The sequence below is a fragment of the Cryobacterium sp. TMT4-10 genome (genome assembly GCF_004403275.1).
GTDB lineage: Bacteria > Actinomycetota > Actinomycetes > Actinomycetales > Microbacteriaceae > Cryobacterium > Cryobacterium shii.
On the sequence record NZ_SOGU01000103.1, the window covers coordinates 1 to 56,676 of the forward strand.

A 56,676-nucleotide genomic window follows, 5' to 3' on the forward strand; every position below is an offset into this window, starting at 1 on the left:
CCCCGCCGACGTCGCCCGCACCCGCGTCGCCCGGCCCCCGCCCCGCGTGCTGCGCCCCGCGTGCTGCGCCGTTACGCGGGTGGCACGCCACGCGCGGAGCGGCGCACAACCCGCGCTCGCCCACCCGGGCCAGTGAGAGTGCCCGTTCCGGTCGAGAGTGACCGCAGTACCGGGCACTCTCGACCGGAACGGGCACTCTTGGGAAGCGGGAGGCGCGGCGGCGCAAGCGCGGCGGCGCGAGCGCGAAGGGGGTAAGCGGGAAGGGGCGGGACGAGGGGACGGGACGGCCGGGCTCTACACTGGCGGGATGGAAACCGAGACTTCGCACGCGGACGCATCCGTCGGGGCGCCGGCCAGGCGGCGCGCGCTGGTGCGCCGGCCCGCACTCAACCTGGCCGAGGGGCAGCTGACGCACATCGAGCGCAGCCCGATCGACCTGGCCCTGGCGGTCGAGCAGTGGCGCGGCTACCTGGCGGCGCTGGCCGACGAGGGCTGGGACACAATCGAGGTCGAGCCGGCCCTGCACCTGCCGGACTCCGTCTTCATCGAGGACGCGGTCATCCTCTTCGGCAATCTCGCCGTCGTGGCCAGCCCGGGCGCTCCGAGCCGCCGCGGCGAGACCGTGGCCGCGGAGACGGCCGTGCGCGCCCTCGGCCTGCCGGTGCACCGCCTCGAGCTGCCCGGAACCCTCGACGGCGGCGACGTGCTCAAGGTCGGCCGCACCGTCTACGTGGGGCGCAGCCTGCGCACCAACGACGCGGGGATCGCGCAGCTGCGCGAGATCCTGGCTCCGGCCGGCTACACGGTGCTCGCCGTGCCGGTCACGAAGGTGCTGCACCTGAAGACCGCGGTCACCGCGCTGCCGGACGGCACCGTGATCGGCTACCCGCCGCTCGTCGACGACCCGAGCGTGTTCCCGAGCTTCCTGCCCGTTCCCGAGCCCGAGGGCACCGCCGTGGTCGTGCTCGACGACCACACCGTGCTCATGTCGAGCGCAGCGCCGCGCTCGGCCCAGCTGTTCGCCGCCCACGGCTACCGGGTGGTCACGGTCGACATCTCCGAGTTCGAGAAGCTCGAAGGCTGCGTCACCTGCCTGAGCGTGCGGGTGCGCTGAGCCTGCGGGGTGCCCTGAGCCTGCTGGGTTCGCTGAGCCTGCGGGTGCCCCGAGCGGGCGGCACGGTGTCCCGCCCCGTCGAATCCCGAATTAGGTCTTGCGCGGGGCGACCAGGGAACATATCCTGAAAGGCTGCCTGATCAGGGGGGCACAGTTCAGACACGACGCGCTCAGGAGGCCGACATGACCAAGACAGCACCGTTCACGCTCGCAACGTTTGCGAACGACGGCGCCCGCATTGGCGCATCCGCCCCGTTCCGTCGCACCGCCTAGCGCGCACCAGAACGCCGAGCACCGCCAACACCGGCCAACACCGGCCGACACCGAACACCGCCAGCCGCCCCACGGGCCGCAGGCCGGCAGTAACGCTGCCGCACCGGGAGGCTCCGGCCTCCCCCTCGCCGACTCGATCCCGTCTCGTCGGCATTCTGCGACGCCCCCCCGGCGCCGTTCAGTTCTCCACGTACCGTTCAGGACTCTTTCGTGACCACGCTCACAGACCACACCCATCCGCCCGATCCCGCGGCTGGCCCCGGCCCCGCGCGCCAGAACACTCTCCAGGTGATGCTGCGCCTGTACCCGTTCGCCCGTCCGGCGGTGCCGCGGCTCGCCCTCGGCATGCTCGCCGCCCTGCTCGCAGCCCTCGTCGCCCTCGCCATACCGCAGGTGCTGCAGCGCCTCGTCGACGGCACACTGTCCCGGCAGGAAGCCGGCCAGATCTGGCCGGCCGTGCTCCTCATCCTCGGCCTCGGCGTGATCGAGGCGGTGCTGATCGCGCTACGGCGCTGGTTCGTGCTCGGCCCCGGAACTCACATTGAGGCGAGAATGCGGAACGCGCTCTACGCGCGGCTGCAGGACCTGCCGGTCTCCTTCCACGACAAGTGGCCGAGCGGGCAGCTGCTGTCCCGCATGGTCAGCGACCTGAACCTGATCCGCCGGTGGATCTCGTTCGGCCTTGTTCTCCTCGTGGTCAACGTGGTGACGATCCTGATCGGCGCCGTCATCCTGGTCTCGATGAACTGGGTCCTCGGGGTCATCTTCCTCGTCTGCTCCGTGCCGCTCTGGGTGGTCGGCTACCTGTTCGAGGGCAAGTATTCCGCCGTCGCCCGCCGAAGCCAGGACCAGGCCGGCGACCTCGCGACGGCCGTCGAGGAGTCGGTGCACGGCATCCGTGTGCTCAAGGCGTTCGGGCGCGGGAAATTCGCGCTGAAGAACTTCTCCGTGCAGGCCGAGAGCCTGCGTGGCACCGAAATCGAGAAGGCCCGCGCGATCGCCGGCATCTGGCTCTGGCTGCTGATGGCGCCCGACGTCGCCTTCGCCCTCTGCCTGGTGGCCGGCGTCTGGCTGGCGAGCCAGAATGAGCTGAGCGTGGGGTCACTGGTGGCCTTCTTCGCCACTGCGACGGTGCTGCGCTGGCCGGTCGAATCGATCGGCTTCCTACTGTCGATGACCTTCGACACCCGCACCGCGACCGACCGGTTCTTCGACGTGCTCGACGCGCCGAACTCGATCACCGACCCGGAGCATCCGGTCACGATCGACCGGCCCCGCGGACGCCTCGCGTTCACGAACGTGCACTTCCGCTACCCGGATTCGCCCGCCCGCTTCCTCGACCTGCTCGACGGCGTCGACCTGGTGCTGGAACCGGGGGAGACCATGGCCCTGGTGGGTCTGACCGGCTGCGGCAAGTCCACCCTGACGGCGCTCACCACCCGCCTCTACGACGTGACCGAGGGCGCGGTGACCCTCGACGGCGTCGACGTGCGCGACCTCGGCCGCGAGGAACTGCGGCGCCACCTGTCGATGGCGTTCGAGGATGCGACGCTGTTCTCGGCATCCGTGCGCGATAACGTGCTGCTCGGCCGGCCCGAGTGGTCCGAACGCTCGATTGAAGCGGATGCCGCGCTCGAGCAGGCCCTGCAGGTCGCCCAGGCGGGTTTCGCCCACGACCTCCCGCAGGGCGTCGATACGCTCGTCGGCGAGGAGGGGATGAGCCTCTCCGGCGGCCAGCGGCAGCGGATCGCGCTCGCCCGGGCCGTGGCGGCACGGCCCGCAGTGCTCGTGCTCGACGACCCCCTGTCTGCGCTGGACGTGGACACGGAGGCCCTCGTCGAAGCCGCCCTGCGCGAGGTGCTGTCCTCCACCACGGCGCTGATCGTGGCGCACCGGCCGTCGACGGTGATGCTGGCCGACCGGGTGGCCCTGCTCGAGAACGGGCGCATCACGGCGGTGGGCCGGCACTCCGACCTGCTCCGCGAGAGCGAACACTACAAGTTCGTGATCTCGAGCCTGGAAGACGAAGAGCGACGAGAGTCACTGCGAGAGGAGGTGGCACGATGAGTGTCACCGGAGTCGAAGGAGAAGACCGCAGCACCTTCACCGCCGCGGAGAGCAAGCAGATCCGGACCCGGTCGCTGCGGCTGCTCGGGTCGCTGCTGAGCCCCGTGCGCTGGCCGGTGATCGCGGCGATGCTGATCGTGGTCGCCTCCACGGCCGCGCAGGTGGCCGGGCCGGCCCTGATCGCGTACGGGATCGACCTGGGTCTGCCCGCGCTGATGGAACAGGACTGGGTGCCGCTCGCCGCGACCGGGGTGCTCTACCTCGGCACGGGCGTCCTCGGTGCCCTGCTGATCGCCTGGTACACGATCATGTCGGCGCGGATCAGCCAGGCCGTGCTGATCGACCTGCGCAAACGGGTGTTCCTGCACACGCAGCGGCTGAGCCTCGAATTCCACGAGTCCTACACCTCGGGCCGCATCATCTCCCGCCAGACCAGCGACCTCGACGCGATCCGCGAGCTGCTGGACTCGGGCATCAACCAGCTCGTGCAGGGCCTGCTCTACATGGTGTTCACCGGGATCGCCCTGTTCGCGCTCGACGGCACCAGCGGCCTCGTACTGCTCGGCGCGCTGGTGCCCCTGCTGGCGCTCACGCGCTGGTTCCAGCTGCGCTCGCAGACGCTGTTCCGGCAGTCCCGGGTGGCCTCGGCGAGCCTGATCGTGCGGTTCGTGGAGACCATGACCGGCATCCGTGCGGTCAAGGCCTTCCGGGCGGAGAAGCGCAACGAGGCCGTGTTCGGCGAACTCGTCGAGGACTACCGCAAGGTCAACGGGCGGGTGATCCAGCTGTTCGGCATCTTCGACCCCGGCCTGGTCCTGATCGGCAACGTGGCCGTCGCGGTCGTGCTCCTGGTCGGCGGGTTCCGCGTCGTCGACGGGCAGCTCGCCATCGGCGCGCTCCTCGCGGCGCTGCTGTACACCCGGCGATTCTTCGACCCGATGGAGGAGATGGCGATGTTCTACAACTCCTACCAGGCGGCCCAGGCCGCGCTCGAAAAGATCTCCGGGGTGCTCGAGGAACACCCCGGTGTGCCCGACCCGGCCACGCCGGTCGACCTCTGGGCGGCGAAGGGCGCGGTCTCGTTCGAGGGTGTGCAGTTCGAGTACCAGAGCGACCGCGTCATCCTGCCCCGCTTCGACCTGGCCATCCCGGCGGGGGAGACCATCGCCCTGGTGGGCTCGACCGGGGCCGGCAAGTCGACCCTGGCCAAGCTGATGGCCCGCTTCTACGACCCGACCGAGGGCCGGGTCGCCCTCGACAGCGTCGACCTGCGCGACCTGCACCCCAAGGACCTTCGCCGGGCGATCGTCATGGTCACCCAGGAGGCCTACCTGTTCAGCGGGTCGGTCGCCGACAACATCTCGATCGGCAAGCCGGATGCCACGCCGGCCGAGATCGTGGCGGCAGCTCGGGCGGTCGGGGCGCACGAGTTCATCGAGGGACTGCCCAACGGGTACGACACCGACGTGAACAAGCGCGGCGGGCGTGTGTCCGCCGGGCAGCGTCAGCTGATCTCGTTCGCGCGGGCGTTCCTGGCCGACCCGGCCGTGCTCATCCTCGACGAGGCCACCTCGAGCCTGGACATCCCGAGCGAGCGACTGGTGCAGCAGGCGCTGCAGACGCTCCTGTCAGACCGCACGGCCGTGATCATCGCCCACCGCCTGTCGACGGTGGCGATCGCGGACCGGGTGCTCGTGATGGAGCACGGGCGCATCGTGGAGGACGGCACCCCCGCCGACCTGATCTCCGGCACCGGGCGGTTCGCGCAACTGCACGCCGCGTGGCGGGAGTCGCTGGTCTAGAGACGGGCTGCGGCGCCCGCCCGCGGCGCCCGCCCGCCAAGCCCGCTCGCCGAGCCCGCTCGCGGCGCAGGTTCGAGTCGCGGGCGCAGGGTAGAACCTGCGCCCGCGCGCACAGGGTGCGCCACGACGGATGCGCGGTGCGGGTCGCCGGGACGGGCTAGCCCGGCCGCGGGCCCAGCGGCTCGCGGGGTGAAGGAGCCGTCGGCGCGGCCGGCGGCTCCTTCAGATCGACGAAGATCGTGTGCGTCGGCGTGGGGCGGGTGTTCCGCCCGGAATGGTGCTGCCCGGGCAGCCACCGCGCGACCCCGGCGGGAATGTCGACGTCGACCTCCCGGCCGTCCGACTCCAGGTGCCGGGAGAACGCGCTCAGCGTGATCATCACTGAGTCCGGGTGCGCGTGCGGAGTCGTCTGGTCTCCGGGGGCGTCGAGGTACTCGAGCACGCGCACGCGCTCGTTCTCCAGGATCACCCGGTAGAGACCGGGATTGGTGGCCGCCGGGTCGTTCGTCATAGCCGCAGGTTAGTCCCGCGCGACGGGAAGGGAACCCGCAGGAGGAGCGGCGCTAGGCGAATCCCCACGCCTTCTCTTCGTCGCTCGAGGCGTCGGAGAGCGGTGTGCCGGTCAGGGGACGGGGGGCCAGCGGGCGGGCGGCCGGGCCGAGCGGTTGGTGGCCGGGCTCCGGCGGCGTGACGGGGGCCTGTTTGAGCTCCACGAAGATCGCGTGCGTGGGCGTGGAACCGATGTTCAGGCCGGTGTGTTCCTGGGCCGGGAGCCACCGTGTCTCGCCGGCGGGCAGCTCGACGTCGATCTCGCGGCCCTCCGACGACAGCCGCCGGGAATAGGAGCTGAGGGTGATCATCACGCTGTCGGGATGCACGTGAGGATGGGTCTGGTCGCCGGGGGCGTCCAGGAACTCGAGCACGCGCACGCGGTCGTTTTCGAGCAGAACCCGGTAGAGGCCCGGGTCGGAGGCAAGGGGGTCAGTGGAGGTCGATTCGCTGGGCATGAGGAACGGTAACATCCCTGACCCAGCCCGAACAAGGGGTTGCGGGTGACCGGAATCCAACCTTCAGCCGTGGCTCCACCGCGCCGCCGGGTAGTCGATCCGGTAGCTCTCCGGCAGGTCGCGAAGTGGTGTGCCCTCGTCCCGGTAATGCGGGAGCGCGCGGTCCTCGTGCCCGGCCGGCGGGTGGCCGCCGGAGCGGATCACCCGCCACCAGGGCAGGTCTGTGCCGTACCGCGCCATGATCTGGCCGACGGCGCGGGCGCCGCGGGAGCCGAGCACGGCGGCGACGTCGCCGTACGTCATCACCCGCCCGGGCGGAATCGAAGCGACGATGGAGCACACATGCTCGACGAACTCGCCACCCGATGGTGCAGCCACGTCGGCCCTGGACTACAGCTGCATCGCGCCGATGACCTCGCCGTAGACCGTCTCACCGACATCCGTGAACCCGATCCGGTGGAAGAACGTCTCCGGGCCGCCCTCGCCCGGCTCCCAGATCACCGTGATGCGCTTGAAGCCCCGCTTGCGGGCCTCCTCGGCCAGCGCGTCGGCGGCGAACTTGCCCACCCCGCGGCCCTGCGCATTCGCGTCGACGTTGATGCGCCAGAGGCAGGCCCGGAACTCCTCGTGCTCGGAATCGGGGTCGAAGTTGCCGTGGATGAACCCGGCGACCTCACCGTCCAGGAGCACGACCCGCTGCCAGGCGGTGGCCGGATTGATAACGGATGCCGCGACCGCGTAGGAGACCGGAGCGATGAATTGTTCCTGGCCCGGCTTCAGGCTCAGGTTGTTGGCCGCAACGATGTTGCGTGCGGACAGTTCTTCCAGTCGTAGTTCACCCATGTGAACAGGCTAACCTGCGGCAGACGAGGTGAGGTAGTCGGGTTTTCGGCCGAGCATCGGCGGCCGCTGCCGGGCAGGGCCGGACCGAAAACTATCTCGATGTCAAGATAATTGAACCCCTCGACTAGGATTGACGTGGCCATTAGGCCCCCGCAAAAGTCTGAGGAGATTTCATTGGCGAAGATCAAGGTTGAAGGCACTGTCGTCGAGCTCGACGGAGATGAGATGACCCGCATCATCTGGCATGCGATCAAGGAAACCTTGATCCACCCGTACCTCGATATCGACCTCGAATATTACGACCTGTCGATCCAGAAGCGCGACGAGACCGACGACCAGATCACGATCGACTCGGCCCACGCCATCCAGAAGCACGGCGTCGGCGTCAAATGCGCGACCATCACCCCCGATGAGGCCCGGGTCGAGGAATTCGGCCTCAAGAAGATGTGGGCGTCGCCCAACGGCACCATCCGCAACATTCTCGGCGGCACGATCTTCCGTGAGCCGATCATCATCTCGAACATCCCGCGTCTCGTGCCGGGCTGGAACAAGCCCATCATCATCGGCCGCCACGCGTTCGGCGACCAGTACAAGGCGACGAACTTCCGGTTCGAGGGCGAAGGCACGCTCAGCATGACCTTCACCCCGAAGGATGGCGGCGAGCCCCAGTCATTCGAGGTCTTCCAGGCGCCCGGCAGCGGCGTCGCGATGGGAATGTACAACCTCGACAACTCCATCCGCGACTTCGCCCGTGCCTCGCTCAACTACGGCCTCGAGCGCAAGTACCCGGTCTACCTGTCGACCAAGAACACGATTCTCAAGGCGTACGACGGCCGTTTCAAGGACATCTTCCAGGAGATCTTCGACGCCGACTTCAAGGCCCGCTACGACGCGGCCGGCCTGACCTACGAGCACCGCCTGATCGACGACATGGTCGCCTCGGCCATGAAGTGGGAGGGCGGCTACGTCTGGGCCTGCAAGAACTACGACGGCGACGTGCAGTCCGACACCGTTGCCCAGGGCTTCGGCTCGCTGGGCCTGATGACCAGCGTGCTCTCCACCCCCGACGGCAAGGTCGTCGAGGCCGAGGCCGCGCACGGCACCGTGACGCGCCACTACCGTCAGCACCAGCAGGGCAAGCCCACCTCGACCAACCCGATCGCGTCGATCTACGCCTGGACCCGGGGCCTCTCGCACCGCGCCAAGCTGGACGGCAACCCGGCGCTTGCCGAATTCGCGAACACGCTCGAAGACGTGGTGATCAAGACCGTCGAGAGCGGCAAGATGACCAAGGACCTCGCCCTGCTCGTGGGCCCGGAACAGGGTTTCCAGACGACCGAGGAATTCCTCGCGGCCATCGCCGAGAACCTGCAGACGCGCCTGGCGTAATTCGCCCGCGGCTTCGACGGCGACAGCCCCTCCCTTTCGGGTGGGGCTGTCGCCGTCTTGCATGCTCCGCCGGGTGTCAGGGGAGCCTTTCCTTGCTGGCGAAGCCCGCCGACCGAGACCATAATATGACCATGGTGTCTGCGTCCTCTGCTGTCCGTCGGTATCCTCTCGTTGCGGCGACCCTCGCCCTGGGCCTGATCGGCGCGGTGCTGGCGCTGCTCGGCCAGGCCGACGCGGTGCGCTGGCTGTTCAGCGGGTACGGCCTGCTGATCGCCGGGATCGAAGCGGTCGGCATGGTCAGGAGACTGCGCCAGGGCACCTTCGGCGTCGACCTGCTCGCGATCATGGCCATCATCGCCACGGTGCTGGTCGGCGAATATGTCGCGACGATGATCATCGTGCTGATGCTGACCGGTGGAGCTGCGTTGGAGGATTTCGCGGTCAACCGGGCCAAACGCGAACTCGACGCCCTGCTGAAGCGTGCCCCGCAGATCGCCCACCGGATCGTGGCAGCCGCCAACGGATCCGGCGCAGCAGGGGCGGGCCCCGGAGTCACCGACGTCGAGGACGTGGCGGCCACCGACGTGCGGCCGGGTGACCTCCTGCTGGTGCGGCCGGCCGAGATCGTTCCCGTCGACGGCGAGCTGGTCTCCGACAGCGCGGCCTTCGACGAATCCTCGCTCACCGGGGAGAGCCTCCCGGTCGAGCGCCGGACCGGTGACGCGATCCTCAGCGGGTCGATCAACGGCCAGGCCGCCGCCACCATCCGGGCCACCGCGACAGCGGCCGACAGCCAGTACCAGCAGATCATCCTCCTCGTCGAGGAGGCCGCCGCGAGCAAGGCGCCCGTGGTGCGCCTCGCCGACCGGTACGCCGTGCCGTTCACCGCCGTGTCGCTCACCATCGCCGCGATCGCCTGGATCGTCAGCGGCGACCCGGCCCGGTTCGCCGAGGTGCTCGTCGTGGCTACGCCCTGCCCGCTGCTGATCTCCGCTCCGGTGGCGTTCATGGGCGGCATGAGCCGCGCCGCCCGCAACGGCATCATCGTCAAGGGCGGTGGCGTGCTGGAGATGCTGTCCCGCGCGAAGACCGTCGTGTTCGACAAGACCGGCACCCTCACGCACGGTACGCCGGCCATCGCGAGGGTGCTGCCGGAGCTCGGCTTCGACCAGGACGAGTTGCTGGCCCTCGCCGCGTCGGCCGAGCAATACTCGTCGCACGTGCTCGCGGCATCCGTCATCGCGGCCGCCCGTACCCGCGGACTCGAACTCACCGCGACGGAGGATGCGAACGAGGTGCCCGCCCACGGCGTGGTCGCGCGGCTCGGCGACCGCGAGGTCGTCGTCGGCAAGCTCTCCTACGTTCGGGATCACGCACCGGAAGCCGTGGCCACCCCCCTCGACGGCGGCGAACTCGCCATCTACCTCGCCGTCGACGGCCGCTTCGCCGGCAGCATCGTCGCCAGCGATAAGACGCGCGGCAACGCGCGGCAGACCATGGCCGATTTCCGCGCCCTAGGCCTGCACGAGACCGTCATGCTCACCGGCGACGCCCGGCCCACGGCCGAGCACATCGCCGAACTCGTCGGCATCGAGAGCGTGCAGGCCGACTGCCTGCCGGTCGACAAGGTCGACGCCGTGCGCTCGCTCCCCAACCGCCCGGTGATCATGGTCGGCGACGGCGTGAACGACGCACCCGTGCTGGCCGTCGCCGACGTGGGGATCGCGATGGGCGCGCGGGGGGCCACGGCCGCCAGCGAGTCGGCCGACGTCGTCATCCTGATCGACGACCTGTCCCGCACCGCCCGCGCGGTCGCCATCGGGCAGGACACCATCCGGATCGCCCTGCAGAGCATTTGGCTGGGGATTGCGATGAGTGTCGTGCTGATGGTCCTGGCCGCCTTCGGCTTCATCCCGGCCACAGTGGGTGCGCTGCTGCAGGAATTCGTCGACCTCGCGACGATCCTCAACGCGTTGCGTGCGATCGGCGGCCGCCGGGATGCCGCGGTTCAGGCCCAGGTCGCCGCGCGGGAGCCGGCCACGGTCGGATCCCGCGCGCGCTGAGCCCGTGTGAACCAATTCGACGGAGATTTTGATCTCAGCGCGCGATTCCAGCCTGTTTCGGACCGTATTCGGCAGAATCTCCGTCGAATTGGTTGGGGGCGGGGGGCCGGGGCCGGATCGAGGGGGCGGGGCTCGGGTGAGGAGTTGAGGCTCGGGCGCCGCGCGGCGACTCGGGACCGGCCGAAGGCTTAACCTGAGGTAATGCGTGCACGATTCCGCCGCGGCGGCCCGACCCCCGACGGTGTGACCCCCGGAGGGAGCCCGCGGCTGTCCCGCGAGGTGTACGTGCTCGGCGTGATCGCCTTCTTCGTGATGGTGGGCTTCGGTGTCGTCGTTCCGGTGCTGCCCGTGTACGTGCGCAGCTTCGGGGTCGGCAACCTGGAAATCGGGGCCGTCGTCTCCGCCTTCGCCCTGATGCGTTTCGTGTCCAGTCCCTTCACCGGGCGCATGATCGACTGGGCCGGCGAACGAGCCGTCCTGGCCACCGGGATCGGAATCGTCGCCGTCTCCAGCGGCCTGGTCGGCGTGGCTCAGAACTATCCCCAGCTCCTCCTGCTGCGCGGCGCCGGCGGCATCGGTTCGGCCATGTTCACCGTGGCGGCGATGACCCTGCTGCTCGGCTCCACCGCGCCCGGGATCCGGGCCCGCGCCATCGGATTCTACCAGGGCGGTTTCCTGCTCGGCGGGATGGCCGGCCCGGCCCTCGGCGGGCTGCTCGCCACGATCTCCCTCACCGCACCGTTCTTCTTCTATGCGGGCACCCTCTCCGTCGCCGGGTTCCTGGGCCTGGTCCTGCTGCGACCGGTGCGGGGCACGGGGCCGAAAACGGATGCCGCACCGGCCCCGCGAGTCCCGTTCCGCACCGTACTGAAGGACGAGCGTTTCCGAGCGGCGTGCCTGGCCAGCTTCTCCACCGGCTGGACCTCGTTCGGTGTGCGCAACGCGCTGATCCCCGTGCTGGTGGTCGAGGTGCTCCGCGGGCCGACCGCTTGGACCGGCATCGCGTTCGCCTTCGCGGCCGTCGCGCAGACCATCGCGCTCGCCCCGGCGTCGCGCTTCGTCGACCGGGTGGGCCGCCGGCCCGCCATCATCGGGGCGTTCCTGGTGGCCGGGCTGACCATCTTCGCCGTCCCGTTTGCGCCTGACATCGTGGTTCTCACCGGGCTGCTCTGCGTCTACGGGGTGGCCTCGGCGTTCATGGGCACCGCCCCGGCGGCCGCCGTCGGGGATGCGGCCGGGGCCGGCGGCGGGAGACCGGTGGCGGTGTTCTCGATGTTCTCCGACTTCGGCGCGATCATCGGCCCGCTCGTCGCCGGCTTCCTCGCCGACCAGGTCTCCTATCCGGTGGCCTTCGGCGTGGGCGCCCTGTTCTTCCTCGCGACCTCCGGCTACGCCGCCCTGCGGATGCCGCGAGGCACCCGCCTCCCTGACGTCCCCTGACACCCGCTGACGCCCCGCGCGAGACCCGCCGAACCGTGAGTTCCGCCCCGTTTTTTTGAATTTTGAGGAGCTTTAATCACGGCTCGGCGGGGCTCGGCGGGGCAAGACGGCGCAGGGCTGGGTGCGGTGGGGCAGCGCTGGGTAAGGCTCGGGGCGGGCGGGCGGGCGGGCGGGGCGGGCCGGTCAGGCCGCGATGTCCCGCCGACGGAACCCGAGCACGGCGAGCCCGAGGAGCACGGCGACGGTGGCCACGGCCACGAGCACGCTGGGGCCGTCCACGCCCTCCCGGAGCGGGTCGTGGCCAATGTACTGGTAGTACGGCGAGAGCTTCTGGAACGGATCGAGCCAGTCGACCAGGGGCGCCAGCGCGTTCACCACATAGGCCACCACCGCGACGACGGCCGGGATGCCGCGGCTCAGCCCGGTCCTGCCGGTCGAGGCCGACAGCGTCAGGGCCAGGGCGCCGAAGACCACGCCGAGCAGCGCCAGGTGCAGCATGGCGGCGGCCACGTCACCGGCCGGGAGGTTCATGTCCGCGAACGACCCCAGGCCCACGAGGGAAACCCCGGTCACCGCCGCGAGCAGGAACGTGCCCAACGCCAGCGCGGTGAACTTCTCCAGGACGACCCGGGTGCGGCCGACCGGGTTGGCCAGCAGGAGGTCCATGGTGTGGTGGTCCTCCTCGCCGCCGATCACGGCCACACCCACGCCGATCGCGTAGACGAGCACGGCGATCGGGCCCATGAACGACAGGAGTTCGACCTGCACGTAGCCGACCGGGGTCGACATGTCCGCGCCGGTCGCGGCGAACAGGTAGCGGAAGGCCTCGGGCATCTGCTTCAGGAAATCGCTCATCGACGGCTGGTCGCGCAGGCTCGGCCACAGGGCCACATACATGCCGACCAGGAGCACCAGAGAGACCGACCAGCCGAGCAGACCTCGGCGCTGGTCGTACAGGGTCTTCGTGAACAGGCTAGCCAGCATCGGTCTCACCGCCGTGTGTTTCGGTGACGGTGTCGGAGCCGGTGTCGCCCGGCCCGTAATAGCCGAGGAACGTCTCCTCGAGGTCGGTTTCGGCGCATTCAAAATCGATCACCGACCGGCGGGCACCTGTTTCAGCAGCGCATCGAGGGCGTACTGCGGCGCGCTGCAGCGAAGGCTCCGGTCGCCGATCGAGAGGTCCTGCACGCCCCGGATCCCGGCGAAATCCTCGGCCGACACCTCCGCCAGGAAACTCGCCCGAATCCGGTGCAGCGACCGGGCGCGGAGCTCCTGGAGCCGCTCGACGGCGATCAGCCGGCCGCGACGGATGACGCCGATCCGGTCGGCGACCCGCTGCACCTCCCCGAGCACGTGAGACGAGAACAGCACGGTGCCGCCGTCCCCGGTGCACTCGCCGAGCAGGGCGTGGAACTCCTGCTGCACGAGCGGGTCGAGACCGCTGGTGGGTTCGTCGAGGATCAGCAGCCGGGGCGCGGACATGACCGCCAGCACGATCGCGAGTTTCTGCCGGTTACCGCGGGACAGCGTCCGCGCCGGGCGGCCGAGGTCGACGTCGAAGCGGGCGGCCAGAGCGGTGGCCTCGGCCCGGTCATCGCGGCCGCGCAGGTGATCGAAGAAGGCGATGCTCTGCCGGCCGGTGAGCCGGCCGTAGAGCGCCGATTCACCGGGAACGTACCCGACCAGGCGGTGCACCTCGACCGGTTGCCGCCACGAGTCCAGGCCGAAGACCTGCGCCTGGCCGGAGGTCGGACGGAGCACCCCCAGCAGCAGGCGGATCGTGGTCGTCTTGCCCGCGCCGTTGGGTCCGAGGTAGCCGAAGACCTCACCGAGCTCGAGGGTGAGGCTGATGCCGTCGAGAGCGACGCCCTCGCCGAACTGCTTCCTGAGCAGGGCCAGGCGAACCGGGGCGAGCTCGTTCATGCGCCGAGCTTGCTCCGAACGGCCAGTCGCCGGAAGGGCCAATGGTCCCGGGCCGTGCGGAGGCGGTTAGCGCAGTTCCGCGCGGCCGGAGAGAACGCCGCTGACCGTGGCGACGACGGCGAAGATCACACCGACCAGCGGGAGGCCGAGGTCCCACCAGGCCAGAGCTGCTGCTCCGAAGACGCAGATCTCGACCACGGCCTTGCCGAACGGGTCGAGCTTGAACACGGCCTTGGGGGAGCGGAACAGAGCCCAGAGCAGGATCGCGAAGGCCGGGGCGACGATGCCGACCACGACGCCGGGCCACGGCAGCGGCCACGCCGCGAAACCCCAGATGCCGAGGCTGATGAACGCGAACAGTTCGAGCAGGAATCGCAGGATGTCGTTGGGGCTGGTCTTCACGCTCGTATCGGTCACTTGCCCCATCTTACCGAGCAGGCGGGCGGCTACTTGAAGATGATGGTGCGGGCACCGTCGAGCAGAACCCGGTGCTCGGCGAACCAGGTGACCGCCTGGGTCAGGGTGCGGCTCTCCTCGTCCTGCCCGATGGCGACGAGTTCGGCCGGCGTGCGGGAATGGTCCACGCGCACGACGTTCTGCTCGATGATCGGGCCCTCGTCGAGGTCGCCGGTGACGAAGTGGGCGGTGGCCCCGATCAGCTTCACGCCGCGGGCGTGGGCCTGCTTGTAGGGGTTGGCACCCTTGAACCCGGGCAGGAATGAGTGGTGGATGTTGATGGCGCGGCCCTCGAGCAGCGTGCAGAGCTCGGGGGAGAGGATCTGCATGTACCGGGCGAGCACGACCAGCTCGATGTCGTGCTCGTCGAGTGCCTCGATCACGCGCGCCTCGAAGGCCGCCTTGCTCGCGGCATCCGTCACCGGTCGGGACTCGAACGGCACCCCGTAGAACCCGACCAGGTCGCGCAGCGTGCCGTGGTTGCTGAGCACCAGGGGGACCTCGATCGGGAGCTGCCCGCCGCGCTGGCGGAACAGCATGTCGTTCACGCAGTTGCCCGCCGTCGACGCGAGCACGAGGGTGCGCACCGGGCGCCCCACCACGTCGATGGCGGAATTCATCCTGAAGTGGGCGACGACGGGGGCGAGCTCCTGCTCGAGCTCCTCGCGCGGGGCGGGGGACTCCACCTGCAGGCGCATGAAGAACCGGCCGGTGTCGGCACTGGCGAACTGCTGGCTCTCGGTGATGTTGCCCCTGGCGCGCACGATGGCACCGCTGACCGCGTGCACGATGCCCGGCTGGTCGACGCAGACGAGGGTGATCACCCAGTGGTGGCGCGGGTTCGGCGACAGAGAATAAGTCATCCGACTAGGTTACCGGCCTCTCTGGCCGCGCCGGCCACCCGTCGGCTAGGCTGGGACGTGGTCGGCGCAGCATGCCGGCCCCGGGCGCGCACGTCGGCGCGCAGCCGATCCGGACCGGCCCCGCGACGCGAGAGCGGCGGGCGCCACTGTTCCCGTCTGTGAGCCACAGCCACCATGTCATTCACCGCGCCCATCACCCTGCCCCCGCTCGGCGACGGGCAGGGCCGCCCGGGGTCAACTCCCGGCCCCTTCCCCTGGGTCGGGCTGATCGCCCTCGCGGCCGCCGTTTTCCTGTCGGTGACCTCCGAGATGCTGCCGACCGGCCTGCTGCCGGACATGAGCCGGTCCCTCGGCGTCAGCGAGGCCCAGGTGGGGCTGCTGGTCTCCTGGTTCGCGTTCACCGTGGTGCTCACGAGCACCTCCCTGGCGCATCTGACCCGCCGGCTGCCGCGGCACGGCCTGATCGTGCTCGTGCTGGTCGTGCTCGCCGTCAGTAATGTGCTCACCGCGGTCGCCCCCAACTACGCGTTCATGGTGGGCGGCCGCATCCTCGGCGGCATGGCCCACGGCCTGTTCTGGGCCGTCGTCGGCGCCTATGCGGCGCATCTCGTGCCGCGGGAGCAGATCGGCCGGGCCGTGGCGATCACGGTGTCCGGCGGCACCCTCGCGTTCGTGCTCGGCGTTCCGCTGGCCACGGCGGCCGGGCACCTCCTGGGCTGGCGGCTGTCGTTCATCGCGCTCGCCGTGCTGATGCTCCTCGGCGCCGTCGTCGTGTGGCGTTTCCTGCCGCACGTCTCGCACTACGGTGCCCGGCGCACGGATGCCGAGGCGACCGAGGCGACCGAGGCGACCGAGGCTGCCGAGGCGGCCGCGCTCGCCGCGGCGGAACCCGCCGCCGTGCCCGCCCTCGAAACGGCCGCCGAACCGCGCCGCGACCCGACGATGCCAGCCGTGATCCTGCTCTGCTCGATCACGGCCCTGACGATGGTCGGGCACTACACCTTCTATACCTACATCGCCCCGTTCCTGATCGACGGGATGGGCGTGGACGGCGCGGCCGTCGCGCCGCTCCTGTTCGCGTACGGCATCGCCGGCGCGGTCGGGCTGGTCCTCTCCGGCACCGTGTTCGGCCCTCGGCCCCAGCTGGGACTGGTGATCGGCATCGCCGTCTCCGCGATCAGCGTCAGCGTCCTCGCCCTGTTCGCGTCGACGCTGCCGGTGGCCATCGGCGCCTTCGTGCTGTGGGGGCTGGCCTTCGGCACGCTGCCGCCGCTGCTGCAGACGCGACTGCTGCGCACAGCCTCGCGGCGCATCCGTGACACCGCGAGCGCCATCTACACCACCGCGTTCAACGCCGGCATCGGCGGCGGCGCACTGCTGGGCGCCGCGCTGCTGAACGCCGTGGGCATGCCCGCCGTGCCGCTGGCCTACATCGGCATCCTGTCGCTGGCGTTCGTGCTCGTCATCGTCAGTCACGCGGTCACCTGCCGCCGCGCCGTCTGACCTATCCGGAGTGCGGGCGGAAGCCTAGGGTGAGGGCACCGAGCTGGAGGAGGCCCCCCGATGGACGCTCGGCCTCGACCGGGCACCCGACCGCGCCGAACGCCGGGCCCCCGTCTCGTGTGCGTCGCAGCGCTGGCCGCGCTCCTGCTGGCCGGGTGCGCCGGCGGAACAACGGCGCCCCCGGCCGGTCCCGGCGGGACAGCGCAGCCGTCGGCAGACCCCGGCGGGTCCGTCGGCACGGTGTTCACCGACGCGCAGCTGACGGCGTTGCTCGCCACGCTCGCTGACGGCGCCGGCAACACCGTCATCCCCTACAGCGACGCCGGCAGCGTGAGAATCGCCTTCAAGGACGGCGCCGACCTTCCGCCACGACCCGCCGCCGAGCCCGCGGCCTGTGCCGCATTCCAGCCCGAGAGCATGCTGACCCGGCCCGAAACGCTGAAAATGCAATTCGCGGCGGGTGCGTTGCCCGCCAGCACCCCGTTCGGCACCGACACCACCATGATCCTGCTGAAGAGCGCCCCGACCGGCGAGCTGACGAACGCGAACTTCGCCTGCACGGATGACCAGGCCTCCGCCTGTTCGACCTTCACGCTCACGCAATCAGGCACCGAGACCCCTCAGGACGCACACTTCGTGAAGGTGCCCGCGGTCGGCGATCGGACGTTCGCCACCGTGGTGACCGGCGGCCTGAAACCGGGAGACGTCACCGTCAGCCTGCAGGCGCTGGCCGGAACGGTGTCCATCGGAATGGGTCGCATGGTGGCGACGGCCGACGCCGACGCCACGGCCGCCGACCTGGCCGAGCTGGCCACGCGAATCGTCGCCGTGGTGCGGGACGGAGCGCCGTCGGTGCCCGCACCACCGAGCAACGCCTTCACGCCCGAGCAGCTGGCCGGCCTCCTGGACGGGGTCACCGGCCCCACCGGGAAAGCCATCGACGTGGCCGGAGGATCGACGATCCGGCCGGGGGACACGGCTGTGATGCCTTCATCGGAGGCGTGCGTCTACGACGAGGTGGCCTACGCGGGCTCGCAGGCCGGAGCGTCCACGGCCGACGGTGATATCCAGGGGGAGGAGAAGCTGGACGGGATCAGAGTGCGGGTGACAAGCCTGCCGCCGGCCGCCGCCCCGCCGTATCCCTTCGACGCCAAGGCGGCCCTCTTCCAGGACTGCACGTCGGTTCAGGGCACCCGGCCCGGCGCCGTGACACGCACCTGGGACCTGTTGCAACTCGAGGTGACGACCAACGGTGAGGCCTCCTACGCCGTCGCGTATCGCGTCGGCGACGAATGGTCGGTCCTGGTCGGCGCCCGGAACGGTTCCCTCTCCGTGGAGGCGGAGACCGGGGCCCGGTCCGAGAGCGACCTCCCGCAGGCGGCAGCCGGTCTGGCCGCCGTCGTCGACGAGGTGCTGGCCAGAGCGTGACCTGGCCTGAGCGTGACCTGACCCGGGCGTGACCTGACCGGCGCCGGCCGGTAACCGGCCCCGGCGCCCTCCGCTAGCCCTTCCGGCCCGCATCCGTCGGGTCCGTGCCGCGCATCTGGTCGGCGAGCGGGCGGTTGGGGATGATCGGCACCTGGCCGGTGAAGCCCTCCCGGGCGGCCGCGATCTCGAGGATGCGCCCGCGCGAGGCGTACCAGCCGACGATCAGCAGCGGGATGATGATCACGAGCGAGCTGATCGTGAGCGTGCCGACCGGCCAGTCGAAGGCCATCAGCACGAGTACCGCGACGAGGAAGGCCAGGCTGGCGTAGCCCGTGTAGGGGGCCCCGAACATCCGGAATGCCGGCCGCTCGAGGATGCCCAGCTTCGACCAGGCGTGCAGGCGCAGCTGGCAGAGCACGATCATGCCCCAGGCGCTGATGATGCCGATGGCCGCCATGTTCAGCACGATCTCGAAGGCGGCGTCGGGGACGACCGCGTTCAGGCCGACGCCGAGCAGCGTGACCGCGCCGGTGAGCAGGATGCCGCCGAACGGCACGCCCGTGCGGCTCACCTTGCCGGCGAATCGCGGCGCCGAGCCCGCAAGGGACATCGAGCGCAGGATGCGTCCGGTCGAGTAGAGGCCCGCGTTGAGGGAGGAGAGGGCCGCCGTGAGCACCACCAGGTTCATGATCACGTCGACGCCGTCGATGCCGATCGTGCCGAAGAATGTCACGAACGGGCTCTCGCCGGCCTGGTACGCGGTGTACGGCAGCAGCAGCGACAACAGCAGGATCGAGCCGACGTAGAACACGGCGATCCGCACGATGACCGTGTTGATGGCCTTGGGCATCACCTTCTCCGGGTTCTTCGTTTCCCCGGCGGTCGTGCCGACCAGCTCGATCGACGCGTAGGCGAACACGACGCCCTGAACGACCAGGACGGATGCGATCACCCCGTTCGGCAGCCAGCCCCCGTTGTCGGCGATGAGGCTGAAACCGGCCTCCTGCCCGGGAATCGGCGTGCCGAAGATGACCATCCACGTTCCCACCAGCAGGAACGCGACGATGGCGAGCACCTTGATAAGTGCGAACCAGAACTCCAGTTCGCCGAACACGCTCACCGAGAGCAGGTTCAGGCAGAGCACGACCGCGAGGGCGAAGAGCGCGTAGAGCCACTGCGGCACGTCTCCGAACGGCGCCCAGTACCGGGCGAAGAAGTTCATGTAGAGCGCCACGGCGGTGACGTCGACGATCGCGGTCATCACCCAGTTGAGCCAGTACAGCCAGCCGGTGACGAAGGCCGTCTTCTCGCCGAAGAACTCACGGGCGTAGGAGACGAAGGAGCCCGACGACGGGCGGTGCAGCACCAGCTCGCCGAGGGCGCGCAGGATCAGGAACGCAAAGAATCCGCAGATCGCGTACACGAACACCAGGGACGGGCCCGCGGTGGCGAGACGGCCGCCCGCGCCGAGGAACAGCCCGGTGCCGATGGCCCCGCCGATCGCGATCATCTGCACCTGCCGGGCCTTGAGGCCCTTATGCAGCCCCTCGTCCTCGTGCACGTTGACGGCGTCCGCGATGTGCTCGAGGGGGGTCTCCGTGCCACGACCGTGGTACTCGTGGTGTTCATGTTTGAGGGGCACTTCTGGCCCCTGATTTGCACGCGTCATGGGGCTCTTCCGATAATCGGGTTTTCCTCAACACTATCGGCCTCCCGCACGGGGTGTGTGCCGCGCGTGCCGGGATGCGGTCAGGAGCCTCTCGGTTAGACTGGAGTTCGACACTCAGAGAGAGAGCCGGGAGGCCGCATGGCGACAATCCTGCTGGCTTTTTGTGTCGTCTCCGCCTTCACCCCGCTGCTGACGCGCCTCCTGTCGGTGCGGGCCTTCTACCTGATCGCCCTGCTGCCGGCGGCCGCTTTCGCCTACACCCTCGGCCAGACCGCCACCGTGACCGCGGGAGACGCGGTGACCGAGAGCATCCCGTGGATCCCGACGCTGGGTATCTCCCTCTCCTTCCGCGTCGACACCCTGGCCTGGCTGCTGGCGCTGGTCGTGACCGGGGTCGGCGCGCTGGTCCTGCTCTACTGCGCCCGCTACTTCGCCGCCGACGAGCTGTCCCTCGGCCGGTTCGCGGCCCTCCTGCTGGCCTTCGCCGGCACGATGTACGGGCTGGTGACCGCCGACGACATCGTGGTGATGTTCATTTTCTGGGAGATCACCAGTGTGCTCTCGTACCTGCTGATCGGGCACTACACGAGCCGCCGGGCGAGCCGCGGCGCCGCCCTGCAGGCTCTCCTGGTGACCACGTTCGGCGGGCTCGCCATGCTGGTGGGCGTCATCATGCTCTCCGTGGCGGCGGGAACGACCTCCCTGGCCGTGATCGTCGCCGACCCGGTCTCCGGGCCCGCCGCGACCTGGGCGATCCTGCTGATCCTCGTCGGCGCGCTGTCCAAGTCGGCGCTGATCCCCTTCCACTTCTGGCTGCCCGCGGCAATGGCCGCCCCGACCCCGGTCAGCGCCTACCTGCACGCGGCAGCCATGGTCAAGGCCGGCATCTACCTGGTCGCCCGGCTCGCCCCCGGCTATGCCGACACCGACGCCTGGATGCCGGTGCTGGTGACCATCGGCGTCTGGACGATGCTCGTCGGAGCGTGGCGCTCGCTCCGGCAGCACGACCTCAAGCTGCTGCTGGCCTACGGGACCGTCAGCCAGCTCGGGTTCCTGATGGTCTCGGTCGGATTCGGAACCCGGGACGCTGCGCTCGCCGGGGCGGCGCTGCTGCTCGCCCACGCGCTCTACAAGGCCACGCTGTTCCTCGTCGTCGGCATCATCGACCACCGGGCCGGCACCCGCGACCTGCGCCGGCTGTCCGGCCTCGGCCGCAGCCAGCCCGCGCTCCTGTTTATCGCCGTGCTCGCCGCCGGTTCGATGGCCGGACTGCCGCCCCTGTTCGGATTCGTCGCCAAGGAGGCCGTATTCACCGCGCTCCTGGAGGCCGGGCGGGCCGGCGACGGCTGGGGTTGGATCGCCCTGGTGGGCACGGGCATCGGCTCGGTGCTGACGGTCGCTTACAGCATCCGTTTCATTTGGGGTGCGTTCGGCACCCGGCCGACGATGGCTCCCACCGCGCTGCACCCGGACCGGTGGGGCGTGCTGCTGGCCCCCGTCGTCCTCACCGCCGGCACCGTGCTGCTCGGCCCGCTGAGCGCCGGGATCGACCCGTTGCTGGCCCCCTACGCCGACACGGTCGCCGGCGGCGGCGACTACCACCTCGCGCTCTGGCACGGCCTCGAGCCGGCGCTGCTGATCAGCCTGGTCCTGGTCCTCCTCGGCGCGCTGATGTTCGCAGCGCGCCGCCGGGTCGCGCTCCTGCAGGCCACCGTCCCCGCCTGGGTCGACGCCGGCCACGGCTACGGCGTGACCGTGCGCGGCATCGACCGGGCCGCGGCCCGCCTCACCCACTTCGCCCAGCGCGGTGGCCTGCCGCAGTACCTCTCCACCATCCTCGTGGTATTCGTGCTCGCCCTCGGCTTCGCGGCGCTGGTCAACCGCACCTGGCCCGACGCCCTGGTGCCCTGGGACTACCCGGCCCAGGTCGTGATCGCCCTGATCATGGGCATCGCGGCGGTCGCGGCCGCACGGGTCGGCCAGCGGATGACGTCGGTGCTGCTCGCGGGCGTCACCGGTTACGGCCTCGTGGCGTTGTTCGCCCTCCACGGCGCACCCGACCTCGCCCTCACCCAGGCGCTGGTCGAAACGATGACGCTGGTCGTGTTCGTGCTCGTGCTGCGCCGCCTGCCCACCGGGATCATGCAGCACAACCGGCCGATACACCGCCGCCGCCGCGCCCTGATCGGCGTGCTGGTCGGCGCCGTGATGGGAACCATCGGCGTGATCGCCCTCGGCGCACGGCAGGCGGTGAGCATCTCCGCCGAACTGCCGCGCCTGACCCAGGAGGCGCACGGCACCAACATCGTCAACGTCGTGCTCGTCGACATCCGGGCCTGGGACACCATGGGCGAGATCTCCGTCCTGATCGTCGTCGCGACCGGGGTGGCCAGCCTGCTCTTCGTGTCCGGACGCAACGAGGTCGTGCCGCGACTGAAGGGTTCCCGCACCCAGCGGTCGCCGCGGAACCGCCGCCGCGTGGTCGCCGACCCGCACGCGTCCTCCGCCGGGCACGCTGTCACCCGCCAGTCCTGGCTGCTGGCCGGGCGCACCATCCCCGCACCGGACCGGTCCATCCTGGTCGAGGTGCTCGTGCGGCTGCTCTTCCACCCGGCGATCGTCGTCTCCGTCTTCCTGCTCTTCGCCGGCCACAACGCCCCCGGCGGCGGATTCGCCGGCGGACTGCTGGCGGGCCTGGCCCTCGTGGCCCGGTACCTGGCCGGCGGCCGCTACGAACTGGGCGAGGCCGTGCCGGTGGACCCCGGCAAGATCCTCGGGCTCGGCGTCATCCTGGCGGTCGGTTCGGCGGTCGGGTCGCTCTTTTTCACCGGGATCCCGCTCGAGTCGGCGTATTTCAGCGCGGAGGTCCCGGTGCTCGGGGCCCTCTCGTTCGGCACCTCCACCATCTTCGACATCGGAGTGTACCTGGTCGTGATCGGCCTGGTGCTGGACATCCTGCGCAGCCTCGGCAGTGAGATCGACCGGCAGAGCGACGCCGGCACTGCCCCGACGCCCGAGCAGGAGACGCCGAGCGGCGGCGAGCCCAGCGGTGCCGAGCCCGAGGCCCTGGCCCGAACCGAGGTGCTGCCGTGAGCGCGTCCCTGACCCTCGTCATCGTCATGGCCGTGATGTACGCGGCCGGCGTCTACATCATGCTCGAGCGGAGCCTGACCCGGGTGCTGATCGGTTTCGTGCTGGTCGGCAACGCCACGAACCTGCTGATCTTCATCATGAGCGGCCGCCCGGGCAGCTCCCCGATCATCACCGGCACCGCCCGGGACCTGAGCATGGTCGACCCGATGCCGCAGGTGCTGATGCTGACCGCGATCGTCATCAACTTCGGCATCACGGCGCTCCTGCTGGCGCTCATCTACCGCTCCTGGTGGCTGGCGCAGCTCGGCGACGAGGGCGACAACCTCACCGACGAGCACGCCACCGAAGCTCCGGGCCAGAACGAGCGGGACTTCCGGTCCTCCAGCGACGACGACGCGGCCGTGGAAGCCTCGCTCGACGAGGACGGCGAGCACGACGACGACGACGAGCACGATGACGAGGATGGCGGTGCGAACGTCGGCGCTCGAGACGCCGCGAACACGTCCGGCCGCACCGCGCGCCCGGACGGGGGTGCACGGTGAACCCGGCGGGCATCCTCGTGCCCCTGGTCGTGGCCCTCCCGTTGCTCGGTTCGGCGATCGCGCTGGCCCTCGGCCGGCGGCCGGGACGCCAGATCGGCATCAGCGTGCTCGTGCTGGCGGCCGTCGTGGTTATCAGTGCCGTGCTCCTCGTGCTCGTCGACCGGGGCGGCACGGTGGTCGTGCACGTCGGCGGCTGGCAGGCCCCGTGGGGGATCGTGCTGGTGGTCGACCGGTTGGCGGCCCTGATGCTGATCGTCTCCGCGCTGATGCTGCTGGGCGTGCTCCTGTTCGCCGTCGGCCAGGGCATCCTCGACGGCGACCGGGAAACCCCGGTGTCGATCTTCCACCCCACCTACCTGGTGCTGGCGGCCGGGCTGTTCAACGCGTTCATCGCGGGGGACCTGTTCAACCTGTACGTCGGATTCGAGATGCTGCTCTCGGCCAGCTACGTGCTGCTCACCCTCGGCGGAACCGGTGCGCGCATCCGTGCCGGCGTCACCTACATCGTCGTCAGCCTGGTCTCGTCCGTGCTCTTCCTCAGCGCGATCGCGCTGCTCTACGGGGCGACCGGTACGGTGACCCTGGCCCTGCTGGCCGAGCGCGTGCCCCAGCTCGCCCCCGATGTGCAGCTCGTGCTGGGGCTGATGCTGCTGTTGGGCTTCAGCGTCAAGGCCGCCGTGTTCCCGCTGTCGTTCTGGCTGCCGGACTCCTACCCGACCGCCCCCGCGCCGGTCACCGCGGTGTTCGCCGGGCTGCTCACCAAGGTGGGCGTGTACGCCATCCTGCGCACCCAGACCCTTCTGTTCCCGGAGAACCCGCTGTCGGTGCCGCTCCTGGTCCTGGCCCTGCTCACCATGCTGATCGGCATCCTCGGCGCGCTCGCGCAGGCCGATATCAAGCGGCTGCTCTCCTTCACCCTGGTCAGCCACATCGGGTACATGATCTTCGGCATCGCCCTGGGCACCCCCCTGGCCATCGCCGCCACCATCTTCTACGTGGTGCACCACATCACGGTGCAGACGACCCTCTTTCTCTGCGCCGGGCTGATCGAACGCGTCGGCGGCACCACCTCGCTGGCCAGACTGGGCGGGATGCTCAAGACGGCGCCCCTGGTGGCCGGCCTCTTCTTCGTCGGCGCGCTCAACCTCGGCGGAATCCCGCCGTTCTCCGGCTTCCTCGGCAAGGTGGCGCTCTTCCAGGCCGGGGCCGAACTGGGCGGCCCGCTCCCCTTCATCGTGATCGCCGCAGGCGCCGCGACGTCCCTGCTCACCCTGTACGCCCTCACCCGGGCCTGGAACATGGCCTTCTGGCGCCCGCGCCGGGAGATCGAGGACTACGAGTCGCCCATGCTCGACCGGCTCACGGACGACCCGCACGATGAGGGAACCGTCATCACCAAGACCATTTCGCCGCTGATGATCGGGGCGACGACGGCCCTGCTCGCGCTGACGCTCAGCCTCACGGTCTTCGCCGGACCGGTCTTCGCGTTCGCCGCCCGGGCCGCCGCCGAGATCGAGGAACCGGCCGCGTACATCGACGCGGTGTTCCCGGACGGAGCGCCGTGACCACGCGCTCCGAACGCCTGAACGGATACGTCAGCCGGCTCACCCTGGGCGGCGGGCTGGTGCTGCTCTGGATGCTGCTCTGGGGCAGCTTCGACCGGAGGGGTCTGGTCACCGGGGTGCTGGTGGCGGCGCTGGTCTCCGTCGTGTTCTACCTGCCGGCGGTGCAGTTGAGCGGGCGCCTGAATCCGTGGCGAACGGTGCTCTTCTTCCTGCGGTTGCTGGTGGACATCGTGTCGGCGTCGGTGCAGGTGGCCGCCGCGGCCCTGTCGCCGCGCTACCGCGCCAGCAATGCCATCCTCGCCGTGCCGCTGCACACCCGCAGTGACCTGATCCTGACCTGGACCGCGGTCGCCACGTCGATCGTGCCCGGCTCCCTCGTCGTGGACATCGACCGGGTCACCTCCACGCTCTACCTGCACGTGCTGAGCATGCGCACGCCGGAGCAGATCGAACGGTTCCGGGCGAGCGTGTTCGAGACCGAACGGCGAATCGTGCTCGCGTTCGGGTCGAGAGAAGACCTGGAACGGCTGCGGGTGTGCGCCGCCGCCACCGAGAAGTCACCCCAGAAGTCACCCGAGGAGTCACCCGAGAGCTCCACCGAGACGTCCACCGAGAAGACAGGAGACGAGTGATGGCAATCGTCGCGATTGTGGCCGGAGTCCTCTTCGGAGCCGGCGGACTGTTGGCCCTGTACCGCATCATCCGCGGACCGTCCGTGCTCGACCGGGTGATCGCCTCGGACGTGCTCGTGGCCACGGTCATCTGCGCCCTGGGCGCGGAGATGGCCCTCAACCGGCACGTCGACACCCTGCCGGTGCTGCTCGTCCTGGCCCTGTTCGCGGTGCTCGGCTCCCTCAGCGTCGCCCGGTTCCTGTCGGTTCGGGAGCGCTCGTGAACCAGGTGGCCAATGATGTGGTGACGGCCGTGCTGGTGCTGGCCGGGGCGGTGATGTGCTTCGCGGCCGGGGTCGGCCTGATCCGTTTCCCCGACGTGCTGACCCGCCTGCACGCGGCCACGAAACCACAGATCTTCGGCCTGATCGCGGTGACGACGGATGTCGCGGTTAACAATTTCTCGCTCGGGACCGTGACCCTGGTGGTCGCCATCGTCGTCTTCCAGGCGCTCACCGCCCCGATGGCGGCGCACCTGGTGGCCCGGGCCGGGCACGACAGCGAGCACCTCCGCACCGACCTGCTCATCGTCGACGAGCTGGGAAAGCGCACCGACTGAGACCCGAGGGCGCCTGCTAAGATCGAGCCTGTCGCAACTGGCGTAGCACGAAAGATGGGTCACCATCGGGGAGCGACTGACACGGTTAGTGGCCGCACGCCTGGGCTACGACGAATTTTTCATCACGTCGTTCACTCAAGACGTCTAAGGAGACCCCGTGCCCGATTCTGTGCAGTCCAACGTCCTTCGATCCACGTTCAACGAGCCGCTCTCGGTCGTCGACCCGGAGATCGCCGCCGTCCTCGAGCAGGAGCTCGGGCGTCAGCGCGACTACCTCGAGATGATCGCGAGCGAGAACTTCGTTCCCCGCGCGGTGCTGCAGTCGCAGGGGTCGGTGCTCACGAACAAGTACGCCGAGGGCTACCCGGGGCGCCGCTACTACGGCGGCTGCGAGTACGTCGACGTCGCCGAGCAGCTCGCCATCGACCGGGCCAAGTCGCTCTTCGGCGCCGAGTACGCCAACGTGCAGCCCCACTCCGGCGCCACCGCGAACGCCGCCGTGCTCTCCGCCATCGCGACGCCCGGCGACACCATCCTGGGCCTGGAACTGGCCCACGGCGGTCACCTCACCCACGGGATGAAACTCAACTTCTCCGGCAAGCTCTACAACCCGGTCGCCTACGGCGTCGACCCGACCACCTTCCTGGTCGACATGGACGTCGTCCGCGAGAAGGCCCTCGAGCACAAGCCCAAGGTCATCATCGCCGGCTGGTCGGCCTACCCGCGCCACCTCGACTTCGCGGCCTTCCGCAGCATCGCCGACGAGGTCGGCGCGATGCTCTGGGTCGACATGGCGCACTTCGCCGGCCTCGTCGCCGCCGGGCTGCACCCGTCCCCGATCCCGTACGCGGACGTCGTCTCGACCACCGTGCACAAGACCCTGGCCGGCCCCCGCTCCGGCCTGATCCTCTCCCGCGACATGGCGCTGGCGAAGAAGCTCAACTCGAACGTGTTCCCGGGCCAGCAGGGCGGGCCGCTGATGCACGTCATCGCCGCCAAGGCGACCGCGTTCAAGCTCGCGGCCGAGCCGGAGTTCAAGGAACGCCAGGAACGCACCCTCCGCGGCGCCAGCATCCTGGCCGACCGTCTGATGGCCGACGACTCCCGCGCCGGCGGCGTGGACGTGCTCACCGGCGGCACCGACGTGCACCTCGTGCTCGCCGACCTCCGCAACTCGCCCATCAACGGCCAGCAGGCCGAGGACGCCCTGCACGCCGTGGGCATCACGGTCAACCGCAACTCGGTTCCATTCGACCCGCGCCCGCCGATGGTCACCAGCGGCCTGCGGATCGGCACGCCCGCCCTGGCCACCCGCGGCTTCGGCGACGAGGAGTTCACGGTCGTCGCCGATGTCATCGCGGAGGCGCTCAAGCCGGACGCCGACATCCAGGGCCTCCGCGCCCGGGTCAAGGTGCTCACCGACGCCTTCCCGCTCTACCCCGGCCTGCAGCAGTAGCCCGCCCCGCGGGCGCGGCGCCCGTCGCGCCTCACCCGCCACGTCCCGCGCTGTCCCGCCCCGGGCTGTCCCGGCCCCGGCTCGGCTCCAGCTTCGGCTTCGGCCCCGGAAGCCCGGCCCCAACGAATTCGACGGAGATTTCGCCTTAAAAACACGCTGACGGCATCCGTCACCGGCGTGTCGGTCAAAATCTCCGTCGAATTCGCACACGCGCGGTCCGGAACCGGCAGCACTCCGGAACCGCAGCAGCCGGCCGGAACCCGCATCTGAGAACGATCGACTGAATCGAATGGATCCACAATGACGGCAATCACCCTCGACGGAGTCAAGACCGCCTCCGCGGTCAAGTCCGAACTCATCGGCCGCATCAGCGAGCTGCGGGCGCACGGCGTCGTGCCGGGGCTCGGTACGCTGCTGGTCGGCGACGACCCAGGGTCGCGCTCGTACGTCGCGGGCAAGCACCGCGACTGCGCCGAGGTCGGCATCGAATCGATCCGCGTCGACCTGCCGGCCTCCGCCAGCACCGCCGACGTGCGCGCGGCCATCGCCGACCTCAACTCCGCCCGGGAGGTGACCGGGTACATCATCCAGTTGCCGCTGCCGGTCGGGCACAACGACAACGCCATGCTCGAACTTATCGACCCGTCGAAGGATGCCGACGGCCTGCACCCGACGAACCTCGGCCGGCTGGTACTCGGCATCGAGGGCGAACTGGACTCACCGCTGCCCTGCACGCCGGCCGGCATCGTCGAACTGCTGCACCGCTACGACGTGCCGATCGTCGGCCGTCGCGTCGTCGTGGTGGGCCGCGGGCTCACGGTCGGGCGTCCGCTCGGCCTGCTCTTCACCCGCAAGGGCCTGGACGCCACGGTCACCCTCACCCACTCCCGCACGGTCGACCTGCCCGGCGAGGTGCGCCGCGCGGACATCGTCGTGGCGGCGGTCGGTGTTCCGCACCTGATCCAGGCCGACTGGGTCAAGCCCGGCGCCGCCGTGCTCGACGTGGGCATCACCCGGGTGACCGACCCGATCACCGGCAAGGGCACCCTGACCGGGGACGTGCACCCGGACGTCGCCGAGGTGGCCGGTTTCCTCTCCCCGAACCCGCGGGGCGTGGGACCGATGACCCGGGCCATGCTGCTCTGCAACGTGGTCAAGGCCGCCGAACTCTCGCTCCGTCGGTAGCTCTCGACGGTCGTCGCGGTGCCGCCGTGTGGCGCCGGTCGCCCGGCTGGCCCGGTGGCGCAAGTCAACCCGGCCCGCGATCCGGCGAGACCCGGTACGGATGCCGCCGGTGGCGCAGGTCACTCCGGCGCGCGATCCGGGCAACCCCGGGTACGGATGCCGTCGCGGCGCACGCTGTGTGCGCCGGCGCATGTTGCAGCGGGCGCCGCGAGCCACAACCTGAGCCCTGAACCGCGGTGCGCGCAGCGAGACCGGCGGGCGGACTCAAGCGAGTTGTGATCCGCCGGGGCAGCTCAGGCCTGGGGTGCGGCGCCCACGGATGCGTGCAGCGCGGAGTGACGCAGATACTCCTCCGCGTTGTGGCTGAGGCCGGCCACCTCTTCATCCGTCAACGACCGGCGCACCTTCGCCGGGACGCCGGCGACCAGCGAGCGCGGCGGGATCACGGAGCCCTCGAGCACGACGGCTCCGGCCGCGACGAGCGACCCGGAACCGATGACGGCACCGTTCAGGACCGTCGCCGACATGCCGATCAGGGAACCGTCTTCGATCGTGCACCCGTGCAGCACGGCGCCGTGGCCGACGGACACGTCCCGGCCGAGGATGAGCGGAAACCCGTGGTCGACGTGGCAGGAGACGTTGTCCTGCAGGTTGGATCCGGGGCCGATGCGGATGGGCTCCGCCTCCGCGCGCAGCACGGCGTTGTACCAGACGCTGGCATGCTCGGCCAGGACGACGTTGCCCACCAGCACGGCGCCGGGGGCGACATAGGCGGTGTCGGCGACGACGGGTCGGGGGCGGTCGGGGAGAGTGATGATGCGGGCGGCGCTGTCGGCAGTCATACGCGCCAGCCTATCGCCCGGCCGCGCCCCGGCGCCCACGTGCGCCCACGTGCGGCCGGGCGCGGCCGGGCGCGGCCGGCCTGCCCAGCCCTCCGCCGAGCCGTGAGTTTCGCCCCTCCACACACCCTCCGTAGGGCCTTCAGAGGGGCGCTTCTCACGGTTCGGCGGCTGACCGCTTAGGATTCCGGCATGGTCAACAGCATGCATCCGTCCGTCGAACGGGTGCGCGGCACCCTGCACGGTTTCGGCCTCGATCCGGAGATCAGATGGTTCGACGAAGCGGCGACGACCGCCCAGACGGCAGCAGCCGCCCTCGGTATCCCGGTGGGCGCGATCGCGAATTCGCTCGTCTTCACGCTCGACGGGGAACCCCTGCTCGTGCTGACGAGCGGAGCGCACCGCGTCGACACCGCCTGGCTGGGCGAGAGGCTGGGCGGCACCATCGGCCGCGCCTCGAAGGATGTGGTCAAGCAGGCGACCGGGCAGGTGATCGGCGGGGTCGCGCCGGTCGGGCATCCGTCGCCCCTGCGCACCCTGGTGGATGTCGCGCTGGCCGAGTTCGCGGTGGTCTGGGCCGCCGCGGGCCACGCGCATACCGTGTTCCCCACGTCGTTCGACGAACTGCTGCGGATCACCGGCGGCGAGTCCACTGCTGTCGTTCCCTGACAGCGAGAGCCGGAGGCGCCCCGAGCATAACTCCTGCAGATTCCGCGAAACGGACCGAAACTCGGCCGAAAAGAGCCCCGGCCGACCAGATTGCAGGAGTTATGCAGAGGGTGCGCGTTGCTCCGTGTGGCTGACTCAGGAGAAACGGATGCCGCGGGCCGCCTCCGCCAGACATGCAGCGGGTGCAGAGGGTGGTCCCACCGGTTCTTCCTGAGTTAGCCACCGAGCAAGCGCGGCTCCGGCAGGCCCTGCCCGAGCCGGAGGCGCCCCGAGCATAACTCCTGCAGATTCCGCGAAACGGACCGAAACTCGGCCGAAAAGAGCCCCGGCCGACCAGATTGCAGGAGTTATGCAGAGGGTGCGCGTTGGCCCGGGCGGCTACTCCGCGCGGCTTGCCCCGTCTGCGGCGTGCACCACGAACAGGTCCGGGGCCGTGAAACCGCGGGCCGCGAACGCGGCCGTGACCTCCGCCGTGACCCGGGGGATGAGCGAGCGCGGGGTGAGCGCGATCGCGGCCCCGCCGAATCCGCCGCCGGTCATGCGGGCGCCGATGGCCCCCGCACCGCGCGCGGTTTCGACGGCGAGGTCGAGTTCGGGCACCGAGATCTCGAAGTCGTCGCGCATCGACACGTGCGAGGCGTCCAGGAGAGCACCGATCGCGGTCGGTCCCTGCTCGCGCAGGGTGCGCACGGTGTCGAGCACGCGCTGGTTCTCCGTGATGACGTGCCGCACCCGGCGGAGGGTCTCGTCGTCGAGCAGCTCGGCGGCCCGCGGCAGGTCGTTCACGGTGAGGTCCCGCAGGGAGGCGACGCCCAGCATCCGGGCGCCCAGTTCGCAGGATGCCCGGCGCGAGGCATACCCGCCGGTCGAGTGCGCGTGGCTGACCCGGGTGTCGATGATCAGGAGTTCGAGGTCGGCCGGGGCGAAGCCGAGCGGGATCACCTCGGCGTCGAGGCTGCGGCAGTCCAGGAACACGGCGGCGTCGGCCTGGCCGAGCAGCGACGCCGACTGGTCCATGATGCCGGTCGGCGCGCCGACCGCGCGATTCTCCGCCAGCTGGCCGACCCGGGCAAGCACGCGCCGGTCGAGTCCGAGCTGCCAGAGGTCATTCAGGGCGACCGCGACCGCGCTCTCGATCGCGGCCGACGAGGAGAGCCCGGCCCCGATCGGCACGTCGGAGTCGATGAACACGTCGAAGCCGGCCACGACGGCCAGGTCCGCGCCGAACTGGCCGAGCGCCCAGGCCACCCCGAGCGGGTAGGCGGACCAGCCGGCCAGGTTCTCCGGCGTCAGGTCGTCGAGGGACAGCTCGACGGTCTCCTCGGCGAACGAACTCGCCACCCGCAGCAGGCGGTCCGGGCGCAGGGCCATCGCGACCACCGTGCGCCGGTCGATCGCGAACGGGAAGACGAAGCCGTCGTTGTAGTCTGTGTGCTCGCCGATCAGGTTGACGCGGCCCGGGGCCGACCACAGGCTGGCCGGCTGAGCGGCGAAGCGGCTCTCGAAGCCGGCGCGCACGGACTGGGCGAGGGCGCTCATGAGCGGGCCTTCCCGGCGAATGCGGCGGCGGTCCCGGCGGCGGCAGCGGTCGCGGCGGCCTCGTCGGTGTCGGCTGCGGCGGACCGTTCGACGGCCAGGCGGATGTTGTCGGCCGCCTGCTCGGGCGTGACGTCGCCGATCCACGCTCCCATCGCGGCTTCCGAGCCGGCCAGGAACTTGAGTTTGTCCTCGGCCCGGCGCGGGCTGGTCACCTGCAGCATCAGGCGGATCTCGTCGCGGCGCACGTTCACCGGGGCCTGGTGCCAGGCCGCGATGTACGGCGTGGGGGTGTCGTAGAGGGCGTCGATGCCGCGCAGCAGGCGCCGGTACAGCACCGCCAGCTCGTCGCGTTCGGCGAGGACCGTCTCGGCGAAGTCGGGCACGTGGCGGTGCGGCAGCATGTGCACCTCGATCGGCCAGCGCGCCGCGAACGGCACGAAAGCGGTCCAGTGCTCACCGCTGAGGATGACCCGGCCGCCGGCCTGCTCGCTGGCGAGGATGTCGCCGAACAGGTTCGGGCCGTACTGGTCGAGGGAGGCGATCACGCGCTGGCTGCGCGGCGTGACGTAGGGGTAGGAGTAGATCTGTCCGTGCGGGTGGTGGAGCGTCACTCCGATCGCCTCGCCGCGGTTCTCGAACGGGAACACCTGCTCGATGCCGGGCAGCTGGGACAGGGCATGGGTGCGCTCGGCCCAGGCCTCGATCACGGTGCGGGCGCGCACCACCGACAGGCTCGCGAACGACCCCTCGTGCTCCGGGCTGAAACAGACGACTTCGCAGCGCCCGACCGAGGTCCGCGTGCGGCCCAGGCCGATCGTGGCCAGGTCGTCGAGCCCGGCGGGAGCGTCGGCATCCGTGAGCAACGGCCCGAACGACGGCGACTTGTTCTCGAACACGGCCACGTCGTAGTTACTCGGCACCTCGGACGGGTTGCCCGGGGTCGAGGGGGCGAGCGGGTCGAGGTGGGCCGGCGGCAGGAACACCCGGTTCTGGCGGGCGGCCGCGATCGAGACCCATTCCCCGGTCAGCGGATCCTGCCGCATCCGGGCCGTGGCCGGGCGCGGGTCCAGTTCGCGCAGGTCGGCGGCACGCTCGGGGGCGAGGGTGGTCTGGGGGTCATCGAAGTAGATGAGGTCACGCCCATCAGCGAGCGTGTGGCGGTGACGGACGATGCCGGTGTCGGCGACGAAGTGTGGTGTGTTCATGGCAGAAACCACGCTATCTGATCTGCGCATGCGAAACCAGAGGTTTCGTATTGAAAACCAAAACAAACTAAGTGAAGATGGAGCATGACCATTAATGCACCAGACACAGACGCAGTCGCCACCGAGCCGACCGGCGTCGGGGTCGATCTCACCGCTGACCGGGACACCCTGTCCGCATACCAGCGGCGCGAGCGGATCCAGCGTCTGGTCGACGAACGCGGATTCGTGCGGGTCAGGGAGTTGCGCGAGGCCTTCGGGGTGTCCGGCGTCACGGCGCGGGCCGACCTCGACGTGCTCGAGAACGCCGGGGTGGTGCAGCGCGTGCACGGCGGCGCGGTGCCCGCGACGCCGACGAGCGGGCGGCCGATCCGCGAGTACTCGTTCGAGGAAGCGCTCGCGGCATCCGTTCTCCCGAAACAGCAGATCGGCGCGCTCGCCGCCTCGCTCGTGACGAGCGGGCAGAGCGTAATCCTCGACGTGGGCACCACCACCCTCGCGATCGCTCGGGCGCTGCTGGCCCGCACCGACCTCACGGATGTCGTCATCATCACCAACGGCCTCAGCATCGCCCTCGAACTCGAACCGGCGATCCCGCGCTTCACCGTGATCGTCACCGGCGGGTCGCTGCGCCCGCTGCAGCACTCGCTGGTCGAGCCGTTGGCCCGGACCGTGCTCAGCCAGGTGCACGCCGACCTCGCGTTCATCGGCTGCAACGGGGTCGACGCCGAGCACGGCATCACGAACATCAACCTGCCCGAGGCGGGCGTGAAGACGCTCATGCTCGCCGCGGCATCCCGCGTCGTCGTCGTGGCCGACGGGTCCAAACTCGGTCAGGTGCACCTCGGCCAGGTCGGGCCGCTCCGGGCGTTCGACACGCTGGTGACGGATGCGACGGCCACCGCCGCCGCGCTGGACTCCCTCCGCGAGGCCGGACTGACCGTTCTGCAACCGGAGTAAGTTGGCATCATGCGCGCAGCGACGGGGTTCCAATACGAATTGAGGGCGGCGACGCCCAGCGGGCCCGCCCTGGCGGTGGTCACCGAGGTCGCCGCCGGCCTGCGGATGTATTCCGTAGACGGCATAGACCTGGTCGAGCCCTTCCCGGCCCGGTCGGTCCCGCCGAAGGGCGCCGGGATCGTGCTGATGCCGTGGACGAACCGCATCCGGGACGGGGTCTGGCAGCAGGGCGGGGTGCGGCGCGAACTCGCCCTGACCGAACCCGAACTCGGCAACGCCGTCCACGGCCTCCTGCGCTACTCGCCCTATCGGCTGCTCAGTCGCAGCACGGACGCGGTGACCCTGGCCGCCACCGTCTTCCCGCAGCCGGGCTATCCGTTCCAGCTCGACACGACGGTGACGTACACCCTCACCGACGACGGGCTCGATGTTACCCACACAGTGCGGAACGTGGGCACCGAGCCCGCCCCGGTCGCCCTCGGCGCGCACCCCTACCTGAAGATCGGCGGCGTGCCCACCGACGACCTGCGGCTGCGGCTCGCGGCCGACACCCACATCGACGTCGACGACCGGTTGAATCCGGTCGGGGAAAGCCCCGTCGCCGGCACCCGGTTCGACCTGAGGGAGGGCCGGGAGGTGCGTGACCTCGACCTCGACGACGGTTTCGGCGGCGTGGGACCGGGCGCGTCGTCCTCCCACCCGCTCGGTCACCCGGCCCCCCTCGGGCACCCGGATGCGCGCAGCGAGCACTCCCTGACCGCCCCCGACGGGCGCAGCGTGATCCTCTGGGGGGACGAGCACATCCGCTACGTGCAGGTCTTCACGCCGCGGAACTTCCCCGTCACGGCTCCCGGCAGCGACGCCGACGAGCCCGTGCCCGGGCGCGCGGTCGCGATCGAGCCGATGACCGCCCCGGCGGATGCGTTCAATTCGGGAGCGGGGCTGCGCTGGCTGGAACCGGGGGCGACCTGGACGGTGCGCTGGGGCATCCGCCACACCGGTTTCGGACTCTGACACCGAAAAGCGCACGACACAGAAGAGCGGGCGGCACCGAAAAGCGGGCCCCCGCCGATGGTAGGGACCCGCTTTCTGACTGCGGTGCTCTCTCTAGGAGAGCACATCCTGCACGAGCGCTTCGTTCTCGGTCTTGGTCCAGAGTGAGTGCAGGTAGCCGACCAGGAGCACGGCGAACGGCAGCCCGACCAGCACCCAGCCGATCGGGCTGAGGCCCCACGAGGTGACGGTCGGGTCGATGCCCTCGGCGACGGTGCCGGCGAGCAGTCCGAAGCGGCTCATCAGCAGGTATTCGCCGAGGATCAGGCCGATGGTGGCCAGCACCGGGGCGATGACGGTCTGGAATACGTTCTCGCTGCCCTGGTTGCGGCGGAAGTAGGCGATCACCGCGATGCAGACCAGGATCTCGATCAGGACGATCGCCACGACGGCGAGTCCGCTGAACCAGTAGAACATGTTCAGAATCGGGTCGAGCCGGAACAGGGCGAAGACGGCGATGACGAGTCCGCTGACGACCGAGGTGGCGAGGGAGGCCGTGCTGGGCGCTCCGCGGCGGTTGACGTGGCTGAGCGGCTGGGGGAGTGCGCCGCCGCGGCCGAGGGCGAACAGGTAGCGGCTCGCCGCGTTCTGGAAGGCGAGCAGCCCCGCGAACAGGCTGGAGAGCACGAGGATGCCCATCACGGTGGCCATCCACGGGCCTACGTACTCGGTGGCGAGGGCGAACAGCACGGCGGCCGGGTCGGCCAGCGGCACGCCGTCGAGCGTGGAGAGCTCTACCGTCTTTTCGACCACCTGGGATGCGCCCATGCCGGTGACCATCGCGAAGGCAGTGAGCGCGAACAGCACCGTGATGACGCCGACCGCGAGGTAGGTGGCCCGGGGGACGACCTTCTTGGGGTCCTTCGATTCCTCGCCGTAGATGGCCGTGGCCTCGAAGCCGATGAAGGAGGCGAAGGCGAAGGCGAAGGCGATCCCGGCCGAGCCGGTGAGTCCGCCGGCGAGGATCGCGGCCGGGCTGAAGGAGGCCCAAAAGTTGAGGCCTTCCGGACCGCCGTCGGTGAGGATGGCGATCGAGGTGACGATGAGGGCGCCGAGTTCCAGCAGCATCAGGACGCCGAGCACCTTGGCTCCGACGTCGACGCTGAGCAGGGAGAGCAGCGTGACGACGGCCCAGGCCAGGAGCGACCAGGCCCACCAGGGCAGCAGGCCGACCTGGGCCGCCAGGAGACCGCCGAAAAAACCGTAGATGGCGAGCTGGATGGCCAGGTAGGCGAGGATCGACACGAAGGCCGAGGCGCTGCCGAGGTGCCGGCCGAGCCCGCGGCCGATGTAGGCGAAGAACGCGCCTGCGTTGGTGACCCGCTGGCTCATGGCGGCGTAGCCGACGCTGAACAGCAGCAGGGTGATGCCCACCGCGAGGTAGGCGCCGGGGGCGGCCGCGCCGTTGCCGAGCACGATGGCGACCGGTACCGCGCCGGTCATGCCGACCAGCGGTGCGGCGGCGGCGACAACGAAGAAGACGATGCCGATGACGCCCAGGCGGCCGGTGTGCAGGGTGGCCGGGGCGTCGGCCTCGGGGGTGGTTCGGGTGCTTGTCATGGGGTGCTCCTCATTGAGCGGCTTCTTCTCGTGGAAGCCAGTGTCACGACTCTGGCTCAGTGCGGGGCTGCGCACTTGCCAATCCGGGAACGAAGCTTGGATCCCAGGGAAGGGTCCGGCGCCCCCGGCCGGCTCAGCCGCGACGGTAGGCGCTGGGCGGCTCGCCGAAGGCGGCGCGGAAGATCCGGCTGAAGTGTGCGGCGTCGATGAAGCCCCACCGCGCGGCGATGTCGCCCACCGAGCGGTCCGCCAGGATGGGGTCGCGCAGGTCCCGGCGGCAGTGCTCGAGCCGGCGGGCCCGAATCCAGCTGGAGACCGTGGTGTCGGCCGCGTGGAACACGTTGTGCAGGTGGCGGGTCGAGATGAAATGCGCCGCGGCGATGGTCGCGGGGGAGAGCCCCGGGTCGCCGAGGGCGCCTTCGATATACGAGCGGATGCTGGCGAGCAGGTCCCCGCGCGGGCCGGACGTCGGCTCGCGGTGGATGTTCAGTTCGCTCTCGAACATCGTCGCGACCAGGTCGACCGCGTTGTAGGCCAGCCGGTGGCCGGTGCTGCCGCTGAGCGCGTCCAGGTTCTCGGCCAGTTGCACCATGAACGGGCTGATCATCCGGCCCAGGCCCGCGTCGCCGGGCATCCGTCTCGCCGTGAGCTGGCCGACGGCGTCGACGGGCAGGTCGAGGGCGTCGTGGGGGAACATCAGCACCAGGGTGCGGAAATCCTGCTCGAAGGCGAGGGTGTACGGGCGGTGCGTGTCGTAGACGGCGAGGTCGCCGGGCCGGAGGGTGGCCTCTCGGTTGTCCTGGATCAGGATGCCCTGGCCGGAGAGCTGCAGGTTGAGTTTGAAGTAGTGCCGGTCCGTCCGGGCGATCAGCGCCGGGGTGCGCAGCACCTGGTGGCCGTTCGCGGTGACCTCGACGATGGAGAGCTCGTCGAGCACCCGGGACCGCAGCGTGCCGTGGAACTCGCTCGCGTCAGACCGGACGTCGAGGGGAACGAAGGAATCGGAGACGAGGGTGCGCCATTGGGCGAAGGTGTTCGCCTCTGCGCTCTGCACCCGGTCGTCTGATCCTCGTGAGATCAGGGGGAGGGTTGCCATGGTCACGGTAGCTCCTTTGCTGGCGTGAACGGATTCCCAGTAACCTAGCCCAGCGCACCCGGCTTGTCACGCCTTTTTTCAACACTCGTTGAAAAAAGATCGGCGGTGAACAGGCCCAGGTAGCCGTCCAGCTGGGCGACGAGTTGGTCCGGAGAATTCTCGGCCGGGGAGAGCACGGCCGTGATCTGCGCCCCGAGCACGAAGTTCATCAGCAGCCCCGTGACCTCGTCGTCCGGGACGCTGCCCCGGAGCTCGCCCAGCTCCCGCGCCTCGCCGAGCTGTTCGCGCATCGTGGCGCGCCATTGCAGCATCGAGTTCTCGTGTTCCGCGGCCTTCTGCGGGTCGGTCAGCGCCTTCTGCCAGAAGGGGATCACGATGCGGGCCTCGCTGAGACGGATGTCGTCGAGCGGCAGGATCTCGAGGCAGTAGGCCCGCAGGGCCGCGAGTCCGGCCTTCCCGGCCGTGGCGTCCCGCATCCGTCGACTGGTCTGGCTGAAGACGTGGCCGAAAGCGAAGGTGAGCAGGTCGTCCTTCGTCGGGAAATAGGGCTTCAGGGCGCCGTTGGCGAAGCCGGCTTCCGCGGCGATCTCACGCATGGTGGCACCCTCGATGCCCTGGCGGGCGATGATGCGCCAGGTCGCGTTGACGAGCTCCACTCGGCGCTGGTCGTGGTCGACAACCTTCGGCATGCTGCCCTCTCGTGACCGGACGGGGCCGGAAACAGACCCTTGCCATCGAGCTTAGTAACACCTTATTATTCTACAACCATAGGAAAACAGCCCCGGAAAGGGAAACCATGACTCCCGTCTCGCTCGTAGTCAACGCCGCCTACGCCCTGGCCTCGGATACGGAGATCGTCGCCGTGCGCGGCATCCTCTCCGACGCCGGGCTGCTGGGCGAGAGCATCCGGGTGGCCTATCTGGGCCTGCTCGACCCGCCCCGCGGTGCCGCCGCCGAACCCGACCGCCGGTTCCGCGTGTTCCTGCACGACGTCTCCGGGGCGGCGCCGAAGGACGTCACCGTGTCCGCCACCCGGGAGCTGGTCGAGTCCGTGGTCGTGCTCGACACCGCCGAGACCGGCGAACTGCCGGTCCTCGAGGAGGAGTTCGCCGCGGTCGAGGAACTGCTCACGCATGACGAGCGCTGGCTGGCGGCGCTCGCCGCACGCGGCCTCGACGTCGACACCGTGCGCGTCGCGCCGCTGTCCGCCGGGGTCTTCGAATACCCCGAGGAGAAGGGGCGGCGCATCCTGCGCGGCCTCGCCTTCGTGCAGGACTTCCCGGAGGACAGCGCCTGGGCACACCCCGTCGACGGTCTCGTCGCCTACGTCGACATCGTCAGCAAGACCGTCGACCAGGTGATCGACTTCGGCGTGGTCCCGATCCCGGCCGAGCACGGCAACTACACCGACCCGACGCTGACCGGTCCCCTCCGCGAGACCCTCAAGCCGATCGAGATCACCCAGCCGGAAGGGCCGAGCTTCACGGTGACCGGCGGCAACCACGTGGAGTGGGAGAAGTGGAGCCTGGACGTGGGCTTCGATGTGCGCGAGGGCGTCGTGCTGCACAACATCGGCTTCGACGACGCCGGGGTGCGCCGCTCCATCGTCCGGCGTGCCTCGATCGCGGAAATGGTGGTCCCCTACGGCGACCCCGCACCCGTGCGCTCGTGGCAGAACTACTTCGACACCGGGGAATACCTGGTGGGCCAGTACGCCAACTCGCTCGAGCTCGGCTGCGACTGCCTGGGCGAGATCACCTACCTCAGCCCGGTGATCACGGATGGCTTCGGCAACCCGCGCGAGATCCGAAACGGAATCTGCATGCACGAAGAGGACTGGAGTATCCTCGCCAAGCACAGCGACCTCTGGACCGGAATCGACTACACCCGGCGCAACCGTCGCTTCGTGATCTCGTTCTTCACCACGGTCGGCAACTACGACTACGGCTTCTACTGGTACCTCTACCTCGACGGCACGATCGAGTTCGAGGCCAAGGCCACGGGTGTCGTCTTCACCAGCGCCTACCCCGGCAAGGGCTACCCCTATGCCTCCGAACTGGCTCCCGGCCTGGGCGCACCGTTCCACCAGCACCTGTTCAGCGCCCGCCTGGACATGGCCCTCGACGGCGACACGAACCGGGTCGAGGAGGAGGAGGCCGTGCGCGTGCCGATGGGCGAGGGGAACGAACGCGGCAACGCCTTCAGCCGCAAGCGCACCCTGCTGGCCCGTGAATCGGACGCGGTGCGGGAGGCCGACATGAGGTCGGGGCGCACCTGGCTCATCTCCAACCCGAACGTGCTCAACCGGCTCGGGGAGCCCGTGGGCTACAAGCTCTACCCGGAGGGGCAGCCGACCCTGCTCGCCGACGAGAACTCCTCGGTGGCCCGGCGCGCGGCCTTCGCGACCAAGGACCTCTGGGTGACCCGCTTCGCCGAAGACGAGCGCTACCCCACCGGGGACTTCGTGAACCAGCACGCCGGCGGCGCCGGGCTGCCGGCCTACATGGCGGCCGACCGGGACCTCGACGGCCAGGACATCGTGGTCTGGCACACCTTCGGGCTGACCCACTACCCGCGGATCGAGGACTGGCCGATCATGCCCGTCGACACCGCCGGCTTCAAGATGAAGCCCGACGGCTTCTTCGACCGCAGCCCGGTGCTGGACGTGCCGGCGAGCACCCCGGCCCCGGAGGGCCACTGCCACTGCTGATCGCCGGTACCTGTTCCCGAGCCGGACCACTGGTGCCGTCACACCGGCAACAGTTGTCCGATTCGGCGGCACCTGCCCCGCACGGTTTCCTTCCCCGGCGCTGATCGGGCAGGGTGGGAGGATGGCCGAACATCAGAGGAATGACGTGACCGGGGCCGCGGCAGCGACCCTGCCGGGGGCGGGCCGCCCGCCGCTGAGCCCGCAGGATGCCGTCCGCCTCCGCGCGCTCATCCGGATGAAGCGACTCGCGATCGGCCTGCTCCTGGTCATGGCCGTCGTGTTCGCGACCTCGTTCGCCCTCCAGGACACCTACCCGTGGCTCCAGTACGTGCGCGCCGCGGTCGAGGGCGGCATGGTCGGCGCCATCGCGGACTGGTTCGCCGTGACGGCCCTGTTCCGCTACCCGCTGGGGCTGCGGATCCCGCACACGAACATCATCGCGAGCCGCAAGGATGAGATCGGGGCCAGCCTCGGCGAGTTCGTCGAGACCAACTTCCTCTCCGAGGCGGTCATCCGCGGCAAGCTGGAGTCGATGGGGGTCTCCCGCCGGCTCGGAGCCTGGCTGTCCGTGCCGGAGAACGCCCGGCGGCTCACCGACGAGGTGGCCGTGGCCGGCGCCGGACTGCTCGAGCTGCTCAGCGACGACGCGATCAAGGATCTGATCGAGACCGTGGCGCGCGAGCACCTGCTGCGGCCGGAGTGGGCTCCGCCGATCGGCCGGGTGGGGCAGCGGATGGTCGAGTCCGGCCGGCAGCACGCCCTCGTGGACCTGCTGCTCGAGCGGGCCGAGGGCTGGCTGCTCACGCATCCGGAAGCCTTCGGCCGGGCCGTGTCCCAGCGGCTGCCGAGCTGGATGCCCGGTTTCGTCGACAAACTGGTCGACGACAAGGCCCACCGGGAGGTGCTCGCCTTCATCGCCGGCGTGCGGGCGGATGCCGCGCATCCCCTCCGCGAGGCGATCGACCGCTACCTCGCCGAGGTGATGGACGATCTGCAGCACGACCCGGCCATGATCAACCGGATCGAAACCGTCAAGGTGGAGCTGCTCGACAGCGCCCGGCTGCGCGAGTTCGCGAGCGAGACCTGGGAATCGGTGAAAGCGTCGCTGGTCGAGGCGCTGAAGGATGCGGAGAGCGAACTGTGCGCGGGCATCCGTTCGACCGCCATGGAGGTGGGCGTTCGCCTGACCACGGATGCGGCGCTGGGCTCCCGTATCGACCGCTGGCTGGCCGACTCGGCGAGCTACGTGGTGCGCAGCTACCGGCATGAGATCGCCGGCGTGATCACCGAGACCGTGGCGCGGTGGGATGCCGCCGAGACCGCCGAGAAGATCGAACTGCAGGTCGGCAAGGACCTGCAGTTCATCCGGATCAACGGCACGGTCGTCGGCGCGCTCGCCGGGCTGCTGATTTTCGCGGCGGCGCAGGCCCTGCTCACCCTGCTCTAGGCCGCTGCCCTGGTCGCCCTGCGCTAGTCCTGCTCTGGCCGGGAACCCGCCCGGTTCCCGGCGACTCCCCTGAACGACCCTGCCCTAACGAATTCGACGGAGATTTTGCCAAAATCGGCCCGAAACAGGCCCGATGTCGTTTTTTACCGCAGAATTTCCGTCGAACTGGTTACAGGCACTTGGTTACAGGCAGTGACCTGTCGGCCGACCGCAGCGGCGCAGCGGTGCTGGGGGGCGTTACGCCGCCACGTCGAGCCGGGCCGGTGCCGGTCCGGGCAATCCGGGCGCGCCAGCGGAGATGCTCCGTGGTGCCATGGCTGCGGATCCGCGCCCGGCGGAGGCCGGTGCGGTGCCGACCACGCCGTCGTCCGGCACGCTCACGTCGCGGTCCAGGATGCTGCCCGAGGCCACGCGTGCGCGCCGGCCGATGCGCACATAACTGCCCAGGCGCGCTCCGCTGCCGATGCCCGCTTCCGCGCCGACATGCACGTTCTGGCCGATGAACACCCGTGATCCGACTCGGGCGTCGTGGTCGATCCAGCTGCCCGGCCCGATCCACGCCTCCGGTCCGACCCGTGCGCCGCTTTCTACATACGCCGTGCGGGACACGAACGCACCGGGGTGCACCCGCGCGTCGGGGGACACCAGGCCGTGCCCGTTGGCGTGGCGTCGGTACTTCGTCACGACGCCGGACTCGATTTCAACTTCTTCATTCACTTTTCCCATCTGCGACCTCCTTCTGTCGCTGGTGCGGCTCTGGCCGCTCCATTGACGTGAAGTATGAAGGGGCTACCCGAGCGCTGACCGTGTCAACGCTGGGTGCGGGCCGGGAATTCCCGGGCAGAGCATCCGTGCGGGGCCGGTCAGGGTGCTGCGGGGGTCGTCTCCGCCGCCCGGGCCTGCTTCTTGGCTGCCCGGCCGCCCGCGAGTGCGGAGGCCACGACGGTGATGAGCGCCCCGAGGATCACGGCCGCCCCTTCGCCGGGCAGCAGCAGGTCTGACCGGGTGCCGATCGTCACGGCCGCGACGGGCACCCCGAGCTGGGCCGCGGACAAGACGCCGAGCGGGAGCTCCTGCCCGAGCAGCCGCGTGACGATGTGGGCCAGCAGCGCCCCACCGCCGAGCAGCAGCCCCAGCAGGATCATCTGCGGATGGTCGACCAGGTCGAGCAGGTTGAGGGAAGCGCCGAGCCAGACGAAGAACAGAGGCCCCAGGAATCCGTCCGCGAGGGCGAACAGCTGCCGGGCCAGCCGACGCGGCTCGCCGACCGCCGCGACCGCGAGTCCGAACGAGAAGCCAGCGAGCATGATCGACACATTGCGGTACACGGCGAGGGCGGCCATCGCGAACAGGGTGGCCAGCTGGAGCCTGAGTTCGAGGGCGAACTTGCGTTGCTCCGACAGATGGTGCACCGCGATCCGCGATCCGTTCCGCTCCAGCCAGGACAGCACCAGATACAGGGACAGGGCCGCGGCCGAGACGATGAGCGCGCCCAGGGCCGTGCGTGCGGCGTTGGGCGGATCGATCGCGAGGGGGAGCGCGATGATCGCGGCGATGTCGGCGACGGCCACCTGGGCCGTCAGCTGCAGGAGCGGGGTACCGCGCAGCCGCAGGGACTGCACGATCGGCAGTACCAGGACGGCGGACGACGACGCGATCAGCACGACGTACAGCGGGGCGTGCAGGGTGCCGAACAGGGCGGCAATGCCGACGCCGAGGATGACGGCGGGAACCAGGACCAGGCCGGCACGGGCCACACCCGTACCGAGCGCGGAGCGAAGCTGCCCGTCCCGCATAGGCACGTGGCTGCCGGCGACGAACATCATCAGGGCGAAGCCCACGTCCGCCAGGAAGGTGAGCGTCGGATCGGTCGGATCCACGAGCCGGAGCCCGGTCTGGCCCACGAGGATGCCGGCCAGCAGCTGCCCGAACATCACCGGCAGGCTCCACCGGCGGGGGATCGCCAGCAACGGGCCGAGCAATGCCACCACGGAGATGATCGCCAGCGTCTGGAAGGTCATCGCGAATTCCATCTCAGGTTGCATGCCCCGAATGAAGAAAGTGGGCCCCGTCGGGCTCGAACCGACGACCCAAGGATTAAAAGTCCTTTGCTCTACCAACTGAGCTAGAGGCCCGCGGTTAATAATGTACAGGGGATTGCCCGAGGGTTTTTCTCGGTACCGTGAGAGAACGTCCCGCAAGCGTCGAGACGGATGCGCCCACAGCGAACACACAGGAGGATGCGATGGCCGAAGACTTCCACAAGCCGACCCAGTTCTCCGGCAGCAAATTCGAATCCTTCCAGGGGGGCGAGGACCCTGCGCTGATCAGCCGGGTCGCGCACGAAACGGCGCACGCTCTTCTGGCGCGCGTGCGCCGCGACCCTGACCCGGCCGTCGTGGATCGCCTCGTGGCCTACACCGACGAGCACGGCATCGACGCCGTGGCCGAGCTGTGGTCACGGGCGACGCCGCGCAGTCTCCCGGGCGCGCTCTGGCGGCTCTACCTGGTGCGGCTGCTGATCCGTCAGGATCCGGAAGGCACCGCGTTCCTGTACCAGCGCGGAACCGAGGTCACGGTCGCCATCGATCCGCTGGTCGCGGGCGCCGTGGCGCCCACGGGGCCGGGGGAGATCATCGCCCTGGCCGACCAGATCCTGCGGGGCATCTTCACCGGCGACTTCGCCGTGGCGCTGGACCGGGCGGCGGCGTTCTGCCGCGTCACCTCCGTCGGGTGCACGAGCATCGCCGACGACCTGGAGACGACGCAGCCGGTGCGGTCGACCGAACTCACCACCCGCGCCCTGCGCTTCTCGACCACCGCGCAGGAGTTCGGTTCCTGCGCCCGGCTGTGGCGCAGCGAGTCGCTGGACTAGACGAATTCGCCGGCCGCGTCGTTTACACTGGATCCTGGTCGGGCCGCAGTAACCCCGGGCTCCAATATTCGCCGCTTTGAGCGGCCTCGCGCCGAGAGGCGTTCTGCGGCCCGGCCTTCACTCGTCCTCCCCGCGGTCTGCGGTCGCAATCGTGACCAATCCGATCCGGACTCGGCCCCGAACCTCAGTCATGGAACGGGAAAAGACCTGACATGCTTGTTCTCATGACTGCTGACTTCGACTTCGACCTAGAGTCGACGGTCCCGGAATCCAAGGAACAACTCCTCGGCCGGGTGGCGCGGGGGGACGAAGCGGCGTTCGGCGAGCTGTACGACCAGATGGCACCACGCGTGCTGGGTCTGGTCAGACGGTTGCTGGTCGATCCCGCCCAGTCGGAAGAGGTGACCCAGGAGATCTTCCTGGAAATCTGGCAGTCGGCGACACGGTATGAGGTTCAGCGTGGCGGCGCCTCGACCTGGATTCTGACGATGGCGCACCGGCGCGCCGTCGACCGGATCCGGTCGTCGCAGGCCAGTCGCGATCGTGACACGAAGATCGGCATCCGCGACCTCGCGGTCGCCTACGACGAGGTATCCGAAACAGTGGAAGTACGGCTCGAGCACGAAAGGGTGGAGAAGGCGATGTCCAGATTGACGCAACTGCAACGTCAGGCGATCAGCCTCGCCTACTACGGCGGCCTCAGCCAGAGTGAAGTGGCCGAGCGGTTGCAGATCCCGCTCGGAACGGTGAAGACGAGGTTGCGAGACGGCATGATCCGGCTGCGCGACGAATTGGGCGTGGCGTCATGAGCGAGAACACCCGCCAGAACGGCGTCGAACGCGGCGACAACCCGGGCGACCTGGCCGGCGCCTACGCCCTGAACGCGCTCGGCGCTGACGACGCCGCCGCCTACGAGGGGCACCTCGCCGAATCGGAGCAGGCCCGGATTGAGGCTGCCGAGCTCGGCGACACCGCCGTCGCGCTGGGTCTGGCCGCGGCGCCCGTGCAGCCCACCCCGGGGCTGAAGGCCTCGCTGATGGCCAAGCTCGCGGCGACACCCCAGCTGCCCGCGCTGGCCGGTCCGGCGGCTGCGGTCGCTCCGGTCGCTGCCCCGCAGGCCGAACCGGGCGCGACCGAGGCCGCCCGGCCCGAGACGCTTGAGCCCGCTCAGACGAGGCCTGAGACGACGAAGCCCGAGACGACGGATGCCCCCGCGCCGGCCCCCGCGGCCGTGACCCCGATCGGCGGGGCGGCCGCGCAGCGGGCCCGCAGCCGCTGGTTCCAGCGCCCGGTCGGACTCCTGCTGGCCGCCGCAGCGGCCGTGGCGCTGTTCGTGGCCGGCGGATTCGCCGGGCAGGCCTTCAACACGAACCAGTTCGAGCAGCAGCAGGCCGCCGGCCTGGCCCAGATCAACGCCGCCCCGGATTCGCAGCGGGCGTCGACGACCACGGCCGACGGGCATCCGGCCACCCTGGTCTGGTCCAGCGAGCGCCACCTTTCGGCGCTGCTGGTCGACGACCTGCCGTCCCTGCCCTCCGACAAGGACTACCAGCTCTGGTACATCGGGGGCGACGGCGCGGTCCCGGCGGGCACCTTCGACTCCTCCGGCGCGGGCACCGTCTGGCGCGTGCTGGACGGCAGCATGACGGCGGGAGACACGATCGGCGTCACCGTGGAACCCCGCGGCGGCTCCCGTCAGCCCACCACCGACCCGATTGTCGCCATCCAGAGTTCCTGACGCATCGTTTATGCTCGGCGTATGACACTGCCATTCACGCTGCTGATCGACCCGGTTCCGGCCGATTCACCCCGCACGGATTTCAGCGACACGTTCCATGAGGTGAACTCCGACGCGCCCGCCCTGCGCGTGGACGACCTCAGCGCCCAGCGCGGGGACGGGATCTTCGAAACCCTGGGGTTCATCGACGGGTCCCCGCAGGAGGTGGGACCGCACATCGGTCGGCTCTGCAACTCCGCCGAGATCTGCGAGTTGCCGGCGCCCAACGTCGCCCAGTGGTTCGCCGCGATCACGCATGCCATGGAGCGGCTGCCGCGCACGGGCGAGATCGCGCTGAAGATCGTGCTCAGCCGCGGGGTCGAACCCGGTCCGGTCGCCACGGCCTGGCTGCAGGCGACCGCGGCGCCCGACTTCGGGCCCGTCCGCACGGATGGCGTGCGCGCGGTCACGCTGGACCGCGGCTATCCGCGGGGCGTGGCCGAGCAGGCCCCGTGGCTGCTGATGGGGGCCAAAACCCTCAGCTACGCGGTGAACATGGCGGCGCTGCGGGAGGCGAAGCGCCGCGGCGCCGACGACACGATCTTCCTCACCCATGACGGGTTTGTGCTGGAGGGCCCCACCTCGAGCGTCGTCATCCGGTCCGGCGGGGTCTACGTCACGCCGGTGCCGAGCGGGGCCATCCTGCACGGAACGACCCAGCAGAGCGTCTTCGAATACCTGCAGGCGGCCGGGGAGCGCACGGAGTACCGTGACCTGACCGCCCCGGAGCTGCGGGCGGCGGACGCGGTCTGGCTGGTGTCCAGCATCCGGATGGCCGTGCACGTCACCGAACTCGACGGGCAGTCCCTGCCGACCGACCCGGAGCGCACCCTCGCCCTGAACCGGCACCTCCTGGCCCGCACCACCTGAGCCCCGCCCGAACCAATTCGACGGAGATTCTGCTCCCACGGGGCCGGATCAGGCGATTTTGGCACGTTTTGGCCAAAATCTCCGTCGAATTCGTTCGGGGCAGGCCCTCGTGCGGGGCGAGCCGGGGTGGGCGGCGGGTTAGCCGAAGCGGCCGGAGACGTAGTCCTCGGTGGCCTGAATGCTCGGGTTGGAGAAGATCGTGGTCGTGTCGTCGTACTCGATCAGCTTGCCGGGCTTGCCGGTGCCGGCGATGTTGAAGAAGCCGGTGCGGTCGGAGACCCGGGATGCCTGCTGCATGTTGTGAGTGACGATCACGATCGTGTATTCCGACTTCATCTCCTCGATCAGGTCCTCGATCGCGAGCGTCGAGATCGGGTCGAGGGCCGAGCAGGGCTCGTCCATCAGGATGACGTCGGGCTGCACTGCGATCGCCCGCGCGATGCAGAGGCGCTGCTGCTGACCGCCGGAGAGGCTCGAGCCGGGCTTGTCGAGCCGGTCCTTGACCTCGTTCCAGAGGTTCGCACCCTGCAGGGACTTCTCGATCAGGTCGTCGGCGTCGGTCTTGGCCATCCGGCGGTTGTTGAGTTTCACGCCGGCCAGCACGTTGTCGCCGATCGACATGGTGGGGAACGGGTTCGGGCGCTGGAACACCATCCCGACCTGCCGGCGCACGAGCACCGGGTCCACGCCGGGGCCGTAGAGGTTGTTGCCGTCGATGAGCACCTCGCCGGTGACGTAGGCCCCCGGGATGACCTCGTGCATGCGGTTGAGGGTGCGCAGGAACGTGGACTTGCCGCACCCGCTGGGCCCGATCAGGGCCGTCACGGTGCGAGGCTCGATCGTCAGCGACACGCCTTCGACAGCCAAGAACTTGCTGTAATAGACGTTGAGGTCGTTGACTTCAATGCGCTTGGACATGCATTCCTTCGAGTTGGACGGCCAGCGGCCGCCGGTGGAGCCTAGCGGCCGAGCTTGGGGGAGAAGAGTTTGGCGATGATGCGGGCGAGGGCGTTCAGCAGCATCACGATCAGGACGAGGGTGAGCGCGCCGGCCCAGGCCCGGTCCAGGTAGGCCTGGGTGTCAGCGCCCTGGTTGGCGTACTGCGTGTACACGAACACCGGAAGGGTCATCATGCGCTCGTTGAACAGGTCGTAGTTCATGCTCGCCGTGAACCCGGAGATGATCAGCAGCGGCGCGGTCTCGCCGATCACGCGTGCGATCGAGATCATGATGCCGGTGACGATACCGGCCAAGGAGGTGGGCAGAACGACCTTCAGGATGGTCAGCCACTTCGGCACGCCGAGCGCGTACGCGGCCTCGCGCAGCTCGTTCGGCACGAGCTTGAGCATCTCCTCGCTCGAGCGCACGACCACCGGGATCATCAGCACCGACAGGGCGATCGCGCCACCGAAACCGAACCGGATGCCCGGGTCGTTGAACAGCAGGGAGAACAGGGCGAAGGCGAAGAGGCCCGCGACGATCGAGGGGATGCCCGTCATCACGTCGACGAAGAAGGTGATCGCCCGAGACAGCCGGCCCCGGCCGTACTCGGTCAGGTAGATCGCCGTGAGCAGCCCGATCGGCACCGAGATGAGGGTGGCGACTCCCGTGATCAGCAGCGTGCCCATCACGGCGTGCAGGGCGCCGCCACCCGCGCCGACCACGTTGCGCTGGGACGCCGTGAAGAACGTCGGGGTGAGGAAGGCGGGCAGGCCGTTGATCACCGTGGTGGCCACCAGGGAGATGAGCGGGAGCAGGGCCACCACGAAGGCGGCGGTGACCAGGGCGGTGACCAGACGGTCCTTGGCCTTGCGCACGCCCTCGACGAAGTAGGACAGCAGGTAGATCGCGACGCAGTAGAGCACCGTGCCGAAGAAGAGCGTGCCGGCGATGTTGAAGCTCTCGCTGGCTCCGGAGAGCTGCACCACGAAGAACACCGCGGCGGTGACCAGCCAGCTGCCCAGCAGCACGGCGAGGCCCGAGTGCTTCGGAAGCTTGCCGGCCGTGAGCGAGTTCGTCATGGGCGCCGCCATGGTGGTCGTGCTCATCAGTTCGCTCCCGAGAAGGCCTTGCGGCGGTTGATGATCAGGCGGGCGACCATGTTCACGGCCAGCGTGATCACGAAGAGCACCAGGCCGGTAGCCAGCAGGATGTTCACGCCGGTCCCGTGCGCCTCCGGGAAGTTCAGGGCGATGTTGGCGGCGATCGTGGTGGGGTTCTGCGAGGTGAGCAGCTGGAAGACCACCTGGGAGCTGGGTGAGAGCACCATGGCCACGGCCATCGTCTCACCCAGCGCGCGGCCCAGTCCGAGCATCGACGCCGAGATGATTCCGGAGCGGCCGAAGGGCAGCACGGCCATCGCGATCATTTCCCAGCGGGTCGCTCCGAGGGCGAGGGACGCCTCCTCGTAGAGAACGGGGGTCTGCAGGAAGATCTCCCGGCACAGGGCGGTGATGATCGGCAGCACCATGACGGCCAGCACGATCGCGACCGTCAGGATCGTGCGGCCGGTGCCGGAGACGGGACCGGCGAAGAGCGGGATCCAGCCGAACCATGCCACCAGGGTGGCGTAGAAGGGCTGCAGCAGCGGCGCGAGAACGCCGATGCCCCAGAGGCCGAAGACCACGGATGGCACGGCGGCGAGCAGGTCGACGATGTAGCCCAGTCCCTGCGAGAGCTTGCGGGGAGCGTAGTGGGAGATGAACAGCGCGATGCCGATGGCCAGTGGAACGGCGATGAGCAGGGCCAGGAACGCGGACCAGAGCGTGCCGAAGGCGAGCGGCCAGACGTAGGACCAGAAGTTGGTGTAGCCGCCGGTGAAGTCCTCCGGCTTGGCCACGAAGGCGGGGAGGCTCTGCACCAGCAGGAAGGCGGCAACGGAGGCGAGCACGGCGAGGATCAGGCCGCCGGAGACCACCGTGGCGGTGGAGAAGATGCGGTCGCCCGGGCGCTGAGGCGCCCGGATCGTTCCACGGGCAACTGCGGTGGTCATGCCTGGCATCTCCCTGAGGTGGTGAGGTGGTGAGTGTGGGGGAGGTTCGAGCCGCTGGCCACAAACCTCAGTCTGCCCGGTCCGGGAGGCGCATGCAATGCGACGCCTCCCGAACCGGGCTGACCTGAGGTGATGCTGGTGACGAGTGTTACTTGATGGTGGCGAGAACTGCGGAGACCTTGTCGGCGAGTTCGGTCGACAGCGGCGCGGCGCCACCGGCGGATGCGGCGACGGACTGGCCGTCGGAGCCGGCCATGTAGCTGACGTAGGCCTTGACCAGTTCGCCCTGTGCTGCGTCGGCGTACTCGGTGCAGACGACGGCGTAGCTCACGAGAACGAGCGGGTAGTGCGTCGGGTCCGTGGTGAGACGGTTGATCTTGATGGCGAGGTCGCTCTTGTCGCGGCCTTCGACGAGGGGCGAGTCGGCGACGACGGCGGCAGCAGCATCGGCCGTGTAGCCGACGAACTTGTCGCCGACCTTGATCTTGGCGACGCCGAGGTCGCCGGCCTTCGAGGCATCCGCGTAGCCGATGGTGCCCACGCCGTTGGTGACGGCGTCGACGACACCGGAGGTGCCCTTGGCGCCCTCACCGGACTGCAGCGGGAACGGGTCGGCCGGTGCATCGGTCCACACGTCGGGGGCGGTCTGGAACAGGTAGTCCGTGAAGTTCTTGGTGGTGCCGGAGTCGTCCGAGCGGTGCACGGCGGTGATCGCGGTCGCGGGGAGCGTCGCCTTCGGGTTCAACGCGGCGATGGCCGGGTCGTTCCAGGTCGTGATCTCGCCCTTGAAGATCTTGGCGAGCGTGTCGGAGTCCAGGTTGAGGTCTTTGACGCCCTCGACGTTGAAGATCACGGCGATCGGGGAGATGTAGACCGGGAGGTCGACGGCCGAGGAGCCGGGAGCGCAGGCGGCGAACGTGCCGGCCAGCTCTTCGTCCTTGAGGTAGGAGTCACTGCCGGCGAAGTCGGAGCCGCCGCCGATGAAGGTTTCGCGGCCGGCGCCGGAGCCGGACGGGTCGTAGTTGACCGTGACGTCGGGGTTGGCCGTCTGGAACGCTGCGATCCAGGCTTCCTGGGCCGAGCCCTGCGCGGAGGAACCGGCGCCGGTGAGGGTGCCGGTGAGAGCGCTGGCAGCGCCCTCGGTGCTGGCAGGAGTGGCGGATTCGTTCGAGGCACAAGAAGACAGTGCAAGAGCGGCAACGACGGCGATGACCGCGGGTCGGCCAAAACGCGTGAAGTTCACAAGGATCCCTTTCGAGGGTTGACTGCAAAGAAAATGACTGCGTAGTCGAGACCGGTGCTGGCCTCGGGGAGACACTATTCCTCGTGGTTAACGACACCCCTGCACGCAGGTGAACGGAAGGTTAACGCATCGTGGCGGGCCGCTATGGGCCCGCCACCACGCGTTGAAGGAATGCCCGGTCAGACCGCGGGCGAGTGGGTTTCGATCGCGACGATCCCGGCGCTCGGATTGTCGGCGGAGAGGTGCACGACCGAGAACGATCCCGTTTCCAGCGCCGCGGCATCCGAAATGTAGGAACCGTATGTGCTGCCCGTGGCGAGGGCGATCTCGTGCAGGATCTTCGGCAGCACCGGCCCGTGGCTGCAGATGACGGCCGTCTTGCGCGACCGCACCCGCTTGCCGATGCCGGACCGCACATCCGCGGTGCCCTGCTCGAACGCGTCCTGACTGTACCGCTCGGTGCGCTTGACCGGGATGCCCGTGGCCGCGGCCAACGGGGCGACGGTGGTCACACAGCGGGTCGCCGTGCTCGACACGATCCGGCGCGGCTGCCAGGCGGTGATCGTGGGCACGATGGCGGTGGCCTGCTTCACGCCCCGCTCGGTGAGGGGCCTGCTGCTGTCCGTGCCGTCCCAGTTGCCCGGCTGCACCGCCTTGGCGTGCCGGAGCGCGATCAGGGCGAACGTGCGGGTGACGCCGGTGTCGACGAGTTTCGCGAACGCGTCGATGATGTCGACGTCGGGCGTGTAGCTCAGGTAGGTTCGGGCCTTCTTGATGGTGACCCACTCGATCGCGGCCACCTCGCCGTTCGGGACGAACGTCGACTGCTGGATGGCTTCCGGGGAGACCTCCGCGGCCCAGTAGTGCACGATCTTCTCGCGTCCGTTGAGCAGAGAGTAGGCCGAGATGCCCAGCGGCACCCCCAGGGCCACGGCCAGCCCGGTCTCCTCTTCGATCTCGCGCACGGCCGTCTGCGGCAGCGTTTCACCCGGATCGAGTTTCCCCTTCGGAATGGTCACGTCGCCGTACACGGTGCGGTGGATCAGCAGGACGTTCATCTTGCCGTCGATCAAACGCCAGCAGACGGCGCCGGCGGCGTAGACGGGGTCGGTCATCGACGGCCCGTTGGGCGCTTGCGGAGGGAGATTTGTTGCATGAGCCTGTTCTGCATGTCGTCGAGCGGCTGCCCGGATTCGTCCTGGTGGTGTCTGGTCCACTCGCCCGAGCTGTCCAGCCACCACGACGAGGTGCGGTCGTCCATCGCCCGGGTGAAGAGGGCGTCGATTTCGGTGAGGTGGTCAGGGTCGACCAGGCGCACCAGTGCCTCGACGCGGCGGTCGAGGTTGCGGTGCATCATGTCGGCGCTGCCGATGTAGACCTGCGGGTCGCCGTTCGTGTGGAAGGAGAAGATCCGCGAGTGTTCGAGGTAGCGGCCGAGGATGGAGCGCACCTTGATGTTCTCGCTCATCCCGGGCACGCCCGGTTTGAGACTGCAGATGCCGCGTACCCAGATCTCGACCGGCACCCGGGCCTGGCTGGCCCGGTAGAGAGCGTCGATGATGGCCTCGTCGACCATGGAGTTGACCTTGATCCGGATGCCGGAGGGCTTGCCGGCCTGGGCGGCTGCGGTCTCCGCCGCGATGCTCTTGAGCAGCCCTCGGCGCAGGTGCAGCGGCGCCACGAGCAGGCGCTTGAACTTCTTCTCGATGGCGTAGCCGGAGAGCTCGTTGAACAGCCGGGTGAGGTCCTTCCCGACCTGCGGGTCCGCAGTCAGGAGACCGAGGTCCTCATACATCCGGCTGGTCTTGGGGTTGTAGTTGCCGGTGCCGATGTGGCTGTAGTGGCGCAGCACCCCGCCTTCGTTCCGCACGACGAGGGCGAGCTTGCAGTGGGTCTTCAGGCCGACGAGGCCGTAGACCACGTGCACGCCGGCCTTTTCGAGCTTGCGGGCCCAGGTGATGTTCGCCTGCTCGTCGAAGCGGGCCTTGATCTCGACCAGCGCGAGCACCTGCTTGCCGGATTCGGCGGCGGCGATGAGCGCTTCCACGATGGGGCTGTCCCCGGAGGTGCGGTACAGGGTCTGCTTGATGGCGAGCACGTTCGGGTCGGCGGCGGCCTGCTCCAGGAACGCCTGCACGCTGGTCGCGAACGACTCGTAGGGGTGGTGCAGCAGGATGTCCCGGCGGCCGATGGCGCTGAAGATGTCCGGTTCCGCGTTGGGCTCGGGCGCGAGCAGCTGCACGGCCGTCGTCGGGACATGCTTGGCGTACCGCAGGTCGGGCCGGTCGATGCGCAGGTCGAACAGGCCGCCCAGGTCGAGCGGCGCGGGCAGGCGGTAGACCTCCTGCTCGGTCACGTCGAGCTCGCGCACCAGCAGGCCGAGGGTGACCTCGTCCATGTCCTCGGTGATCTCGAGGCGGATGGGCGGGCCGAAGCGGCGACGCAGCAGCTCCTTCTCGAGGGCCTTGATCAGGTTCTCGGTCTCGTCCTCTTCGATCTCGACGTCTTCGTTGCGGGTGACCCGGAAGACGTGGTGTTCGAGGATGTCCATGCCGGGGAACAGGTCGCCGAGGTGGTTCGCGATCAGGTCCTCGAGGGTGATGAAGCGCACGCTGTCGACGTTCTCCCGGCGGTCCACGCGCACGAAGCGCGGGAGCATGGTGGGCACCTTGAGCCGGGCGAACTCCTGCTTGCCGGTCTTCGAGTTGCGCACGCGCACGGCGAGGTTGAGCGAGAGCCCCGAAATGTACGGGAACGGGTGCACCGGATCGACGGCGAGCGGCATCAGCACCGGGAAGATCTGGTTCGAGAAGTAGTCGCGCAGGGAACGGCGGTCGGCTTCGTCCAGGGTGTCCCAGTTGACGATGTCGATCCCGGCTTCGGCCAGGGCCGGGCTGACGAGGTCCTGGAACGCGTGGGCGTGCCGGTCCTGCAGCACGTGCGCCGTGGCGGAGATGTCGGAGAGGGCGTCCTGGGGTGCGCGCCCGATGTTGGTCGGCACGGCCAGCCCGGTGAGGATGCGCCGTTTCAGTCCGGCCACCCGCACCATGAAGAATTCGTCCAGGTTGCTGGCGAAGATGGCGAGGAAGTTCGCCCGCTCCAGCGCCGGCAGGTCGGGATCCTCGGCGAGTTCGAGCACCCGCTGGTTGAACGCCAGCCAGCTCAGTTCGCGGTCGAGGTACCGCTCCTTGGGTAACGCCGGATCGTTCACTCCGATCAGGGGATCGAAGTCGTCGTCAAAGTCGCTGCCCAGTCCCGATTCGGTCTGGATGTTATCGCCGTCCATCTCCCCATCTTGACACTGTGAGGCACACGGATGCGACGATCCGGCATGAACACCGGCTAACGAATGTGTCGGTGGTACTGCACATCGACCGTTCGGTCGGTGAAACCGAGGGAGCGGTACAGGTTCACCGCCGCGACGCTGTCGGCCTCCACGTAGAGATCCACGGTGCTGCAGCCGCGTTCGCGGAGGCGGTCGAGGCCGGCCTGCATGAGCCGGCGGCCGAGGCCGCGCCCGGCGGCATCCGGATGCACGCCGATGACGTAGATTTCGCCGACGGGGGAGCCGGGCTCCACCTTGAGCCAGTTGTAGCCGAGTAGTCGGCCGGACGCGGCCTCCCGGGCGAGCAGGAAGTCGCCGGCGTCGAACCAGGATTCCGCCTGGCGGGCCGCGAGGTCCTGCTCGGTGATCAGTCCCTGTTCCGGGTGGCTCGCGAAGACGAGCGCGTTGAGCGCCACCCAGTCCGCGTCGTGCGTGCCGGGCCGGAACGCCTCGATGACGATGCCGTCCGCCGGGTGGGCGAGGTGGGCCGGGTTCGCCGGGTCGGCCCCGTCCGGAACGGGCGGGGCGGCCGTCAGGTCCTTCCGCAGCTGCAGCAGGGTGCGTTCGGCGGCGAACCCGAAGCGTTCGGCCAGGGCCCGGGCCGCCGGGTGGTCACCGTGTGACCACAGGCGGAGGTCGCCCGGGGCATCCGTCAAAAGCCGGCCGAGGGCGTCGCCGCCGTGCCCGAGCCGCCGGGCGGCGGGGTCGATCACGAGGTCGAGTTCGCCCGCGCCGATGATCCCCGCGCCCACGACGCCGGTGTCCGCGTCCCCGGGGTGGGTGTCCGCGTCCCCGCTCGTCACGAGGAACGGCGTGCGCCGCCCGGAGGCCAGGTCGAATCGGGCCTGCTCGTTGAACGGCTGGTAGTCGTCGTGGGCCGTCGCCGCCGCGGCGACGCGGTCGAACTCGGCCGCGAAGGCCGGGTCGGAGAGGTTAGTCGCGGACCGGATGAATGCCACGGGTCCCGTCCTGCTCGGTCACGTTGAAGCGGTAGCCCACGTTGCGCACCGTGCCGATCAGCGATTCCTGGTCGCCGAGCTTGGCGCGCAGCCGTCGCACGTGCACGTCGACCGTGCGCGTGCCGCCGAAGTAGTCGTAGCCCCAGACCTCGCTGAGCAGCTGCTCCCGGGTGAAGACCCGCGACGGGTGGGCGGCCAGGAAACGCAGCAGCTCGAACTCCTTGTAGGTGAGGTCGAGCGGGCGGCCGTGCACCTTCGCCGAGTAGCTGGCCTCGTCGATGACCACGCCGGCCGCGCGGATGGTGGCGGATTCCTCCGGCCGCGGGGTACGACCGGCGGCCAGACGGATGCGGGCGTCCACCTCGGCCGGTCCGGCCGTGTCGAGGATGACGTCGTCGACGCCCCAGTCCGGGCTCACCGCCGCGAGACCGCCTTCCGTGATCACCAGCAGCACCGGCATCAGGCTCCCGGTGGTGCGGAGGATCTGGCAGAGGGACTTGGCCCCGATCAGGTTGGTGCGCGCGTCGACCAGGACCAGATCGGAATCGGGCGCACGAACGAGCTGATCCGGCTGGGCCGGAATGATGCGTGTGCTGTGCGACAGCAATGCGAGGGCGGGAAGAACGTCAGTGTTGACCGCCGAGGTCAG

Annotated in this window: 51 protein-coding genes, 1 tRNA gene and 1 riboswitch (1 of these 53 only partly in view); of the genes, 25 read left to right on the plus strand and 27 right to left on the minus strand. The window is 69.6% G+C overall.

All coding sequences use genetic code 11. From position 1 onward, the window contains the following. The first annotated feature begins 307 nt into the window (after window positions 1-307). The 3 genes from ddaH (at window position 308) to E3T42_RS15945 (ending at window position 5,256) form a co-directional block, all read left to right on the plus strand. Window positions 308-1,114 carry a dimethylargininase gene (ddaH, locus tag E3T42_RS15935; protein ID WP_134365715.1) on the plus strand — a complete coding sequence of 269 codons (807 nt, stop codon included), beginning with the start codon at window positions 308-310 and terminating at the stop codon, window positions 1,112-1,114. A 564-nt stretch (window positions 1,115-1,678) separates the two neighbouring features. Continuing rightward, window positions 1,679-3,454 (plus strand): ABC transporter ATP-binding protein, encoded by a 1,776-nt coding sequence (locus E3T42_RS15940; protein WP_134403394.1) that lies wholly within the window; start codon window positions 1,679-1,681, stop codon window positions 3,452-3,454. Then, entirely contained in the window at window positions 3,451-5,256 is a 1,806-nt protein-coding gene (locus E3T42_RS15945) for an ABC transporter ATP-binding protein (protein WP_134365716.1), read from the plus strand. The genes E3T42_RS15940 and E3T42_RS15945 overlap by 4 nt, the downstream gene beginning before the upstream one ends. A 157-nt stretch (window positions 5,257-5,413) precedes the next feature. Here E3T42_RS15945 and E3T42_RS15950 read toward each other — a convergent pair whose 3' ends face one another. The 4 genes from E3T42_RS15950 to E3T42_RS15965 form a co-directional block, all read right to left on the minus strand. Beyond that, window positions 5,414-5,767 carry a cytoplasmic protein gene (locus tag E3T42_RS15950; RefSeq protein WP_134365717.1) on the minus strand — a complete coding sequence of 118 codons (354 nt, stop codon included), beginning with the start codon at window positions 5,765-5,767 and terminating at the stop codon, window positions 5,414-5,416. Between the two features lie 52 nt (window positions 5,768-5,819). After that, a complete protein-coding gene (locus tag E3T42_RS15955) occupies window positions 5,820-6,263 on the minus strand; it encodes a cytoplasmic protein (protein WP_198415971.1) in 444 nt (147 codons plus the stop codon). A gap of 63 nt (window positions 6,264-6,326) precedes the next feature. Continuing rightward, on the minus strand, window positions 6,327-6,641 hold the full coding sequence (locus E3T42_RS15960; protein ID WP_134403373.1) for an MGMT family protein: 315 nt from the start codon (window positions 6,639-6,641) through the stop codon (window positions 6,327-6,329). A gap of 12 nt (window positions 6,642-6,653) precedes the next feature. Further along, a complete protein-coding gene (locus E3T42_RS15965; protein WP_134403374.1) occupies window positions 6,654-7,106 on the minus strand; it encodes a GNAT family N-acetyltransferase in 453 nt (150 codons plus the stop codon). A gap of 174 nt (window positions 7,107-7,280) precedes the next feature. On the opposite strand from E3T42_RS15965, the gene E3T42_RS15970 reads away from it, so the two are divergent. The 3 genes from E3T42_RS15970 to E3T42_RS15980 all read left to right on the plus strand — a co-directional run bounded on the left by E3T42_RS15970 (window position 7,281) and on the right by E3T42_RS15980 (window position 11,998). After that, window positions 7,281-8,495 (plus strand): NADP-dependent isocitrate dehydrogenase, encoded by a 1,215-nt coding sequence (locus tag E3T42_RS15970; protein WP_134365720.1) that lies wholly within the window; start codon window positions 7,281-7,283, stop codon window positions 8,493-8,495. A gap of 131 nt (window positions 8,496-8,626) precedes the next feature. Next, on the plus strand, window positions 8,627-10,558 hold the full coding sequence (locus E3T42_RS15975; protein WP_134403375.1) for a heavy metal translocating P-type ATPase: 1,932 nt from the start codon (window positions 8,627-8,629) through the stop codon (window positions 10,556-10,558). Between the two features lie 201 nt (window positions 10,559-10,759). Continuing rightward, entirely contained in the window at window positions 10,760-11,998 is a 1,239-nt protein-coding gene (locus E3T42_RS15980) for an MFS transporter (protein ID WP_134365722.1), read from the plus strand. Window positions 11,999-12,181: 183 nt separating this feature from the next. On the opposite strand, the gene E3T42_RS15985 is transcribed toward E3T42_RS15980, so the two are convergent. From E3T42_RS15985 to purU, 5 genes are all read right to left on the minus strand, one after another. After that, window positions 12,182-12,982, minus strand: a complete 801-nt coding sequence (locus E3T42_RS15985; RefSeq protein WP_134403376.1) for an ABC transporter permease subunit — start codon at window positions 12,980-12,982, stop codon at window positions 12,182-12,184. Then, a complete protein-coding gene (locus E3T42_RS17475) occupies window positions 12,972-13,094 on the minus strand; it encodes a hypothetical protein (protein ID WP_255572622.1) in 123 nt (40 codons plus the stop codon). Before E3T42_RS17475 ends, E3T42_RS15985 begins: the two co-directional genes overlap by 11 nt. Next, the gene (locus E3T42_RS15990; RefSeq protein WP_241976256.1) at window positions 13,091-13,921 is read right to left on the minus strand and encodes an ABC transporter ATP-binding protein; all 831 of its coding nucleotides are present in this window, start codon (window positions 13,919-13,921) and stop codon (window positions 13,091-13,093) included. Before E3T42_RS15990 ends, E3T42_RS17475 begins: the two co-directional genes overlap by 4 nt. 66 nt (window positions 13,922-13,987) lie before the next feature. Beyond that, window positions 13,988-14,338, minus strand: a complete 351-nt coding sequence (locus tag E3T42_RS15995; protein ID WP_241976258.1) for a YrdB family protein — start codon at window positions 14,336-14,338, stop codon at window positions 13,988-13,990. A 29-nt stretch (window positions 14,339-14,367) separates the two neighbouring features. Continuing rightward, window positions 14,368-15,240, minus strand: a complete 873-nt coding sequence (gene purU / locus E3T42_RS16000; RefSeq protein WP_134403377.1) for a formyltetrahydrofolate deformylase — start codon at window positions 15,238-15,240, stop codon at window positions 14,368-14,370. Between the two features lie 174 nt (window positions 15,241-15,414). Here purU and E3T42_RS16005 point away from each other — a divergent pair, with 174 nt between their 5' ends. Both E3T42_RS16005 and E3T42_RS16010 read left to right on the plus strand, forming a co-directional pair. After that, window positions 15,415-16,743 carry an MFS transporter gene (locus E3T42_RS16005; RefSeq protein ID WP_134403378.1) on the plus strand — a complete coding sequence of 443 codons (1,329 nt, stop codon included), beginning with the start codon at window positions 15,415-15,417 and terminating at the stop codon, window positions 16,741-16,743. Window positions 16,744-16,803: 60 nt separating this feature from the next. Further along, entirely contained in the window at window positions 16,804-18,171 is a 1,368-nt protein-coding gene (locus E3T42_RS16010) for a hypothetical protein (RefSeq protein WP_134403379.1), read from the plus strand. Between the two features lie 73 nt (window positions 18,172-18,244). On the opposite strand, the gene E3T42_RS16015 is transcribed toward E3T42_RS16010, so the two are convergent. Beyond that, complete coding sequence (locus E3T42_RS16015) at window positions 18,245-19,840, minus strand: amino acid permease (protein WP_134365728.1); 1,596 nt, start codon at window positions 19,838-19,840, stop codon at window positions 18,245-18,247. 138 nt (window positions 19,841-19,978) lie between these two features. Between E3T42_RS16015 and E3T42_RS16020 the strand changes: the two genes are divergently transcribed. From E3T42_RS16020 to E3T42_RS16055, 8 genes are all read left to right on the plus strand, one after another. Further along, window positions 19,979-22,933 (plus strand): Na+/H+ antiporter subunit A, encoded by a 2,955-nt coding sequence (locus E3T42_RS16020; protein ID WP_134365729.1) that lies wholly within the window; start codon window positions 19,979-19,981, stop codon window positions 22,931-22,933. Further along, the gene (locus tag E3T42_RS16025; protein ID WP_134403380.1) at window positions 22,930-23,475 is read left to right on the plus strand and encodes a sodium:proton antiporter; all 546 of its coding nucleotides are present in this window, start codon (window positions 22,930-22,932) and stop codon (window positions 23,473-23,475) included. Before E3T42_RS16020 ends, E3T42_RS16025 begins: the two co-directional genes overlap by 4 nt. Further along, complete coding sequence (locus E3T42_RS16030) at window positions 23,472-25,040, plus strand: Na+/H+ antiporter subunit D (protein ID WP_241976260.1); 1,569 nt, start codon at window positions 23,472-23,474, stop codon at window positions 25,038-25,040. Before E3T42_RS16025 ends, E3T42_RS16030 begins: the two co-directional genes overlap by 4 nt. Continuing rightward, the gene (locus E3T42_RS16035; protein WP_134403381.1) at window positions 25,037-25,672 is read left to right on the plus strand and encodes a Na+/H+ antiporter subunit E; all 636 of its coding nucleotides are present in this window, start codon (window positions 25,037-25,039) and stop codon (window positions 25,670-25,672) included. The genes E3T42_RS16030 and E3T42_RS16035 overlap by 4 nt, the downstream gene beginning before the upstream one ends. Beyond that, the gene (locus E3T42_RS16040; RefSeq protein WP_134365732.1) at window positions 25,672-25,935 is read left to right on the plus strand and encodes a monovalent cation/H+ antiporter complex subunit F; all 264 of its coding nucleotides are present in this window, start codon (window positions 25,672-25,674) and stop codon (window positions 25,933-25,935) included. The genes E3T42_RS16035 and E3T42_RS16040 overlap by 1 nt, the downstream gene beginning before the upstream one ends. Then, complete coding sequence (gene mnhG / locus E3T42_RS16045; RefSeq protein WP_241976262.1) at window positions 25,932-26,270, plus strand: monovalent cation/H(+) antiporter subunit G; 339 nt, start codon at window positions 25,932-25,934, stop codon at window positions 26,268-26,270. Before E3T42_RS16040 ends, mnhG begins: the two co-directional genes overlap by 4 nt. Before the next feature lie 23 nt (window positions 26,271-26,293). Beyond that, window positions 26,294-26,383, plus strand: a riboswitch (ZMP/ZTP riboswitch). A 44-nt stretch (window positions 26,384-26,427) separates the two neighbouring features. Next, window positions 26,428-27,726 carry a serine hydroxymethyltransferase gene (gene glyA / locus E3T42_RS16050; RefSeq protein WP_134365733.1) on the plus strand — a complete coding sequence of 433 codons (1,299 nt, stop codon included), beginning with the start codon at window positions 26,428-26,430 and terminating at the stop codon, window positions 27,724-27,726. 300 nt (window positions 27,727-28,026) lie between these two features. Further along, the gene (locus E3T42_RS16055) at window positions 28,027-28,911 is read left to right on the plus strand and encodes a bifunctional methylenetetrahydrofolate dehydrogenase/methenyltetrahydrofolate cyclohydrolase (RefSeq protein WP_134365734.1); all 885 of its coding nucleotides are present in this window, start codon (window positions 28,027-28,029) and stop codon (window positions 28,909-28,911) included. A gap of 293 nt (window positions 28,912-29,204) precedes the next feature. Here E3T42_RS16055 and E3T42_RS16060 read toward each other — a convergent pair whose 3' ends face one another. Continuing rightward, on the minus strand, window positions 29,205-29,753 hold the full coding sequence (locus E3T42_RS16060) for a gamma carbonic anhydrase family protein (protein ID WP_134365735.1): 549 nt from the start codon (window positions 29,751-29,753) through the stop codon (window positions 29,205-29,207). A gap of 189 nt (window positions 29,754-29,942) precedes the next feature. Here E3T42_RS16060 and E3T42_RS16065 point away from each other — a divergent pair, with 189 nt between their 5' ends. After that, window positions 29,943-30,419: a YbaK/EbsC family protein gene (locus E3T42_RS16065; RefSeq protein WP_241976264.1), complete on the plus strand. Its 477-nt coding sequence runs from the start codon at window positions 29,943-29,945 to the stop codon at window positions 30,417-30,419. 378 nt (window positions 30,420-30,797) lie between these two features. On the opposite strand, the gene galK is transcribed toward E3T42_RS16065, so the two are convergent. Further along, window positions 30,798-31,958, minus strand: coding sequence for a galactokinase (gene galK, locus E3T42_RS16070; protein ID WP_134365312.1), 1,161 nt, complete (start codon window positions 31,956-31,958; stop codon window positions 30,798-30,800). Further along, window positions 31,955-33,163 (minus strand): galactose-1-phosphate uridylyltransferase, encoded by a 1,209-nt coding sequence (galT, locus tag E3T42_RS16075; RefSeq protein ID WP_134403382.1) that lies wholly within the window; start codon window positions 33,161-33,163, stop codon window positions 31,955-31,957. The genes galK and galT overlap by 4 nt, the downstream gene beginning before the upstream one ends. A gap of 84 nt (window positions 33,164-33,247) precedes the next feature. On the opposite strand from galT, the gene E3T42_RS16080 reads away from it, so the two are divergent. Further along, window positions 33,248-34,120: a DeoR/GlpR family DNA-binding transcription regulator gene (locus E3T42_RS16080; protein ID WP_134403383.1), complete on the plus strand. Its 873-nt coding sequence runs from the start codon at window positions 33,248-33,250 to the stop codon at window positions 34,118-34,120. Window positions 34,121-34,129: 9 nt separating this feature from the next. After that, window positions 34,130-35,134, plus strand: coding sequence for an aldose 1-epimerase family protein (locus tag E3T42_RS16085; protein WP_134403384.1), 1,005 nt, complete (start codon window positions 34,130-34,132; stop codon window positions 35,132-35,134). Between the two features lie 93 nt (window positions 35,135-35,227). Here E3T42_RS16085 and E3T42_RS16090 read toward each other — a convergent pair whose 3' ends face one another. The 3 genes from E3T42_RS16090 to E3T42_RS16100 form a co-directional block, all read right to left on the minus strand. Continuing rightward, window positions 35,228-36,733 carry an APC family permease gene (locus tag E3T42_RS16090; RefSeq protein ID WP_134365308.1) on the minus strand — a complete coding sequence of 502 codons (1,506 nt, stop codon included), beginning with the start codon at window positions 36,731-36,733 and terminating at the stop codon, window positions 35,228-35,230. Between the two features lie 133 nt (window positions 36,734-36,866). Beyond that, window positions 36,867-37,829, minus strand: a complete 963-nt coding sequence (locus E3T42_RS16095; protein WP_134365316.1) for a helix-turn-helix domain-containing protein — start codon at window positions 37,827-37,829, stop codon at window positions 36,867-36,869. A gap of 44 nt (window positions 37,830-37,873) precedes the next feature. Further along, a complete protein-coding gene (locus E3T42_RS16100) occupies window positions 37,874-38,518 on the minus strand; it encodes a TetR/AcrR family transcriptional regulator (protein ID WP_134365307.1) in 645 nt (214 codons plus the stop codon). Between the two features lie 107 nt (window positions 38,519-38,625). On the opposite strand from E3T42_RS16100, the gene E3T42_RS16105 reads away from it, so the two are divergent. Both E3T42_RS16105 and E3T42_RS16110 read left to right on the plus strand, forming a co-directional pair. Beyond that, window positions 38,626-40,539, plus strand: coding sequence for a primary-amine oxidase (locus E3T42_RS16105; RefSeq protein ID WP_134403385.1), 1,914 nt, complete (start codon window positions 38,626-38,628; stop codon window positions 40,537-40,539). A 121-nt stretch (window positions 40,540-40,660) separates the two neighbouring features. Beyond that, window positions 40,661-41,986, plus strand: coding sequence for a DUF445 domain-containing protein (locus E3T42_RS16110; RefSeq protein WP_134365305.1), 1,326 nt, complete (start codon window positions 40,661-40,663; stop codon window positions 41,984-41,986). Between the two features lie 237 nt (window positions 41,987-42,223). Here E3T42_RS16110 and E3T42_RS16115 read toward each other — a convergent pair whose 3' ends face one another. The 3 genes from E3T42_RS16115 to E3T42_RS16125 form a co-directional block, all read right to left on the minus strand. Further along, window positions 42,224-42,712 carry a hypothetical protein gene (locus tag E3T42_RS16115; RefSeq protein WP_134365304.1) on the minus strand — a complete coding sequence of 163 codons (489 nt, stop codon included), beginning with the start codon at window positions 42,710-42,712 and terminating at the stop codon, window positions 42,224-42,226. 137 nt (window positions 42,713-42,849) lie between these two features. After that, window positions 42,850-44,007, minus strand: a complete 1,158-nt coding sequence (locus E3T42_RS16120; RefSeq protein WP_166789152.1) for a cation:proton antiporter — start codon at window positions 44,005-44,007, stop codon at window positions 42,850-42,852. A 41-nt stretch (window positions 44,008-44,048) separates the two neighbouring features. Continuing rightward, window positions 44,049-44,121 (minus strand) — tRNA-Lys (locus E3T42_RS16125). Between the two features lie 110 nt (window positions 44,122-44,231). Between E3T42_RS16125 and E3T42_RS16130 the strand changes: the two genes are divergently transcribed. The 4 genes from E3T42_RS16130 (at window position 44,232) to E3T42_RS16145 (ending at window position 47,508) form a co-directional block, all read left to right on the plus strand. After that, window positions 44,232-44,861, plus strand: coding sequence for a DNA-directed RNA polymerase subunit beta (locus E3T42_RS16130; RefSeq protein WP_134365315.1), 630 nt, complete (start codon window positions 44,232-44,234; stop codon window positions 44,859-44,861). 224 nt (window positions 44,862-45,085) lie between these two features. Next, complete coding sequence (gene sigK / locus E3T42_RS16135) at window positions 45,086-45,670, plus strand: ECF RNA polymerase sigma factor SigK (RefSeq protein WP_241976266.1); 585 nt, start codon at window positions 45,086-45,088, stop codon at window positions 45,668-45,670. Further along, a complete protein-coding gene (locus tag E3T42_RS16140) occupies window positions 45,667-46,599 on the plus strand; it encodes an anti-sigma factor domain-containing protein (protein WP_134403387.1) in 933 nt (310 codons plus the stop codon). The genes sigK and E3T42_RS16140 overlap by 4 nt, the downstream gene beginning before the upstream one ends. Before the next feature lie 21 nt (window positions 46,600-46,620). Continuing rightward, window positions 46,621-47,508: an aminodeoxychorismate lyase gene (locus E3T42_RS16145; RefSeq protein ID WP_134365300.1), complete on the plus strand. Its 888-nt coding sequence runs from the start codon at window positions 46,621-46,623 to the stop codon at window positions 47,506-47,508. A gap of 138 nt (window positions 47,509-47,646) precedes the next feature. On the opposite strand, the gene pstB is transcribed toward E3T42_RS16145, so the two are convergent. The 8 genes from pstB to E3T42_RS16185 all read right to left on the minus strand — a co-directional run. Continuing rightward, window positions 47,647-48,426, minus strand: coding sequence for a phosphate ABC transporter ATP-binding protein PstB (gene pstB / locus E3T42_RS16150; protein ID WP_134365299.1), 780 nt, complete (start codon window positions 48,424-48,426; stop codon window positions 47,647-47,649). Between the two features lie 41 nt (window positions 48,427-48,467). After that, complete coding sequence (pstA, locus tag E3T42_RS16155) at window positions 48,468-49,556, minus strand: phosphate ABC transporter permease PstA (RefSeq protein WP_134365298.1); 1,089 nt, start codon at window positions 49,554-49,556, stop codon at window positions 48,468-48,470. Then, complete coding sequence (gene pstC / locus E3T42_RS16160; protein WP_134365297.1) at window positions 49,556-50,500, minus strand: phosphate ABC transporter permease subunit PstC; 945 nt, start codon at window positions 50,498-50,500, stop codon at window positions 49,556-49,558. Before pstC ends, pstA begins: the two co-directional genes overlap by 1 nt. Window positions 50,501-50,648: 148 nt before the next feature. Next, complete coding sequence (gene pstS, locus E3T42_RS16165) at window positions 50,649-51,743, minus strand: phosphate ABC transporter substrate-binding protein PstS (protein ID WP_134403388.1); 1,095 nt, start codon at window positions 51,741-51,743, stop codon at window positions 50,649-50,651. Window positions 51,744-51,922: 179 nt separating this feature from the next. Then, window positions 51,923-52,858 (minus strand): NUDIX domain-containing protein, encoded by a 936-nt coding sequence (locus tag E3T42_RS16170; RefSeq protein WP_134365295.1) that lies wholly within the window; start codon window positions 52,856-52,858, stop codon window positions 51,923-51,925. Next, window positions 52,855-55,029: an RNA degradosome polyphosphate kinase gene (locus tag E3T42_RS16175; RefSeq protein ID WP_134365294.1), complete on the minus strand. Its 2,175-nt coding sequence runs from the start codon at window positions 55,027-55,029 to the stop codon at window positions 52,855-52,857. Before E3T42_RS16175 ends, E3T42_RS16170 begins: the two co-directional genes overlap by 4 nt. A gap of 56 nt (window positions 55,030-55,085) precedes the next feature. Next, window positions 55,086-56,027 carry a mycothiol synthase gene (gene mshD / locus E3T42_RS16180; RefSeq protein WP_134365293.1) on the minus strand — a complete coding sequence of 314 codons (942 nt, stop codon included), beginning with the start codon at window positions 56,025-56,027 and terminating at the stop codon, window positions 55,086-55,088. Next, window positions 56,002-56,676: the 3' portion of a response regulator transcription factor gene (locus E3T42_RS16185; protein WP_241976268.1), read on the minus strand. Its footprint extends 18 nt past the window's final position; the window shows 675 of its 693 coding nt (coding positions 19-693); its start codon lies beyond the right edge, outside the window — the gene reads right to left on this strand; its stop codon occupies window positions 56,002-56,004. Before E3T42_RS16185 ends, mshD begins: the two co-directional genes overlap by 26 nt.

Excerpts from the sequence above, each read along its gene's own strand:
- E3T42_RS16170 (WP_134365295.1), bottom strand. The coding sequence starts at position 52,858 with ATGACCGACCCCGTCTACGCCGCCGGCGCCGTCTGCTGGCGTTTGATC.
- galT (WP_134403382.1), bottom strand. The coding sequence starts at position 33,163 with ATGAACACACCACACTTCGTCGCCGACACCGGCATCGTCCGTCACCGC.
- E3T42_RS16010 (WP_134403379.1), top strand. The coding sequence starts at position 16,804 with ATGGACGCTCGGCCTCGACCGGGCACCCGACCGCGCCGAACGCCGGGC.
- E3T42_RS15980 (WP_134365722.1), top strand. The coding sequence starts at position 10,760 with ATGCGTGCACGATTCCGCCGCGGCGGCCCGACCCCCGACGGTGTGACC.
- E3T42_RS15945 (WP_134365716.1), top strand. The coding sequence starts at position 3,451 with ATGAGTGTCACCGGAGTCGAAGGAGAAGACCGCAGCACCTTCACCGCC.
- E3T42_RS16145 (WP_134365300.1), top strand. The coding sequence starts at position 46,621 with ATGACACTGCCATTCACGCTGCTGATCGACCCGGTTCCGGCCGATTCA.
- E3T42_RS16100 (WP_134365307.1), bottom strand. The coding sequence starts at position 38,518 with ATGCCGAAGGTTGTCGACCACGACCAGCGCCGAGTGGAGCTCGTCAAC.
- E3T42_RS16005 (WP_134403378.1), top strand. The coding sequence starts at position 15,415 with ATGTCATTCACCGCGCCCATCACCCTGCCCCCGCTCGGCGACGGGCAG.
- E3T42_RS15975 (WP_134403375.1), top strand. The coding sequence starts at position 8,627 with ATGGTGTCTGCGTCCTCTGCTGTCCGTCGGTATCCTCTCGTTGCGGCG.
- E3T42_RS16055 (WP_134365734.1), top strand. The coding sequence starts at position 28,027 with ATGACGGCAATCACCCTCGACGGAGTCAAGACCGCCTCCGCGGTCAAG.
- E3T42_RS16060 (WP_134365735.1), bottom strand. The coding sequence starts at position 29,753 with ATGACTGCCGACAGCGCCGCCCGCATCATCACTCTCCCCGACCGCCCC.
- E3T42_RS16110 (WP_134365305.1), top strand. The coding sequence starts at position 40,661 with ATGGCCGAACATCAGAGGAATGACGTGACCGGGGCCGCGGCAGCGACC.
- pstC (WP_134365297.1), bottom strand. The coding sequence starts at position 50,500 with ATGACCACCGCAGTTGCCCGTGGAACGATCCGGGCGCCTCAGCGCCCG.
- E3T42_RS16015 (WP_134365728.1), bottom strand. The coding sequence starts at position 19,840 with ATGACGCGTGCAAATCAGGGGCCAGAAGTGCCCCTCAAACATGAACAC.
- E3T42_RS16120 (WP_166789152.1), bottom strand. The coding sequence starts at position 44,007 with ATGACCTTCCAGACGCTGGCGATCATCTCCGTGGTGGCATTGCTCGGC.
- ddaH (WP_134365715.1), top strand. The coding sequence starts at position 308 with ATGGAAACCGAGACTTCGCACGCGGACGCATCCGTCGGGGCGCCGGCC.
- purU (WP_134403377.1), bottom strand. The coding sequence starts at position 15,240 with ATGACTTATTCTCTGTCGCCGAACCCGCGCCACCACTGGGTGATCACC.
- E3T42_RS16130 (WP_134365315.1), top strand. The coding sequence starts at position 44,232 with ATGGCCGAAGACTTCCACAAGCCGACCCAGTTCTCCGGCAGCAAATTC.
- sigK (WP_241976266.1), top strand. The coding sequence starts at position 45,086 with ATGACTGCTGACTTCGACTTCGACCTAGAGTCGACGGTCCCGGAATCC.
- E3T42_RS16085 (WP_134403384.1), top strand. The coding sequence starts at position 34,130 with ATGCGCGCAGCGACGGGGTTCCAATACGAATTGAGGGCGGCGACGCCC.
- E3T42_RS15950 (WP_134365717.1), bottom strand. The coding sequence starts at position 5,767 with ATGACGAACGACCCGGCGGCCACCAATCCCGGTCTCTACCGGGTGATC.
- pstA (WP_134365298.1), bottom strand. The coding sequence starts at position 49,556 with ATGAGCACGACCACCATGGCGGCGCCCATGACGAACTCGCTCACGGCC.
- E3T42_RS15985 (WP_134403376.1), bottom strand. The coding sequence starts at position 12,982 with ATGCTGGCTAGCCTGTTCACGAAGACCCTGTACGACCAGCGCCGAGGT.
- E3T42_RS16105 (WP_134403385.1), top strand. The coding sequence starts at position 38,626 with ATGACTCCCGTCTCGCTCGTAGTCAACGCCGCCTACGCCCTGGCCTCG.
- E3T42_RS16020 (WP_134365729.1), top strand. The coding sequence starts at position 19,979 with ATGGCGACAATCCTGCTGGCTTTTTGTGTCGTCTCCGCCTTCACCCCG.
- E3T42_RS15955 (WP_198415971.1), bottom strand. The coding sequence starts at position 6,263 with ATGCCCAGCGAATCGACCTCCACTGACCCCCTTGCCTCCGACCCGGGC.
- galK (WP_134365312.1), bottom strand. The coding sequence starts at position 31,958 with ATGAGCGCCCTCGCCCAGTCCGTGCGCGCCGGCTTCGAGAGCCGCTTC.
- E3T42_RS16140 (WP_134403387.1), top strand. The coding sequence starts at position 45,667 with ATGAGCGAGAACACCCGCCAGAACGGCGTCGAACGCGGCGACAACCCG.
- E3T42_RS16095 (WP_134365316.1), bottom strand. The coding sequence starts at position 37,829 with ATGGCAACCCTCCCCCTGATCTCACGAGGATCAGACGACCGGGTGCAG.
- E3T42_RS16175 (WP_134365294.1), bottom strand. The coding sequence starts at position 55,029 with ATGGACGGCGATAACATCCAGACCGAATCGGGACTGGGCAGCGACTTT.
- E3T42_RS15940 (WP_134403394.1), top strand. The coding sequence starts at position 1,679 with ATGCTGCGCCTGTACCCGTTCGCCCGTCCGGCGGTGCCGCGGCTCGCC.
- E3T42_RS15965 (WP_134403374.1), bottom strand. The coding sequence starts at position 7,106 with ATGGGTGAACTACGACTGGAAGAACTGTCCGCACGCAACATCGTTGCG.
- E3T42_RS16065 (WP_241976264.1), top strand. The coding sequence starts at position 29,943 with ATGGTCAACAGCATGCATCCGTCCGTCGAACGGGTGCGCGGCACCCTG.
- E3T42_RS16115 (WP_134365304.1), bottom strand. The coding sequence starts at position 42,712 with ATGGGAAAAGTGAATGAAGAAGTTGAAATCGAGTCCGGCGTCGTGACG.
- E3T42_RS16040 (WP_134365732.1), top strand. The coding sequence starts at position 25,672 with ATGGCAATCGTCGCGATTGTGGCCGGAGTCCTCTTCGGAGCCGGCGGA.
- E3T42_RS15990 (WP_241976256.1), bottom strand. The coding sequence starts at position 13,921 with ATGAACGAGCTCGCCCCGGTTCGCCTGGCCCTGCTCAGGAAGCAGTTC.
- pstB (WP_134365299.1), bottom strand. The coding sequence starts at position 48,426 with ATGTCCAAGCGCATTGAAGTCAACGACCTCAACGTCTATTACAGCAAG.
- E3T42_RS16090 (WP_134365308.1), bottom strand. The coding sequence starts at position 36,733 with ATGACAAGCACCCGAACCACCCCCGAGGCCGACGCCCCGGCCACCCTG.
- E3T42_RS16080 (WP_134403383.1), top strand. The coding sequence starts at position 33,248 with ATGACCATTAATGCACCAGACACAGACGCAGTCGCCACCGAGCCGACC.